The 57457-nt window shown below is 61.0% G+C and carries 53 protein-coding genes, 1 other RNA gene and 3 pseudogenes (2 of these 57 only partly in view); 25 read left to right on the top strand and 32 right to left on the bottom strand.

Annotated elements, in window-relative coordinates; all coding sequences use genetic code 11:
- A protein-coding gene (locus OEG84_RS16320) for an ABC transporter ATP-binding protein (protein ID WP_267654731.1) crosses the window boundary here: on the bottom strand, positions 1–797 show its 5' portion. It extends 295 nt beyond the left edge of the window; only the first 797 of its 1092 coding nucleotides appear in the window; its start codon is at positions 795–797; its stop codon lies beyond the left edge, outside the window.
- A 237-nt stretch (positions 798–1034) separates the two neighbouring features.
- On the opposite strand from OEG84_RS16320, the gene OEG84_RS16315 reads away from it, so the two are divergent.
- From OEG84_RS16315 to OEG84_RS16290, 6 genes are all read left to right on the top strand, one after another.
- Complete coding sequence (locus tag OEG84_RS16315) at positions 1035–2315, top strand: sugar ABC transporter substrate-binding protein (RefSeq protein ID WP_267654730.1); 1281 nt, start codon at positions 1035–1037, stop codon at positions 2313–2315.
- 79 nt (positions 2316–2394) lie between these two features.
- A complete protein-coding gene (locus OEG84_RS16310) occupies positions 2395–3255 on the top strand; it encodes a carbohydrate ABC transporter permease (protein ID WP_267654729.1) in 861 nt (286 codons plus the stop codon).
- The gene (locus OEG84_RS16305; protein ID WP_267654728.1) at positions 3252–4085 is read left to right on the top strand and encodes a carbohydrate ABC transporter permease; all 834 of its coding nucleotides are present in this window, start codon (positions 3252–3254) and stop codon (positions 4083–4085) included. The genes OEG84_RS16310 and OEG84_RS16305 overlap by 4 nt, the downstream gene beginning before the upstream one ends.
- A gap of 212 nt (positions 4086–4297) precedes the next feature.
- A complete protein-coding gene (locus OEG84_RS16300; protein WP_267654727.1) occupies positions 4298–5743 on the top strand; it encodes an aldehyde dehydrogenase family protein in 1446 nt (481 codons plus the stop codon).
- A 159-nt stretch (positions 5744–5902) separates the two neighbouring features.
- Complete coding sequence (locus tag OEG84_RS16295; protein ID WP_267654726.1) at positions 5903–6505, top strand: TetR/AcrR family transcriptional regulator; 603 nt, start codon at positions 5903–5905, stop codon at positions 6503–6505.
- Between the two features lies 1 nt (position 6506).
- Entirely contained in the window at positions 6507–6836 is a 330-nt protein-coding gene (locus tag OEG84_RS16290; RefSeq protein WP_267654725.1) for a DMT family transporter, read from the top strand.
- 22 nt (positions 6837–6858) lie between these two features.
- Here OEG84_RS16290 and OEG84_RS16285 read toward each other — a convergent pair whose 3' ends face one another.
- The gene (locus OEG84_RS16285; protein ID WP_267654724.1) at positions 6859–7749 is read right to left on the bottom strand and encodes a glycosyltransferase family 2 protein; all 891 of its coding nucleotides are present in this window, start codon (positions 7747–7749) and stop codon (positions 6859–6861) included.
- A 313-nt stretch (positions 7750–8062) separates the two neighbouring features.
- Here OEG84_RS16285 and OEG84_RS16280 point away from each other — a divergent pair, with 313 nt between their 5' ends.
- A complete protein-coding gene (locus OEG84_RS16280) occupies positions 8063–8986 on the top strand; it encodes a methyltransferase domain-containing protein (protein ID WP_267654723.1) in 924 nt (307 codons plus the stop codon).
- 34 nt (positions 8987–9020) lie between these two features.
- Here the strand turns inward: OEG84_RS16280 and OEG84_RS16275 are convergent, their stop codons facing one another.
- The 6 genes from OEG84_RS16275 to ffs all read right to left on the bottom strand — a co-directional run bounded on the left by OEG84_RS16275 (position 9021) and on the right by ffs (position 14008).
- Positions 9021–10271, bottom strand: coding sequence for a lytic murein transglycosylase (locus OEG84_RS16275; protein WP_267654722.1), 1251 nt, complete (start codon positions 10269–10271; stop codon positions 9021–9023).
- A gap of 59 nt (positions 10272–10330) precedes the next feature.
- Positions 10331–10720 (bottom strand): RidA family protein, encoded by a 390-nt coding sequence (locus OEG84_RS16270; RefSeq protein WP_267654721.1) that lies wholly within the window; start codon positions 10718–10720, stop codon positions 10331–10333.
- 11 nt (positions 10721–10731) lie between these two features.
- A complete protein-coding gene (gene recR, locus OEG84_RS16265; protein WP_267654720.1) occupies positions 10732–11337 on the bottom strand; it encodes a recombination mediator RecR in 606 nt (201 codons plus the stop codon).
- Between the two features lie 110 nt (positions 11338–11447).
- Complete coding sequence (locus OEG84_RS16260; RefSeq protein ID WP_267654719.1) at positions 11448–11771, bottom strand: YbaB/EbfC family nucleoid-associated protein; 324 nt, start codon at positions 11769–11771, stop codon at positions 11448–11450.
- Positions 11772–11838: 67 nt separating this feature from the next.
- Complete coding sequence (locus OEG84_RS16255; protein WP_267654718.1) at positions 11839–13698, bottom strand: DNA polymerase III subunit gamma/tau; 1860 nt, start codon at positions 13696–13698, stop codon at positions 11839–11841.
- Positions 13699–13911: 213 nt separating this feature from the next.
- Positions 13912–14008, bottom strand: an RNA gene (ffs, locus tag OEG84_RS16250) — signal recognition particle sRNA small type.
- A 94-nt stretch (positions 14009–14102) separates the two neighbouring features.
- Between ffs and OEG84_RS16245 the strand changes: the two genes are divergently transcribed.
- Both OEG84_RS16245 and nudC read left to right on the top strand, forming a co-directional pair.
- On the top strand, positions 14103–14507 hold the full coding sequence (locus tag OEG84_RS16245; protein ID WP_267654717.1) for an HIT domain-containing protein: 405 nt from the start codon (positions 14103–14105) through the stop codon (positions 14505–14507).
- Between the two features lie 3 nt (positions 14508–14510).
- Positions 14511–15476 (top strand): NAD(+) diphosphatase, encoded by a 966-nt coding sequence (gene nudC / locus OEG84_RS16240; protein WP_267654716.1) that lies wholly within the window; start codon positions 14511–14513, stop codon positions 15474–15476.
- A 6-nt stretch (positions 15477–15482) separates the two neighbouring features.
- Here nudC and OEG84_RS16235 read toward each other — a convergent pair whose 3' ends face one another.
- A complete protein-coding gene (locus OEG84_RS16235; protein ID WP_267654715.1) occupies positions 15483–16376 on the bottom strand; it encodes a prephenate dehydratase in 894 nt (297 codons plus the stop codon).
- A gap of 30 nt (positions 16377–16406) precedes the next feature.
- Positions 16407–17153 carry a 3-deoxy-manno-octulosonate cytidylyltransferase gene (locus OEG84_RS16230; RefSeq protein ID WP_267654714.1) on the bottom strand — a complete coding sequence of 249 codons (747 nt, stop codon included), beginning with the start codon at positions 17151–17153 and terminating at the stop codon, positions 16407–16409.
- A 170-nt stretch (positions 17154–17323) separates the two neighbouring features.
- On the opposite strand from OEG84_RS16230, the gene OEG84_RS16225 reads away from it, so the two are divergent.
- From OEG84_RS16225 to OEG84_RS16200, 6 genes and pseudogenes are all read left to right on the top strand, one after another.
- Entirely contained in the window at positions 17324–17956 is a 633-nt protein-coding gene (locus tag OEG84_RS16225; RefSeq protein WP_267654713.1) for a c-type cytochrome, read from the top strand.
- A 151-nt stretch (positions 17957–18107) separates the two neighbouring features.
- Positions 18108–19936, top strand: a pseudogene (locus tag OEG84_RS16220) (extracellular solute-binding protein).
- A 159-nt stretch (positions 19937–20095) separates the two neighbouring features.
- A complete protein-coding gene (locus OEG84_RS16215) occupies positions 20096–21247 on the top strand; it encodes a microcin C ABC transporter permease YejB (RefSeq protein WP_267654712.1) in 1152 nt (383 codons plus the stop codon).
- Positions 21210–22361 (top strand): ABC transporter permease, encoded by a 1152-nt coding sequence (locus OEG84_RS16210; RefSeq protein WP_267654711.1) that lies wholly within the window; start codon positions 21210–21212, stop codon positions 22359–22361. Before OEG84_RS16215 ends, OEG84_RS16210 begins: the two co-directional genes overlap by 38 nt.
- Complete coding sequence (locus OEG84_RS16205; protein WP_267654710.1) at positions 22358–24007, top strand: ABC transporter ATP-binding protein; 1650 nt, start codon at positions 22358–22360, stop codon at positions 24005–24007. The genes OEG84_RS16210 and OEG84_RS16205 overlap by 4 nt, the downstream gene beginning before the upstream one ends.
- An 8-nt stretch (positions 24008–24015) precedes the next feature.
- The gene (locus OEG84_RS16200; RefSeq protein ID WP_267654709.1) at positions 24016–24984 is read left to right on the top strand and encodes a 2-hydroxyacid dehydrogenase; all 969 of its coding nucleotides are present in this window, start codon (positions 24016–24018) and stop codon (positions 24982–24984) included.
- Positions 24985–25028: 44 nt separating this feature from the next.
- On the opposite strand, the pseudogene OEG84_RS16195 reads toward OEG84_RS16200, so the two are convergent.
- From OEG84_RS16195 to OEG84_RS16185, 3 genes and pseudogenes are all read right to left on the bottom strand, one after another.
- Positions 25029–25888, bottom strand: a pseudogene (locus OEG84_RS16195) (C40 family peptidase).
- Positions 25885–26253, bottom strand: a complete 369-nt coding sequence (locus tag OEG84_RS16190) for a MarR family transcriptional regulator (protein WP_267654708.1) — start codon at positions 26251–26253, stop codon at positions 25885–25887. The pseudogene OEG84_RS16195 and the gene OEG84_RS16190 overlap by 4 nt, the downstream one beginning before the upstream one ends.
- Before the next feature lie 169 nt (positions 26254–26422).
- Positions 26423–27817: a leucyl aminopeptidase family protein gene (locus OEG84_RS16185; protein ID WP_267654707.1), complete on the bottom strand. Its 1395-nt coding sequence runs from the start codon at positions 27815–27817 to the stop codon at positions 26423–26425.
- A gap of 146 nt (positions 27818–27963) precedes the next feature.
- Between OEG84_RS16185 and OEG84_RS16180 the strand changes: the two genes are divergently transcribed.
- Positions 27964–28779 (top strand): tetratricopeptide repeat protein, encoded by an 816-nt coding sequence (locus OEG84_RS16180; RefSeq protein WP_267654706.1) that lies wholly within the window; start codon positions 27964–27966, stop codon positions 28777–28779.
- Between the two features lie 163 nt (positions 28780–28942).
- Here the strand turns inward: OEG84_RS16180 and OEG84_RS16175 are convergent, their stop codons facing one another.
- From OEG84_RS16175 to OEG84_RS16135, 9 genes are all read right to left on the bottom strand, one after another.
- A complete protein-coding gene (locus OEG84_RS16175) occupies positions 28943–29953 on the bottom strand; it encodes a type II secretion system F family protein (protein ID WP_267654705.1) in 1011 nt (336 codons plus the stop codon).
- A gap of 14 nt (positions 29954–29967) precedes the next feature.
- Positions 29968–30978 carry a type II secretion system F family protein gene (locus tag OEG84_RS16170; RefSeq protein ID WP_267654704.1) on the bottom strand — a complete coding sequence of 337 codons (1011 nt, stop codon included), beginning with the start codon at positions 30976–30978 and terminating at the stop codon, positions 29968–29970.
- A 12-nt stretch (positions 30979–30990) separates the two neighbouring features.
- A complete protein-coding gene (locus OEG84_RS16165) occupies positions 30991–32496 on the bottom strand; it encodes a TadA family conjugal transfer-associated ATPase (protein ID WP_267654703.1) in 1506 nt (501 codons plus the stop codon).
- A gap of 25 nt (positions 32497–32521) precedes the next feature.
- Positions 32522–33808: a CpaE/TadZ family protein gene (locus OEG84_RS16160; RefSeq protein WP_267654702.1), complete on the bottom strand. Its 1287-nt coding sequence runs from the start codon at positions 33806–33808 to the stop codon at positions 32522–32524.
- Between the two features lie 45 nt (positions 33809–33853).
- On the bottom strand, positions 33854–34552 hold the full coding sequence (locus OEG84_RS16155; protein ID WP_267654701.1) for a CpaD family pilus assembly protein: 699 nt from the start codon (positions 34550–34552) through the stop codon (positions 33854–33856).
- 14 nt (positions 34553–34566) lie between these two features.
- On the bottom strand, positions 34567–36135 hold the full coding sequence (locus OEG84_RS16150; protein ID WP_425602860.1) for a type II and III secretion system protein family protein: 1569 nt from the start codon (positions 36133–36135) through the stop codon (positions 34567–34569).
- A gap of 14 nt (positions 36136–36149) precedes the next feature.
- Positions 36150–36959: a Flp pilus assembly protein CpaB gene (gene cpaB / locus OEG84_RS16145; RefSeq protein WP_267654700.1), complete on the bottom strand. Its 810-nt coding sequence runs from the start codon at positions 36957–36959 to the stop codon at positions 36150–36152.
- A gap of 387 nt (positions 36960–37346) precedes the next feature.
- The gene (locus OEG84_RS16140; protein WP_267654699.1) at positions 37347–37862 is read right to left on the bottom strand and encodes an A24 family peptidase; all 516 of its coding nucleotides are present in this window, start codon (positions 37860–37862) and stop codon (positions 37347–37349) included.
- Positions 37863–37988: 126 nt separating this feature from the next.
- Positions 37989–38162, bottom strand: coding sequence for a Flp family type IVb pilin (locus OEG84_RS16135; RefSeq protein ID WP_267654698.1), 174 nt, complete (start codon positions 38160–38162; stop codon positions 37989–37991).
- 418 nt (positions 38163–38580) lie between these two features.
- Between OEG84_RS16135 and OEG84_RS16130 the strand changes: the two genes are divergently transcribed.
- From OEG84_RS16130 to OEG84_RS16120, 3 genes are all read left to right on the top strand, one after another.
- A complete protein-coding gene (locus OEG84_RS16130) occupies positions 38581–38994 on the top strand; it encodes a pilus assembly protein N-terminal domain-containing protein (protein ID WP_267654697.1) in 414 nt (137 codons plus the stop codon).
- 127 nt (positions 38995–39121) lie between these two features.
- Complete coding sequence (locus OEG84_RS16125; protein WP_267654696.1) at positions 39122–39748, top strand: TadE/TadG family type IV pilus assembly protein; 627 nt, start codon at positions 39122–39124, stop codon at positions 39746–39748.
- Between the two features lie 53 nt (positions 39749–39801).
- The gene (locus tag OEG84_RS16120) at positions 39802–40374 is read left to right on the top strand and encodes a TadE/TadG family type IV pilus assembly protein (RefSeq protein WP_267654695.1); all 573 of its coding nucleotides are present in this window, start codon (positions 39802–39804) and stop codon (positions 40372–40374) included.
- Positions 40375–40446: 72 nt separating this feature from the next.
- Here the strand turns inward: OEG84_RS16120 and OEG84_RS16115 are convergent, their stop codons facing one another.
- Positions 40447–41382, bottom strand: coding sequence for a phosphate/phosphite/phosphonate ABC transporter substrate-binding protein (locus tag OEG84_RS16115; protein ID WP_267654694.1), 936 nt, complete (start codon positions 41380–41382; stop codon positions 40447–40449).
- Positions 41383–41514: 132 nt separating this feature from the next.
- On the opposite strand from OEG84_RS16115, the gene OEG84_RS16110 reads away from it, so the two are divergent.
- The 4 genes from OEG84_RS16110 (at position 41515) to OEG84_RS16095 (ending at position 45223) form a co-directional block, all read left to right on the top strand.
- On the top strand, positions 41515–42735 hold the full coding sequence (locus tag OEG84_RS16110; protein ID WP_267654693.1) for a phosphopentomutase: 1221 nt from the start codon (positions 41515–41517) through the stop codon (positions 42733–42735).
- The gene (locus OEG84_RS16105; RefSeq protein WP_267654692.1) at positions 42732–43703 is read left to right on the top strand and encodes an adenosine deaminase; all 972 of its coding nucleotides are present in this window, start codon (positions 42732–42734) and stop codon (positions 43701–43703) included. Before OEG84_RS16110 ends, OEG84_RS16105 begins: the two co-directional genes overlap by 4 nt.
- Positions 43704–43884: 181 nt before the next feature.
- Complete coding sequence (upp, locus tag OEG84_RS16100; protein WP_267654691.1) at positions 43885–44514, top strand: uracil phosphoribosyltransferase; 630 nt, start codon at positions 43885–43887, stop codon at positions 44512–44514.
- Positions 44515–44668: 154 nt separating this feature from the next.
- On the top strand, positions 44669–45223 hold the full coding sequence (locus OEG84_RS16095) for a TIGR02281 family clan AA aspartic protease (RefSeq protein WP_267654689.1): 555 nt from the start codon (positions 44669–44671) through the stop codon (positions 45221–45223).
- A gap of 127 nt (positions 45224–45350) precedes the next feature.
- On the opposite strand, the gene deoA is transcribed toward OEG84_RS16095, so the two are convergent.
- The 8 genes from deoA to OEG84_RS16055 all read right to left on the bottom strand — a co-directional run bounded on the left by deoA (position 45351) and on the right by OEG84_RS16055 (position 54922).
- A complete protein-coding gene (deoA, locus tag OEG84_RS16090) occupies positions 45351–46661 on the bottom strand; it encodes a thymidine phosphorylase (protein ID WP_267654688.1) in 1311 nt (436 codons plus the stop codon).
- Positions 46662–46669: 8 nt separating this feature from the next.
- Positions 46670–49060, bottom strand: a complete 2391-nt coding sequence (locus OEG84_RS16085) for an aldehyde dehydrogenase family protein (RefSeq protein WP_267654687.1) — start codon at positions 49058–49060, stop codon at positions 46670–46672.
- Between the two features lie 10 nt (positions 49061–49070).
- Complete coding sequence (gene deoC, locus OEG84_RS16080) at positions 49071–49982, bottom strand: deoxyribose-phosphate aldolase (protein WP_267656217.1); 912 nt, start codon at positions 49980–49982, stop codon at positions 49071–49073.
- A gap of 110 nt (positions 49983–50092) precedes the next feature.
- Positions 50093–50890 (bottom strand): purine-nucleoside phosphorylase, encoded by a 798-nt coding sequence (locus tag OEG84_RS16075; RefSeq protein ID WP_267654686.1) that lies wholly within the window; start codon positions 50888–50890, stop codon positions 50093–50095.
- Positions 50887–51279, bottom strand: a complete 393-nt coding sequence (locus tag OEG84_RS16070; RefSeq protein WP_267654685.1) for a cytidine deaminase — start codon at positions 51277–51279, stop codon at positions 50887–50889. The genes OEG84_RS16075 and OEG84_RS16070 overlap by 4 nt, the downstream gene beginning before the upstream one ends.
- Position 51280: 1 nt before the next feature.
- Positions 51281–52252, bottom strand: a complete 972-nt coding sequence (locus OEG84_RS16065) for an ABC transporter permease (RefSeq protein ID WP_267654684.1) — start codon at positions 52250–52252, stop codon at positions 51281–51283.
- 4 nt (positions 52253–52256) lie between these two features.
- A complete protein-coding gene (locus tag OEG84_RS16060; RefSeq protein WP_267654683.1) occupies positions 52257–53390 on the bottom strand; it encodes an ABC transporter permease in 1134 nt (377 codons plus the stop codon).
- A complete protein-coding gene (locus OEG84_RS16055; RefSeq protein ID WP_267656216.1) occupies positions 53387–54922 on the bottom strand; it encodes an ABC transporter ATP-binding protein in 1536 nt (511 codons plus the stop codon). Before OEG84_RS16055 ends, OEG84_RS16060 begins: the two co-directional genes overlap by 4 nt.
- Before the next feature lie 218 nt (positions 54923–55140).
- Here OEG84_RS16055 and OEG84_RS16050 point away from each other — a divergent pair, with 218 nt between their 5' ends.
- Positions 55141–55581, top strand: a complete 441-nt coding sequence (locus OEG84_RS16050) for an acyl-CoA thioesterase (RefSeq protein WP_267654682.1) — start codon at positions 55141–55143, stop codon at positions 55579–55581.
- Positions 55578–55790, top strand: coding sequence for a SlyX family protein (locus tag OEG84_RS16045; protein WP_267654680.1), 213 nt, complete (start codon positions 55578–55580; stop codon positions 55788–55790). The genes OEG84_RS16050 and OEG84_RS16045 overlap by 4 nt, the downstream gene beginning before the upstream one ends.
- 70 nt (positions 55791–55860) lie before the next feature.
- On the opposite strand, the pseudogene OEG84_RS16040 reads toward OEG84_RS16045, so the two are convergent.
- Positions 55861–57457, bottom strand: a pseudogene (locus OEG84_RS16040) (glycoside hydrolase family 43 protein); it runs 16 nt beyond the window's last position.

Raw genomic sequence — 57457 nt, 5'->3', positions numbered from 1 at the left:
GAGGCCTCGGGCCAGCCGCCGCTGATTTCGATGGTGGCGTTCTCGCCATCGTGTGCGGTACAGGTCCCGTCGATAATGTTCATTTCCGGCGTTCCGATGAAGCCGGCGACAAACAGGTTCTGCGGCTGCCGGTACAACGACACCGGGTCACCGACCTGCTCAATGCGACCATCGCGCAACACGGCGACGCGGTCTGCCAGCGTCATTGCCTCGATCTGGTCGTGGGTAACGTAAACGGAGGTCCGGCGCATGACCTGGTGGAACTGCTTGATCTCGGTGCGCATCTGCACTCGTAATTTCGCGTCGAGATTGGACAGGGGTTCATCAAACAGGAACACCGAAGGTTCGCGCACCATGGCGCGGCCCATGGCGACGCGCTGCCGCTGGCCGCCGGAAAGCTGGCCGGGGCGGCGGTCGAGCAGGGATTCGATATCGAGCATGCGCGCGGCTTCGGCCACCCGTCGGGCAATCTCGTCCTTGCCCATGCCGGAAAGCTTGAGATTGAGATTGATGTTGTCGCGCACGCTCATGTGCGGATAGAGTGCATAATTCTGGAACACCATGGCGATATTGCGCGCCTTGGGATCCATGCCGTTGACGACCTGGCCATTAATCAGGATTTCGCCTCCGGATATCTCCTCCAGCCCGGCAATCATTCTGAGAATTGTCGATTTGCCGCAGCCCGACGGGCCGACCAGCACGACAAATTCACCATCGCGGATGTCGAGATCAACACCGTGAACCACCGGCTGCGTGCCGTAGCTTTTCCGTAGAGCACGAAGTTGTACGCCACCCATGACCGTTTGCCTCCCTAAATCCTCAGTTGGCCCGCCCGGTTGCCGCGCACAGCGCAAATACAACCGTTGACGGACCGAGTTGCCCTATCCTGCTGCACCAATTTTACATTAGTCAAGGCTATTGGCAAATGTATAATTTGCGTTGACAAAGGCTCCCCTTGCTGTCTAGCCTCAGGCTCCCTGACGTGCAGACCCTTTGGAGGACGCGTTCAGCGGTGCAAACGGGAGGACCCAATAATGCAATTCAACAGAATTCGACGTGGAGTTTGCGCATTTGCCGTGGCGGCACTTGCAAGTGGCGGCTTTGTCTCCGCAGCCATGGCGCAATCAGTCACTGTAAATTTTCTTTCCGCGCAGAACGACGACGTGTTCCAGCCGGTGATTGACGCTTTCGAAGCAGCCAATCCAGATATCGACGTGGTCCACCAGACCGTTCCGTTCGATGAGCTCAACACCGCGATCGAAACCCGGGTAGCGCGCGGCGACGGCACGATCGACGTTTATGCAGCCGATACGCCGCGGATCCCCGCCTTCGCATCGCGCGGCTATCTTCTCAACCTCGATGACGCCAAGGACAAGATCACCGGCGCGGTGCCAAGCGCGGTCGAGCTGGAGTTGGTCAGCCATGGCGGATCGGTCTGGGCCTACCCGATGTGGACCTCGACCCAGCTGATGTATTTCAACCGCGACCTGCTCAAGGCTGCGAAGCTGGAAATGCCCGAAGGCGGCACCTCCGCGCGCATGACCTGGGAACAGGTAACCGCCAACGCCAAGGCGGCACAGGATGCCGGCGCCGAATGGGGCGTAATGTTCCAGCAGGTGGACCGCTACTACCAGCTGCAAGCCCTGTTCGAATCCTCGGGCGCAGGCAACGGCCTGACTGGCGACGATCTGCTTGAGCCGGCCATGAACGGCGACAAGTGGGTGGAAACCGCTCAATGGTATGCCGACATCTTTGAAAACGGCCTTGCGCCGCGCGGTGTCTCGCCAAGCCAGACGGACGACCTGTTCGCCCGTGGCAAGGTCGCCTATTACATCGCCGGTCCCTGGGCAATCGCTGCTTTCAACGCCGCCGAAGGCCTTGATTACGGCGTCGCGCCGCACCCCTATTTCGAGGGCGGCAAACAGGTCACCCCGACCGGCGCCTGGGCTTTGGGCATCAACCCCCACGCCGACAATCTCGAAGCGGCGCGCAAATTCGCCGAATTCGTAACGCTGACGGCAGAAGGGTCGTTCCTGACCACCAAGAATTTCCCGCTAATTCCGGTCAATGCCGGCGGTTTTGAGAAATACGGCGTGGCCATCGGCGAGATGACCCCGAAGATCGGCCCGGCGCTGGACATCATGGCGCATGAAGGTATGGAAACAGCCGTCGCCCGTCCGCGCACGGTCGGTTTTGTCGCCTTCGAAACCGAGATGAACCGCATGTTTTCCGATGTTCGCAACGGAGCAGATGTAAAGCAGGCGCTGGACGACACCCAGTCACGCCTTACAGGCCTGCTGCCGCGGCAGCGCTGATCGCTCATGTCCCGGCCCGCGCCCGAGAAATCAGGCGCGGGCCGATTTGTATCAAGTTGGCGATCTCGAGGAGACGCGTGTGACCCGTTCCAGAAAAATGATGATTCTGTTCATGTTTCTCGGTCCGACGCTGGCCGCCGTGATCCTGCTGCGCCTCTGGCCGGCATCGATGGCAGTGCTTGAATCGCTGTATGCGCCGCGCGCACAGACGATGAGCCTCGAGAATTACGCCTATATTTTCGGCGACCCGCTGTTTCAGAAGAGCATCCTTGTTACGCTGATCTATTCGATCATCGTCAATCCGCTGCAGATCGCCATCGCGCTCGCACTGGCGCTGCTGCTCAATGTCTCGATCCCGCTGATCGGCCTGTGGCGCACGCTGATCCTGCTGCCGGTGGCCATTCCGCAAAGCGTGTCGGCCGTGGTCTGGGGGATCGGCTTGCGTCCTGATGGCCCGGTCAACGGCCTGCTTGTGGCGCTCGGGCTCGGCGAACAGCGCTTTCTGACCTCGCCCGATCAGGCACTTGGCTCGATCATCCTGATCGTCAGCTGGATCGGCATCGGCTACTGGATGACCTTTCTGCTGGCCGGGTTGCAGGACATCCCCAAATCGCTTTACGAGGCGATCCGCATCGACGGCGCCAATCGCTGGCAACAGTTTCGTTACATCACGCTTCCGCAATTGCGGCGCACGCTGACCTTCGTGCTGGTCGCCAACACAGTGTCCAATTTCCTGGTGTTCGCGCCGGTGCAGATCCTGACCCAGGGCGGGCCGCAGGGCAGCACCAACCTGATCATGAACGACATCTATACCCGAGGATTTGTGTGGGGCGATTCGAGCAGCGCATCGGCGGCAACGGTGGTTCTCGTCAGCCTGGTGCTGCTGGTCGTGGTGATGCAATTCCGCCTGATGCGTGCTCCGGAGGACAATGCGGCATGACCATTCAACCCGGACGTCTATTCCGCATCGCTTGCATCGTGCTGGTCTCGATCCTGTTCTTCCTGCCGGTATGGTGGGTCACCGTCAGCGCGCTGCGGCCGCAGGAGGAGATATTCAAATATCTCTCGCCGCTGAGCCTGTGGACGCTGTGGCCGCGCGACGCCAGCCTGATCTACATGATCGAACTCTGGCAGGGGCCGTTCGCCACCGCGATCCTCAACTCGATTTACATCACCGTGGTAACGCTGGTGGTCGGGCTGATCATTTCGGCGATGGCCGGGTTTGCCCTGGCGGTGATGAATTTCCGCTTTCGCGAGACCATCTTCTTCGTCATCGTCGTCAGCTTTCTGATCCCGTTCGATGCGATCGCCCTGCCGCTGTTCGGCATCCTCAGCAAGGCCAACCTGCAAAACACCTATACCGGCCTGATCCTGCCCGGTATCGGCAACGGGCTGGCTGTGTTCCTGTTCCGACAGTTCTTCATGGGTATTCCCAAGGAAATTCGCGAGGCGGCGCAGATCGACGGTATGGGCTGGTTCGGTATTTTCTGGCGGATCTACCTGCCGCTGTCGCGCCCGGCGATCATCAGCGCCGGCCTGATCCTGTTCGTGTTCCAGTGGCAGGCCTATCTCTGGCCGCTGATCATCGCGCCGGCGCCCGAATACAAGGTGGCGGCTATCGCCATCGCCCAGTTCGCCGACCTTTACGGTGTGAATTACAGCCTGATCTTCTCCGCAGCGTTCTTTATCTCGCTGATCCCGATGCTGGTGCTGGTCGTGTTCCAGCGCTACTTCACCGCCTCTGTCGCCTCGACATCCGGCAAGGGTTGAGACATTGCCCCGGGCTTGATCCCGGGGTGGGCCGTAGCCGTGCTTGATCCCGGTTACCCGTCTTGCCGCCCGCATCAGCAGTTTGGTTCCGCGCACGCGAGAATCGTGGCGGGGTAGAAATCGTGGTTGCCAGCAGGGCCCTTGGAGCCCTAGAGATCGGACAGACACATTGGCTGGGCCCCGGGGCCGGTCCGAATGGATGGAGACCGATTATGATCGACAAACGCGAATTCTACATCAATGGCGCATGGGTCAGCCCGCTGGCCGGACGCGACTTCGAAGTCATCGACCCGTCAACCGAAGAAGCCTGCGCGACAATCTCGCTGGGCGGAACCGAAGACAGCAACGCCGCAGTGGCGGCGGCCAAGGCCGCCTTCGAGAGCTGGTCGCAGACCGACCCCGAGACTCGGCTCGGCTATGTCAAGAAAATCCGCGATATCTATGTCGAACGCGCCGAAGACATGGCCCAGGCAATCAGCCTGGAAATGGGCGCGCCGATCGACATGGCCCGTTCAAGCCAGGTCACCGCCGGAACCTGGCACATCGATAATTTCATCACCGCGTTCAAGGATTTCAAATTCCTGCGTCCGCTTGGCGACCATGCGCCCAATGATCGTATCGCCATGGAGGCGATTGGCGTTGTCGGACTGATCACGCCGTGGAACTGGCCGATGAACCAGGTGACGCTGAAGGCCATTCCGGCGCTGCTGGCGGGCTGCACCATGGTGCTCAAGCCCTCCGAAATCGCACCGCTGTCGTCGATCGTGTTTGCCGAAATCATTGATGCGGCAGGCGTGCCGGCCGGCGTGTTCAACATGGTCAATGGCGACGGGCTGGGTGTGGGCACCGACCTGTCGACCCATGCCGATGTCGAGATGATCAGCTTTACCGGCTCGGCGCGCGCTGGCGCTGCAATTTCCAAGGCCGCCGCCGACACCTTCAAACGGGTCTGTCTGGAACTGGGCGGCAAGGGCGCCAATGTGATCTTCGCCGATGCCGACGACAAGGCCGTGACGCGCGGCGTGCGCCATTGCTTCAACAATACCGGCCAGAGCTGCAATGCGCCGACCCGCATGCTGGTGGAGCGTTCGGTCTATGACCAGGCGATCGAAAAGGCGATCGAAGTTGCGGCCAAGACCAAGGTCGCGACCGCACATCAGCCCGGCAACCATATCGGTCCGGTAGTTTCTGCGGCGCAGTATGAAAAGATCCAGGGCTATATCCAGAAGGGCATCGATGAAGGCGCGCGGCTGGTGGCCGGCGGCGTCGGCCGGCCCGAAGGCCTCAATCGCGGCTATTTCGTCCGGCCGACAATCTTTGCCGATGTGTCCAACGACATGACCATCGCGCGCGAGGAGATTTTCGGTCCGGTGCTGTCGATCATTCCGTTCGACAGCGAGGAACAGGCTGTAGAGATTGCCAATGACACGCCCTATGGCTTGACCAATTACGTGCAGAGCCAGGATGGCACCAAGCGCAACCGCATGGCGCGCAGGCTGCGCTCCGGCATGGTGGAGATGAATGGCCAGTCACGCGGCGCCGGCGCGCCGTTTGGCGGCGTCAAGGCATCGGGCCGGGCGCGCGAAGGCGGCGTCTGGGGGCTTGATGAATTCCTCGAAGCCAAGGCGATTTCCGGCTGGGATAGCGCCGCCGAATAGGCTTTAACCAGTGCAGGTAAAGCAACGGCCCATCCTCGCGCAGGACGGGCCGTTTTTACGTTAGGTCGAAGGCGCGGCCCGGCATTTGGCTCCTTGGAAGGAGTTTTCCAGAGCCGTTTAGACGCTTGTATAAAAACCGTCCAGACGGTATGTTTTTGCATGACCTATCAGCCGCAACGAAAGAACAACCCGGACGCGACGCGTGCAAGTCTGCTCGAGTGTGCGGCACAGATCATTGTCGAAGACGGCATGGCGGCACTGACATTGGACAATGTTGCGCGCCGAGCCGGAGTCAGCAAGGGCGGGCTGCTGCATCATTACCCCGGCAAGGAGGCGCTGGTCTCGGGCCTGTTTGAGCAGGTGGTCGCGTGGTTTGACGGCCGGATCGATGTGCTCATCAATCCAGATGAGACCGTGCAGGCCCGGTTTTCCCGGGCCTATCTCGGGGTGATCGCCGGCATCGACATGACCGTTCCCGAGGAAAAGCGGCTCGCCGTGCTGATGCTTATGCTCAGTTCCGATCCGCATTTCTGCGCCCGCTGGAACCAGTGGGTCGAAGCCCGCCTGCACCAGCACCGGCTGACCGACCGGACCGCTGTCGCCCGGACGCTGCGACTGGCGGCCGACGGGCTGTGGCTGTCCGACCTTGGCGGCGGGCCTGATTCGAGGCCGTCTGTTCGCCGTGAAATATTGCAGTTTCTCGAAGCCCTCGATACCGCCCAGGCTGGCGCCGGGAACTTCGCCAACAAAGGAATTTCCTGACATGCCGTGGCTGTTTCTGGGTATTGCCATCACCGGCGAGGTTATCGCCACCACCGCGCTGAAAGCCTCGGAGGGGTTCAGCAAATGGGGCTATGCCACAGTCTCGATTGTCGGATATGCGATCTCGCTCTATTTTCTGGCGATCATTCTCAAAACCATCCCCGTCGGCGTCGCCTATGCGATCTGGTCAGGGGCCGGTGTGGCGCTGGTGACCTTTATCGGCGTGGTGCTACTTGGCCAGAAACTCGATCTGTACGGCTATCTCGGCATCGGCCTGATCGTCTTAGGCGTTCTGGTTCTCAATCTGCTCTCCAAATCGAGCGTCCATTAGCAGGCAGGCCGAAAGAACGGGGTCAGCCGCTTACGCCACCACCCGCAGACTTGTCCCAGCCCGGTCCCGGAAACCGGCTGGTTCGCGGCTTGTTGAGCCATGACCGCGCGAGTGCCGCCAGGGCGCGCGCTGACTTACCAGACCTCGAAAAAACCGCCGCGCGTTCATAGTCGAGATAGGCGCGCGCCGCCCGGACTTCCGCAACCCCGATCAAGCCGCTGGCGCGCAGGACGGCAAATTTTTCTGCAATCCTCTCTGCTGCGATCAGAACCTCGTCGTTGCGGACCGAATTTTCCGTGTTGATCGCCACGCCCCTGATTGGCTGGCTGGCAAGGGTAAGCCCGCCAACCGCCAGCCGCGCAAACAACTCGTAATCCTCAAGCCGGCGCAAGGCCTCGTCAAATGCTCCGTCGGGTGGACGAAACAGCGTGGCTGGCGCCAGGATCGCCGAGCCCGGCGCGAACCAACAAGCGCTGAAGAAATCGCCTCTGGTGGCCGCAGGGCGAGGATAGCGCTCCCGGCCCTTGCCACCGGTCTCGAGCCAACCGCAAGCATGAATGACCCGCGCTTCGGGGTCGCCAAACCCTGCGGAAACCGCATGTCGCAACCGTGGCGCCAGCGTTCCCGGCAGCATCCAGTCATCCGAATCCAGAAAGGTAACCAGATCGTGGCTCGCAAGCGATAGACCGGTATTGCGGGCGGCGCCGGCCCCGCCATTCGTCTTGCGGCGAACACATCTTACGCGCGGCTCTCCGGCAAGCAGCTTGGCAAGCTCGTCCGGCCCAGTGGAAGCATCATCAACCGCAATGATCTCGCATTCGACATCCTGTTCGATGACGCTCCTGACGGCCGCGAGGGTCGAGGTCGGGCGGTTATAGCTTGGAATTATGACAGATAGGGAGGGAAGCCTCATACAATCGCCTATGCAACTAGCTGCGGTGGTTTGAACTGTCAGGCAATTCGTGGTCGGGGTCTTCGGGATGAACCGGACTTTGGCCGGAATTCAGGCGTGGCCACGCCTTGGCGCCGAGTTTAGCCGCCCCCCGCCTGGCGCCGCAAGCAACCTTTTGTGGATAAAGCGCGCCACCCGGCCAGCGAGGCTGTCATCGTTCTGCAGAGACGCCGCGCGGGCGGCAAAGACAGGACCAGACCTTTCCTCCCCGGGCAGAGTCGCGTATTGAACCGTCTAAATGAGCGCTGGCGGCGTTCGCCACCGGACAAAAATCATGCACTACAGCCTCCTGTCGTTTTTCCTGCCGTTTACCCGGTATCCCTATGAGGGCCACCCGGTTGCCTGTCCCGGCTGCGGCCACGACAAAAGTCACCAGGTTGCCGGGATCGACCGGCGGCTCAAGCGACTGTCGACAGCTGCCTGCGACCATTGCGGCCTGCTCTACACCAACCCGATGCCGACCGACGCCGAACTGGCGACCTATTACGCCGATTTCTACCGCTTCGACTATCAGGCTGCCGATACCGCGCCCAAGGAAAAGCACCTGAAAAAGCGCCATGTGGAGGCCGCCAATCGGGTTCGACAACTTGAAGGGTTGATGCCGGAGAAGGCCCGCACGCTTGATTTCGGCTGTGGCTCGGGAGAGTTCGTCACGGCGATGCTGGCACTAGGCCATGATGCACACGGGTTCGAACCCGGTGACACCTATGGCAGCCATGCTCAATCGCTGCATGGCGATCGGATCTCGATCAAGGGCTGGCAGGATGTGAGCTACCAGGATCGCTTCGATCTGGTAACCTGCTTTCACGTTGTCGAGCATCTGAGCAATCCGGTAGCCGCGCTCGAGCAGATGGCGCAATGGTCTGCTCCCAACGGTCTGGTCTACATCGAAGTGCCGGATCTCGGCAAAGCCCATCCCAACAAGGGATTCGGGGCGCTGCATTTTGCCCATTTGCTGGGCTTCAACCATCACAATCTGATTGTCGCGGCCGCCCGCGCCGGGCTTGTTCCCGAGCGCATCGTGGCGCCGACCGGAATCATCTTCCGGCACGCTACCGCTGACGCCGAGCTGGCCGAAAGCGAAGCTGCGAAAGGTCTGGCGCTGACCCGCAGGCTCTATGGTGACGGCAAGATGGTTTCCAACTATTTCCGCTATCAGTTCGGCAAGCTGACTGGCGCCAACAAGCGTCCAGGCTGAACCGCCAACCCTCGGCCCTCCGCCCTCAGAGCCCTTAGCGAAGCGACTTCAGCAGCGCCGGTGTGGGGAAACACCCCGGCGCCTGACCGTTGCGGGCCTGCCATTCGCCAATCGAGCGGCGGGTCTTGTAGCCGGGCAGGCCATCGGCGCCGCCGACGTCGTAGCCGCTTTTCTCCAGTGCCTGCTGCAGCCGGGCAATATCGGAGCGCAGCATGCCACCAGACTTGCCCCAGGGCGTGACGAAAGCGCCGACGCCATGGGCGATGCGGTCGGCGAGATTGCCAATGAACAGGGCATAGAGATCGGAATTGTTGTATTCCTTGATCACGTAGAAATTCGGCGTGACGATAAATTCCGGTCCGAAAACACCCGCCGGTACCAACACCATGCCCGGCGCCTTGCGCTCATGCTCGGGGAACGGCCGTCCGGAAATGCGGATGATGCCCATATCAGTGAAATCCCGGATCGGCTTGGCGCGGTCTGGGCCTTCCAGCGCGCAAGTCACGCCTTGCGGAATGACCGCTTCAAAACCCCAGTCACGACCCCGGACCCAGCCCGACTGGGCTAGGTAATTGGCGATCGAGGCAAGCGAATCGGGCACCGAGTTCCAGATATCGGCCTTGCCGTCGCCATCGAAATCGACCGCATGTTTGAGATAACTTGAGGGCAGGAATTGCGGCTGCCCCATGGCGCCGGCCCAGGATCCCTTCAGCGTCGAGGCCGGAACCCCACTCCGCTCAAGGATCACAAGCGCCGCCAGGATCTCGGTTCTGAACAGATCCGGGCGGGTCGACATGAAGGCCTTGGTGGCGAGCACCCGAACCGCCGAATGAGGTATCTTGGCGCGGCCAAAACCTGATTCACGGCCCCAGATCGCAACGATGATCGAGGCAGGGACGCCGTAGCGCTGCTCGATCCCGGCCAGGGTTCTGGCATGTTTTTTCATCAACGAGCGGCCGGAGGCGGCAAGACCCTGCAGCCGCTTTTCGCTGAAATAGGCGCCGGGGCTGCGGAACTCGGCCTGGCTCTGGGCGCGCTGTTTGGGTTTGGGAAATCCCGGCGGCGCCAGATCGGGCAGGTCCCAATCAAGCTGGAGGCCGCTGAAGGCGCGCTCGAAGACAGGCTTGGAAACGCCGGCGCGGCGCGCATCGGGCCACAGATCGGCTTCCAACCATCGCGAAAACTGCGCTTCGACGTCCGCCTTGCTTGCCGCCAGCGACGGCGCCATCGCCGCAAATAATGCGGCCAGAAGCAGAATGAGAGATGTAACCAGGGTGCGAATCATGGCCGATCCTAGCCTGCCGGGTGGGTTAGGAAAATGGCGCGGCAGCAGGCATCGTTGCTTCAGATTGCCGAGAACGCCTCGATTTCGATTTCCGTGAGGAAATCAGGATGGGCCAGGCCGGCCACCATCACGTAGGTGGCGGCGGGCGCATGGCCCTGCAACATCTGATCGCGGATCTCCCGGTAGGCAACAACATCGCCCGGAGCCACATCATAGACCCGGATGGCAACGATGTCGGTGATCCCCATGCCGCCGGCCTCAAGACCTGCCAGCGCGTTCATCCAGGCCTGCTCGGCCTGGGCGCGGTAGCCCTCGCGCAGCTGTCCGTCAGGGGTGACGCCGATCTGTCCGGAAATGATCAGGCGACGACCGGGGCCGGTTATTTCTACCAGCTGAACATAATTCGAAGCCGGTTTCGGCATGGTCTCGGGGTTGAGAAAACGGGACATCACGGGATCCTCTAGAACGCGGTGCGGGCGCGAATGGCGGCGGCAAGCGTGCCTTCGTCAAGATAGTCGAGTTCCCCGCCAACCGGCACGCCATGGGCCAGGCGGGTGACTTTCAGATCGAAGCCGGACAGTTGCTCGGTGATGTAATGCGCGGTGGTCTGACCTTCGACAGTGGCGTTGACGGCTATCAGAATTTCACGCACCCCGCCCTTGGCAACGCGATCGACCAGGCCGGCAATGGACAAGTCATCCGGGCCGACGCCATCAAGCGGCGACAGGGTGCCGCCAAGTACATGGTAGCCGGCATTCATCGCCGCGGCACGCTCCAGCGCCCAGAGATCGGCAACGTCCTCGACAACGATGATGACGCTTTGGTCGCGCGTAGGATCTGTGCAGACCGCGCAAGGGTCAGAAGTGTCGGCATTGCCGCAGGTCGAGCAGATGCGAACCTTGTCATGGGCCTCGCTGATGGCCAGCGCCAGCGGTCCCATCAACTGGTCCTTCTTCTTGATCAGATGCAGCGCCGCACGGCGCGCCGAGCGCGGCCCCAGCCCAGGCACCCGGGCAAGTAGCTGGATCAGCCGTTCGATCTCCGGCCCGGTTACCCGCTTTTGCATTTCATTCTCCGGCTTTCAACAATCCCGCTACAGCCAGCCCGATGACAAGCCCCCGGGCAAAGACGCGTGAAAGCATCGCCCTCAAGGCTTACCATACGCGCTGTCTCGGCTCAGAACGGCAGTTTCATGCCGGGCGGGATCGGCAGCCCGGCGGTCAGTTCCTTGGTGCGCTCGGCCATCATGGTCTCGACCTTGCCCTTGGCGTCATTGTGCGCGGCGACGATCAGATCCTCGAGGATCTCGACATCGTCTTCCTTGAACATCGACGGATCAATGGAGACGCCCAGCATCTGTCCCTTGCCCGAAAGCCGGACAGTGACCATGCCGCCGCCGGAAACGCCCTCGCATTCCATCGCCGCAACTTCTTCCTGCATGCGCTCCATCTTGCCCTGGATGTCCTTGATCTTGCCCATCATGCCCATGATGTCCTTCATCGGCGTCTCCTTTTGGTTTGCTGCGCCGCCAAACCGGGTCCGGTCGACTGGCATCGGTGCCGTTGATCTAGTCGGTGTCGTCGTCGTCAGGTTCAATTTCCGCCGGCAGGATATCGCCATCCTCGGACGGTGAAAGCGTTGCCTCATCGAGCACGTCATCGGTAACCGTGATACGCACATCGGTAATCTTGGCGCCGGGAAAGCGCGACAGGATGGCGGCAATATCCGGGTCCTGGCGGGCGTCGCTGACAAGCGCTTCGCGCTTGGCGACCTCGCGCTCGGAAATCGTCGGGGCGCCCTCTTCCCGGCTGAGCGACACGACCCATTTTGCCCCGGTCCAGTCGGCCAGTTTCTTGGTCAATTCGCCCGGCAAAGTGGGACTGGCGTCGGGCGCGAGGCTGATTTCCAGCCGACCCGGTTCGATCCGGACCAGACGCACGCCGGTGCGGATCTGGACCTTCATGGCAATGTCGCGATGCTGCTCGGCTAGCGCGACCATGTCCTCAAGCGAACTGATGGCGACCTGCTGCACCGGTTCGGCCACGACCGCTGCCTGCACCGACGGCTCAGCCGAGTGGGCAAGCCGCATCGATGGCTGCCCACCGCCGCCGCCGCCGCCCAGGGGCATGTGGCGCTCGCCGACCGCACGTGCAGCACCGCCACCACCCGAACCATTGCCTGCAGATGAGCCGGCCGATTGCACCGGCCCGCCGGCGCTCGCGCCGCCGCCATTCTGAAATGCCTTCAGCGCCTCCTCGGGCGATGGCAGGCTGGCCGCATGGGCGATGCGGATCAGTGCCATTTCGGCCGCCGCCGCCGGGCGGCTGGAGGTGTCGGTTTCGGAAATGCCCTTGAGCAGCATCTGCCAGACCCGCGACAGGATCGCGGTTGACAGGGTACTGGAAAATTCGGCGCCGCGGCTGCGCTCGGTCTCGGTCAGCGACGGATCGTCGGCAGCCTGGGAGACGAATTTGAGCCGGGTAACGAGATGGGTGAAATCAGCCAAATCGGTCAGGATCACCGACGGGCCCGCGCCCGAATCATACTGGTTGCGAAAGCTCGCAAGTGCGGCGGAAACATCGCCGCCCATCAGCGAACCGAACAACTCGACCACGCGCGACCGGTCGGCGAGACCCAGCATCGAACGCACCGCCTCGGCATCGACCGCGCCGCCGCCATGGGCAATCGCCTGATCGAGCAGGGACAGCCCGTCCCGCACCGAGCCTTCAGCGGCACGGGCAATCATGGCCAGCGACTCGTCGTCGATAGCAATGCCTTCCTGGCCGGCGACATTCTTGAAATGCGCAACCAGGAGGCCCGAATCGATGCGGCGCAGATCAAAACGCTGGCAGCGCGACAGCACGGTGATCGGAACTTTGCGGATTTCGGTGGTGGCGAAAATGAACTTCACATGCGCCGGCGGCTCTTCCAGCGTCTTGAGCAGGCCGTTGAAAGCCTGGTTGGAAAGCATGTGGACTTCGTCGATGATGTAGACCTTGTAGCGCGCCGATACCGGGCGGTAGCGCACCTGTTCGATGATCTCGCGGATATCATCGATGCCGGTGTGCGAGGCCGCGTCCATCTCGATGACATCGACATGGCGGCCTTCCATGATCGCCTGGCAATGTTCGCCCGGCACCGTCAGATCGATGGTCGGCTGGTCAATCTCGGCCGTCCGGTAGTTGAGCGCGCGGGCCAGAATGCGGGCGGTCGTTGTCTTGCCGACGCCGCGCACGCCGGTCAGCATCCAGGCTTGGGCGATACGACCGGTGGAAAAGGCGTTGGTCAGCGTACGAACCATCGGCTCCTGGCCGATCAGATCGGTAAAATCCGTGGGTCGGTATTTGCGTGCGAGAACCCGGTACGGCGCCTGCCCTTCGGAGCCGGCCACCGGTGACGTCTGCTTCGTGCCGGTTGGTTCGTCCATGATCCTCGTGCCGCCCTTGCGCTGGCCTGATTGCCATCCAGTTAGAGCGCCGCGCGTTCAATTAGAAGCGCACGGGACGCTCTGCCATATGAATCCTGTGCATGATCATTCCGCTCAGCCACCATCGATGGTGCGCACCATGCACTGGAATGTTTGCACCCCGGTCGAACCCGGTCAATGACCGGATCTGCCATTCATGGCGCGGGCGAAAGGGTGGGAGGCTGGCACGGTGACCCGTGCCGGGCTCGTTAGGGCTGCTTCCTTCCGGACCTGACCCGGTTGGCGAGTGGCTCGTCCACCACCAACCTCCCGACTGCACATATCGTCAATCGGTTCGGCAAAAGCAAGCCAGAGCCAAAAAAACTGCTAGGATCGGTTCTTCACTTCGAATTTCCGGATTGCCCATGTCTCTTTTTGCCCTCGACCCCCGGCTTGAACGCGACAGCACGCTGCTGATGAAGCTCGGCTTGTGTCAGCTCAGACTAATGCGCGACAGCCGTTGGCCCTGGTTGCTTTTGGTGCCTCAACGCCCTGGTATTGCTGAAATTTTCGACCTGACGCCGCTGGATCAGACCATGCTGACATTTGAGACCTCGATCACCGCCAAGGCACTCAAGCAGGCAACCGGGTGCCACAAAATCAATGTCGGGGCACTTGGCAATCAGGTTTCCCAGTTCCATTTTCATGTTATTGCACGCGAACAGGGCGACCCGGCATGGCCGGGACCGGTCTGGGGTTATGGCGAAGCCACCCCCTGGACCGATAGCGCCCGAACCATTTTGACCGAAAGACTTCTCGAGGCCATCTGATACATGCCATTTTCCCTGTTTGACCATGACGCTCCGCATGGCGAAGCCAGCCGGCTTGTTGCTTTTTCATCCAACCGGCTCGACCGACGCTCCGAACATCGCAGCGAGAATGAACTCGGCGACGCGCTCGCCGATCCTGCCACTCGCTATTTTGCCATCACCGAGGGGCGTCTGGCGATGCGGGTCAATGGCGCCGCACCGCAAGGGTTGCTCGAAGCACCTGATCTGGAACTGATGCAACCGCGGCACGGCGACGCCGTGCTGATTGGCTGGGACGAACATAATGCGGCACGAATAGCAGTCCCGGTGGGCATTGCCGCCGATGATCTGCCTGAGCCCTACAAGGCCATCGACACCCGATCGGTCTATCGCCAGGCATTGCTGGACGAGGAAACGCTGGGCGCCTTTGCGCAAGGTACCAGCCTGGTTTCGTGGGCGCTGGCCAACCGCCATTGCGGCGCCTGCGGCAAGATAATGACGCCCGAAGCCGGCGGCTATCGGCGCAAGTGCATGGCCTGCGGGCATACGGTATTTCCGCGGACCGATCCGGTGGCGATCATGCTCGGCGTCGACGAGCAACGCGACCAATGCCTGCTGGGGCGCAGCCCGCATTTTCCGCCGGGCATGTATTCCTGCCTGGCCGGTTTCATCGAGCCGGGTGAAACGATGGAAGACGCTGTGCGCCGCGAAACCCTGGAGGAATCGGGCATCCGTATCGGCCGCGTGCGCTATCACGCAAGTCAGCCCTGGCCGATGCCGCATTCGCTGATGATCGGTGTCTACGCCGAAGCTCAGAGCCTGGAGATTGCCCGCGACACCGCAGAGCTCGAGGATTGCCGCTGGTTCAGCCGCGAGGAGACCGAAGCGATGCTGGCAAATGTGCTGGGAGAGGACGCCGCTTCGGCGCCGCCGCCGGGTGCCATCGCGCACCGGCTGATGCGCGACTGGCTGGACTGGGACAAGAAGTAGGGCGCCTCAGCCTTCCAGTTCTTCCTGTTCCTGGGTGATCGTGCCGTTCTGCGCCAGCCGGAACGGGTGCCCCTGATAGACGCCGAGAATTCGCAGTTCCTTGGAGAAATAGCCGAGCTCTTCCATCGCCCGCGCCACCGGCGCCTCGTCGGGGTGTCCCTGGATATCGGCATAGAACTGGGTGGCGAAAAACTTGCCGCCAAGCTGATAGCTTTCCAGCTTGGTCATGTTGACGCCATTGGTGGCAAAGCCGCCCATCGCCTTGTAGAGCGCGGCGGGAATATTGCGCACCCGGAACACGAAAGTGGTCACAACCACTTCACCGGCAACCGGCCGCGGCGGGACCTTGGCCTCGCGTGACAGCACGACAAAGCGGGTGACGTTGGTTTCGGTATCCTCTACATTTTCCTCAATAATATCGAGGCCGTAAAGGTCAGCGGCGAGGCGAGGCGCCAGCGCCGCTATGGTACGGTCATCGCTTTGCGAGACCTGCCTGGCTGACCCGGCGGTGTCGCCTGCGACAACCGCCTTCCAACCATTGGCGCGGATCACCTTGCGGCACTGGCCGAGCGCATGGACATGGCTGTGCACCGTGCGGATTTCGGACAGCTTCACACCCGGCAACACCATCAGCTGGAAATGGATCGGCATGAAATATTCGCCGATGATGTGCAATTGCGATTCCGGCAACAGGTAATGGATATCGGCAACCCGGCCGGCGATGGTGTTCTCGATCGGAATCATCGCCAGATCCGCTTCACCCTGGGAAAGGGCGTTGAACGCATCCTCGAACGTGGCGCAAGGCAACGGCTCCATGACCGGAAACATGTCGCGGCACGCCATGTCCGAATTAGCGCCAAACTCGCCCTGAAAGGCGATGCGATTGGTGGGTGCGGTCATCAATTCTGTCCGTTTTGAGAAATATGCATACTATCTCGACGCGAGAATGCGTCTGGCCCGTTCGAGATCGGCGGGAGTATCGACACCGAGCGGAACCGAGTCAACGATCGCCACGTCGATGCGCATGCCATCTTCGAGCGCACGCAGCTGTTCCAGTGATTCGCGCTTTTCGAGTGTCGAGGGCGGAAGCGACACGAAACGCTGCAAGGCAGAGCGGCGCCAGGCGTAAAGCCCGATGTGATGGAACAGCGGACCGTCGCCATACGGCGCGGTGGCGCGGGTGAAATAGAGCGCCCGCAGCAGACCTTCGCCAACCGGGGTTCCGACCACCTTGACGATGCTCGGATTGGTCTTTTCGGCCTCGTCGGCAATCTCGACGGCAAGCGTTGCGATATCTGCATTCGAGCTGGCCAGCGGCAAAGCGGCGCGGCGAATCGCCTCGGGTTCGATGGCCGGAATATCGCCCTGAATGTTGAGGATGACGTCGGCGCGGCCTTCCGGATCCATCTTCATTGCCGCCTCGAAAACCCGGTCCGATCCGGACTGGTGATCATCGCGGGTCATTACTGCCTCAAAGCCCGCAGCCTCGACCGCATCGGCGATCTGGCGCGAATCAGTGGCTATGGCGACACGGCCAATGGCGGCGGCGGCGGCCTGCCGCGCGACCCAGACCACCATCGGCTGACCACCAATATCGGCGAGCGGTTTTCCCGGCAGTCGGGCCGATGCCATTCTGGCTGGAATAATGACGAGCGTATGCTCTTGGCCATCTGCCATAGGGTGCTGATCCTCAGTTGTGCGGCACAGGTGTCAAAAAGTCTCATTGCCGCGGCCACAACGGTGTTGCAACAATGATGCAAAAGACATAGGTTCCGCGCGATTTCAAGACTGGTTCGGATATTGCGAGAAACTGGGCGGGAAGACGAACCGAAACGGAGCGGCGGAACATGAATTCCTCATATTTCAACACGGCGGCGGGCGCATTTTTGGGTGTCCTGTTTGTCTTGATGACCCTTTCCATCGTGTCTGATGGTATCTTTGACGCGCATGAGCCGGAAACCGAAGGGTTTGCGATCGAGGTCGCTGAAGGCGGCGGTTCGGAGAGTGCGCCTGCCGAAGAAGCCGCACCTGAAGAGATCGCGCCGCTGCTCGCCAGCGCCGATCCGGCCAAGGGCGAGGCCGTGTTCAAGAAATGCGCCGCTTGCCACAGCGTTGACCCATCTGGCGCCAACAAGGTTGGCCCTGGCCTGTGGGACATCGTCAATCGACCGATGGCCACTCATGAAGGTTTCAAATATTCAGCGGCCATGACCGAGTTTTCCGAAGGCGGCACGGTGAACTGGGATTATGATCATCTGAGCCACTTCCTGACCTCGCCGAAAAAATACATTTCCGGTACGGCGATGGGTTTTGCCGGTCTGAAGAAGATCGAAGACCGGGCCAATCTGCTGGCATATCTGCGCACACTGGCCGATACGCCGGCACCGCTGCCGGACGCATCAGCAGCACCCGCCGATGCTGCTGCAGCGCCTGCCGAGGCCGCAGCGCCAGCTGAAGAGACCACAGCACCTGCCAACTAAGGGCTCTGCCTTTCAGAAGAATGCAAAAGCCGGGCCTCGTGCCCGGCTTTTTGTTGCCTGACTTTACCGTTTTCGCAAACAGGTCCTGTACGCGCCGCGGAAGTGTCCTATTCTTCGGGCAATGAAAGACGCTACCGGAGAACCTGCACCCATGACCATCCGCATCGCCCCCTTCATGCTGGCCCTGGCCGGATTGATCCTTTCCGCGTCCGCCTCGATAGCAACGGAGCCCGTGTGGAGGCATGCCACGGCGATGATTGACGCGCCGAAATACCCTGAAGGCTTTCCCCGCTTCGACTATGTCAATCCGGACGCGCCCAAGGGGGGACCCTGAAACTGTCCCAGGAAGGCACGTTTGACAGCTTCAACCCGGTTCTGGCCAAGGGCGAATTGGCGGCCGGACTCAATCTGGTCTTCGACGCGCTGATGAAAGCCTCGGAAGACGAAGTTTCCTCCTCCTACGGCCTGATTGCCGAGAGCATCTCCTTTCCCGACGACATTTCGAAAGTGACATTCCGTCTGCGCACCGAGGCCCGCTGGGCGGACGGGACACCGATCACACCGGAAGATGTGGTTTACAGTTTCGACAAGGCCAAGGAACTCAACCCACTGCAGGCCAATTATTACGCCCATGTGGTCTCCGCCGAAAAAACCGGCGAGCGGGAGGTGACCTTCCTGTTTGATGAAAACAACAACCAGGAACTGCCGCAGATTCTCGGCCAGATCCTCGTATTCCCCAAGCATTGGTGGGAGGGAACGGACAAGGGTGGCACTAAGCGCGACATCAGCCGCACCACGCTGGAACCGGTGATGGGGTCGGGGCCCTACCGGATTGCCGCCTTCAAGCCCGGCTCGACCATCCGCTACGAACGCCGTGACGACTACTGGGGCAAGGATCTCAACGTCAATGTCGGCCAGCACAATTTCGATGCGATCGAATATGTCTATTTCACCGACGCCAATGTCGAATTCGAGGCCTTTCGCGCCGGCACTGTCGATTTCCGACAGGAAAATTCATCCAGCAAATGGGCAACAGCCTATGATTTCCCCGCCGTCGAGAGCGGCGAGATCAAGCGCGAGGAGATCGAGAACCCGCTGCGCGCCGTCGGCATCATGCAGGCCATGGTGCCGAACATGCGGCGCGACAAATTCAAGGATGTTCGGGTGCGCCGGGCGCTCAACTTTGCCCTCGATTTCGAAGACCTGAACCACAATCTGGCCTTTGACGGACTGGCGCGTGTCGACAGCTATTTCTGGGGCACGGAACTGGCTGCTACCGGCTTGCCGGAAGGCCGGGAGAAAGAGATCCTCGAAGGGTTGAAGGACAAGATCCCGCCTGAAGTCTTCACCACTCCCTTTACCAATCCTGTTGGTGGCGACCCGCAGAAGGCCCGCGCCAACCTGCGGCAGGCACTGACGCTGTTTCGTGACGCCGGCTACGAATTGAAGGGCCAACAGCTTGTCAACGCAAAGACCGGTGAGCCTTTTGAGATCGAAATACTGCTTTCGAGCCCGTCGCTCGAGCGCTCGGTGCTGCCCTATGTCGCCAGTCTGAAAAAGATCGGCGTGGATGCCCGGATCCGCACCGTCGACGCCTCGCAATACACCAACCGGGTGAGAAGCTTCGACTATGACATGATCTGGAATGTCTGGGCGCAAACGCTCAATCCCGGCAACGAACAGGCCGGCTACTGGGGTTCGGCCGCAGTTGATCGCCAGGGATCGAGAAACTACGCAGGTATTTCCGATCCGGCGGTGGACGAACTGATCCGCATGGTGATTTTCGCGCAATCCCGCGCGGAAAAGACTGCCGCCGTTCACGCGCTCGATCGGGTGCTGCTTGCGCATCACTACGTGGTGCCGCTGTTTTACAGTGACGCGGTGAAGGTAGCCTATCGCAAGGCGCTCACCCATCCCGCCGAACTACCCTATTACGGCACCGGATTTCCGGAGGTTTGGTGGATGGACGAGAGCAATTGAGGCGCTTTCGGCCTTGCACCCGATTCGACATTCGATTCTGTATGAGAACCAGACGAATCAGCCCGTCCCGGGCAGATTTGGCTTGAAGGACGCGGAATTGACCAACGCACGCCGCCACATGAGCCCCAGGCTCGCTACGACCGGCAGGAAGGGCGCCTGATGGGCACCTATATCCTTCGCCGTCTGCTTTTGATGATTCCGACCGTGGTCGGCATCATGGCGATCTCGTTTGCGGTGATCCAGTTCGCGCCGGGCGGACCGGTGGAACAGGTGATCGCGCAGCTTACCGGCCAGGGCGATTCGGCGATCGACCGGATTTCCGGCGGCGGCGGCAGCGGCAGCGGCAGCGACCAGGGATTCCAGGCCCAGGATTTCGGCAATGATCTGACATCGCAATACCGCGGCGCTCAGGGGCTGGATCCGGAATTCATTGCCAAGCTGGAAGCGCAATTCGGCTTCGACAAGCCGCCGCTCGAACGCTTCACCATGATGATGTGGAACTATATCCGCTTCGATTTCGGCGAGAGCTATTTTCGCAGCATCGACGTGCTCGACCTGATAGTCGAGAAGCTGCCGGTATCGATTTCGCTCGGTGTCTGGATCCTGCTGTTGTCCTACGTGATCTCGATCCCGCTGGGGATCAAGAAGGCGGTTTCCGACGGCTCGCGCTTCGATGTCTGGACCTCGGGGCTGATCATCATCGCCTATGCCGTGCCCGGCTTTCTGGTCGGCATCCTGCTGATCGTGATGTTTGCAGGCGGTTCGTTTTTCGACTGGTTTCCGTTGCGCGGGCTGACCTCGGACAATTTCGACGAGCTCAGTCTGTTCGGCAAGATCGTCGACTATTTCTGGCACCTGACGCTGCCGTTGATCGCTCTGTCACTGTCGGCGTTTGCCACCACCACGCTGTTGACCAAGAACTCGTTCATCGACGAGATCCGCAAGCAGTATGTGACCACCGCACGGGCCAAAGGGCTGACCGACCGGCAGGTGCTCTACCGCCATGTGTTCCGCAATGCGATGCTGATCGTCATCGCCGGCTTCCCCGGCGCCTTCATCTCGGCGTTCTTTTCCGGCTCGCTGCTGATCGAGACGATCTTTTCGCTCGACGGACTGGGGCGGCTGGGCTTTGAATCGATCATCAAGCGGGACTACCCAGTGGTGTTTGCAACCTTGTTCATCTTTTCGCTGATGGGGCTTGTGGTGGGGCTGATCTCTGACCTGGTCTACACCTGGGTCGACCCGCGCATCGACTTTGAAAAAGGGATGTCGGATGAACGGCCCGGCTTCCTCCAACAGCCAGGCTTTTGATGCCAAGGGCCGACCCAAGGGCTGGCTGTCGCCGACCAACCGGCGGCGCTGGGCCAATTTCAAGGCCAACCGTCGTGGCTACTGGTCGCTGTGGATATTCCTGGTGCTGTTCATCGCCAGCCTGCTGGCCGAATTCATCGCCAATGACCGGCCGATCATAGCTTCCTACAAGGGTGAGATCCTCTATCCGGTGCTGATCGATTACCCGGAGGAGAAGTTCGGCGGGTTCCTCGCACGCACCGATTATCGCGATCCGTTCATCCAGGAAGAGATCGACGCCAATGGCTGGACCATCTGGCCGCCGATCCGCTATTCCTACACTACGGCCAATTCCTATATTCCGCATTCGGCGCCGACCGCGCCGTTCTGGATGCTGGACACCGGAACCCGTTGCTCGGCCTATCCGCTGAAGGACGCGGACCCGGGTTGCCGGCTTGGCAACATGAACTGGCTCGGCACCGACGATCAGGCCCGCGACGTGACCGCGCGGATGATCTACGGCTTCCGCATTTCGGTGCTGTTCGGGCTGACGCTGACAATTTTCTCGGCGCTGATCGGGGTTTCGGCAGGCGCAGTGCAGGGCTATTTCGGTGGCTGGACCGACCTGTTGATGCAGCGTTTCATCGAGATCTGGTCATCGATGCCGGTGCTCTACATCCTGCTGATCATCGCCGCCGTGCTGCCGCCCGGATTCTGGATCCTGCTCGGCATCATGCTGTTGTTCTCGTGGGTGTCGTTTGTCGGTGTGGTGCGGGCGGAATTCCTGCGCGCCCGCAACTTCGAATATGTTAACGCGGCGCGCGCACTTGGCGTCGGCAATGCCACCATCATGTTCCGGCACCTTTTGCCCAACGCCATGGTGGCGACGCTGACGTTCCTGCCCTTCATCCTGTCGGGTTCGATTGCCACGCTGACATCGCTGGATTTCCTCGGCTTCGGGTTGCCGCCGGGCTCGGCCTCGCTGGGCGAGTTGATTGCACAGGGCAAGCGCAACCTGCAGGCGCCCTGGCTCGGGCTGACGGCGTTCTTCACCATCTCGATCATGCTGTCGCTGCTGATCTTCATCGGCGAAGCCACGCGTGACGCCTTCGATCCGCGAAAGACTTTCCGATGAGCGATGCTGCGACCAACGGCACCGAGCCGCTCCTGTCGGTGCGCGAGCTTTCAGTGGCCTTCCACCAGGGCGGCGACAGCCAGATGGCGGTGGACCAGATCTCATTTGACATTCACCGTGGCGAGACGGTGGCGCTGGTGGGCGAATCCGGTTCCGGCAAATCGGTCTCGGCGCTTTCGGTGCTCAGATTGCTGCCGTATTCCGCCGCAAGTCACCCTTCCGGCGAGATCCTGTTCAAGGGCAATGATCTGCTCTCAGCGCCGGAAGCAGCGATCCGCGGTGTACGCGGCAACGACATCACCATGATCTTCCAGGAGCCGATGACCTCGCTCAATCCATTGCAGTCGGTGGAAAAGCAGATCTCGGAAATCCTGCACCTGCATCAGCAGATCCGCCCCGATGATGCCCGCCGCCAGGTGCTGGCGCTGCTTGATCAAGTGGGCATCCACGATCCGGCACAGCGGCTTGCCTCTTATCCGCATCAATTGTCGGGCGGCCAGCGGCAGCGGGTGATGATCGCCATGGCGCTCGCCAACCGGCCCGAACTGCTGATCGCCGACGAGCCGACGACCGCGCTCGACGTCACCGTGCAGGCGCAAATTCTCGAGCTGCTGCGCGACCTCAAGACCCAGCACGGAATGGCGATGCTGTTCATCACCCATGATCTCGGCATCGTCCGCAAGTTCGCCGACCGGGTGTGCGTGATGACCGATGGCAAGATCGTTGAAACCGGGCCGACGGCCGAGATCTTCGCCAATCCGCAACATGCCTATACCAAGCACCTGCTCGCCGCCGAGCCGAAGGGCAAGCCACCAGCACGGCTTGGCACCGCGCCCGAGGTGATGCGAGCGGAAGACATCAAGGTATGGTTTCCGGTCAAGCAGGGCTTCCTGCGCCGCACCGTCAACCATATCAAGGCGGTTGACGGGCTGTCGCTCAAGCTCAAGGCCGGACAGACGCTTGGCGTGGTTGGCGAATCGGGCTCCGGCAAGACCACGCTGGGGCTGGCGCTGATGCGGCTGATCCGCAGCGAAGGCCGGATCTTTTTCGAGAACGCGCCGCTGCACGACCGCACGTTCAAACAGATGAAGCCGCTCCGCAGCGCCATGCAGGTGGTGTTCCAGGACCCGTTCGGTTCGCTCAGTCCACGCATGTCGATCGCCGATATCGTTGGCGAGGGGCTAGCTATTCACGCCCGCGACCTCACCGCCGGCGAACGCGACAGGCGGGTGGCCGAGGCGCTGGAAGAAGTGGGGCTGGATGCATCAACCCGTTGGCGTTACCCGCATGAATTCTCCGGTGGGCAACGCCAGCGGGTGGCTATTGCGAGAGCGATGGTGCTCAAACCGCGCTTCGTCATGCTGGACGAGCCGACCTCGGCGCTCGACATGAGCGTACAGGCGCAGGTGGTGGATCTGTTGCGCGATCTTCAGGCGCGGCACGATCTCGCCTATCTTTTCATCAGCCACGATTTGAAGGTGGTGCGCGCACTTGCCAATGACGTGATCGTCATGCGCGCCGGCAAGGTGGTAGAGCAGGGAACAGCCGACCATATTTTCGACCGGCCGGAGACCGCCTATACCAAGGCCTTGATGGCGGCTGCATTCAACCTGGAAGCCGCAGCCGGCGATGTAGTCAGCGAGTAGACACAGACATGACAGCAAACAACACCGGCAAGGGCCGCATCCTGCTTTCACTCACCGGCTGGTCACCCGACGTATGGCTGGATCAACTGGCGAAAGCGGCACCGGACCGGGCGGTGACACTAACGCCCGACAGCGAAGCCGATCCGAGCATCGATTATGCGGTGGTGTGGAAACAGCCCCCCGGACTATTGTCGAAACTGCCCAATCTCAAGGCCATCTTCTCACTCGGCGCAGGCGTCGACCATGTATTTGTCGACACCAGCCTGCCGAACGTGCCGATCGTCAGGGTGGTCTCGCCGAACCTGACCACGCGGATGAGCGAATATGTGGTCTGGCAGGTGCTCGACCATCACCGGCAGGGGCGGCTCTACCGGGCGCAGCAGGCTGCGCGGATCTGGGAAGAGGATCGTAACCAGAAAGCAGCAGCCGAACTGACCGTCGGCATCATGGGGCTTGGCGAATTGGGGCGCGATGCCGCCGCCAAGCTGGAGATGATGGGATTTCAGGTGAGCGGATGGGCGCGGACCGAAAAACACATCGAGGGGGTGACGTGCTACGCGGGTTCGGACGGGCTGGGAGCGTTCCTCGCCTCTGCCGACATCTTCGTGGTGTTGCTGCCGCTTACGCCCGAAACGAGCGAGATCCTCAACCGCGATCTGTTTGCGCGGATGACCAAGGTGGGACCGCTGGGCGCACCGGTGCTGATCAATGCCGGCCGTGGCGGGCTGCAGAACGAGGCCGATATCCTGACCGCACTCGACCAGGGCCTGTTGTCAGCGGTGACGCTTGATGTATTCCAGCAGGAGCCGCTGGCTGACGACAGCCCGCTGTGGAACCATCCGAAGGTGACGATCACCCCGCATGCGGCAGCCGCGTCGATGCCCTCCTCGCTGATTGCGCCGATCATTGCCCAGATGGACGCCCACGACCGCGGCGAACCGCTTGTCAATCTGGTTGACCGCAAGGTCGGTTACTGAAGTCGTGATGCACGACACTGCCCGGTGTTAACCGCGAGCAACGCTCAAGGCCTGCGAAAACCGGTGGGCGGGCCGTAGAGCCTTGCAATCCGGTCGATGGCGGCCTGCAACGGTTCGCGGGTGACATACATGGTGCCGCCGGAGGCATGCAGCAGCGTCTGCGCATCCTCGAGAAAGCCGACATGGCCTTTCCAGAACACCAGATCACCGCGTTGCAGGACGTCGTGGTCCGGATCGATCGACTGGCCCAAACTGGCTGCCTGCTGGTCGGAATCACGTGGCGCGGCCTTGCCGGTCATTGCCAGCGCCATCTGCACCAGACCAGAGCAATCAATGCCGAAGCCCGAGCGTCCACCCCAGAGATAGGGTGTGTGCAGGAAGCTGGTTGCGACCGCCACGGCGTCTTCGCTTGCGGTTTCGCCCAAAGGCCGCAGATGCGCGGCGATCATCGCCGAGCCATCATCGAGCAGCGCATAGACCGTACCCCGGGTTTCCGCCAAGCCGGTCACGGTAACACGACTCATCATCGACAGGGAGTGCATGGGGGAAAGCGGAGATCGGCGCCGGGATGGACGAAACTGCGCGGAACCGCGACCACATGGGTAGCCTTGGCAGCGCCGTCGGCGATGGCGTTTTCGGGCAAATAGCCGACATAGCCGTCGGCGGCCAACTGCACCCAGGCCCAGCCGCCCGCGACATCGAACACGATCAGATCTTCGCCATAGAGCGCCTGGGTGTCGATGCTGCAGCTGGCTTCGGGCCGCGGCGAGACCTGGGCGACCGGGACGATCACATGCGCCCTCGCGCCTTCGGTGTAGCGCTCTGCAGACACCTGCGACTTGAGCCGGATATCAGCCAGATCAGGCCGATAGGCGTGGCTGCGGCGATCAAGCTCGGTTGTCATGACAGGGGCGCCTCCGCGGATTTGAGGTTCTTGGCCTGGGTGATGATGATATCGCCAAGCCTTTCGACAAACAGGGCGCCGTCAACGGTCCGCTTGATGATGACGTTGCGGCGGTCACGCTCGTCGCGGACCCGACGCACCAGCCCCATATGGCCCATGGTATCAAGCGCCCGGGTGATCACCGGCTTGGTCACGCCAAGCATGGCTGCAAGCCCACGCACCGTGTGCGGCGGCGCGGCAAGATAGATATGCAACAGGATCGCCAGTTGCCGGATTGTCAGATCCGGGCCGATAACCTGCACATGTTCAAGCGTTGCCGCATGCCAAAGCCCGAGCGCTTCGGATGGTCGGAGATCAAGGGACATGCGGGTTGCTCGTTTCGTTTCGGTGCCGGTTCACATTGACCGAAACAGCCATGACCTGCAACCCACCACAGCGCCGCGCATTCAATCGAATGCGCAAAAGACACTGTAACCCTTTGAATGAATGCATGTACGTGATCGCCCAAATGAATCCATTTGGGCGCGACATGCATTACACCGGATGGCGCTGGCTGATGACGCTGAACAAGGCGCGGATCGCCTGTGCTTCGCCCCCGATCGGCGCGTGTGGCCGGTCCTTGGGCGACCAGCCGAGAATATCGAAATGAGCCCAGCATGTGTCAGGTTCGACAAAGCGCTTGAGAAACAGGGCGGCGGTGATCGAGCCTGCAAAGCCGCCTGCGGGCGCATTGGTCAGGTCGGCGATCCGGGCAGCGACATCGGCTTCATAGGGCTTGTAGAGCGGCATCCGCCACAGCGGGTCGATCACATCTACGGAAGCCGTGGCGATGTCACCGGCCAGCGTCTCGTCGTCGGTATAGAACGGTGGCAGGTCAGGACCCAGCGCCACCCGCGCGGCCCCGGTCAAGGTTGCCATGTCGATCAGCAGATCCGGCTTGTCTTCGCAGGCATAGGTCAGCGCATCGGCCAGCACCAACCGGCCTTCGGCATCGGTGTTGTCGATCTGCACGGACAGGCCCTTGCGGCTTGAAAGCACATCGCCGGGGCGGAAGGACTGAGCCGAAATCGAATTCTCAACCGCCGGGATCAGTACTCTGAGATCAACCGGCAAGCCGGCATCCATGATCATCATTGCCAGCGCCATCACGTTGGCGGCGCCACCCATGTCCTTTTTCATGTTCAGCATCGAAGCTGGCGGCTTGATGTCGAGGCCGCCGGTGTCGAAACACACGCCCTTGCCGACCAGGGTCAGCTTCGGCGCACCGGCCCTGCCCCAACGCATCTCCAACAGGCGCGGCGGCTGATCCGCAGCGCGACCGACCGCGTGGATCATCGGAAACCCCTTGGCGATCAGATCATCCCCGGCCACAACGCTTGTCTTGGCCTGGTAATGCCCCGCCAATGCCCGGAAGGCCTGTTCCAGCGCGTCCGGCCCCATGTCATTTGCCGGTGTGTTGACCAGATCGCGGGCCAGCCTGACAGCGGCCACGCTGCGGGCAATCGCTTCGGCATCCACATCGGCCGGAATCACCAGCCGCGGTCCTTGCGGCTTTGGCTTCTTGTAGCTCTCAAACCGGTAGGCGCCCATTCCGAAAGCCAGCGCCATTACAGCACCAGGTATCGAGGATTTTTCGATGCGCCAGTCGCCCGCCGGCAAAGCGCGGGCAAGCCTGCCGCCGGCAAGCGGATGACAGTCGCCGTTCTCGCCCAGGCCAAACAGTGCACCGGCCAGCTTGCCGTCCCGGCCCGGGGTGAGCAGCACGGTGCCTTCGGCGGCGGTGAAGCCTGCGTTTTTAGCCCAAGCCAAAGCGGTTTCATCGAACCCGCCGCGCTCGATATCGGCGCGCGAGACGGCCCATATCGGCAACGCTTCGTCAGACATCGGCGCAAACGGGGAAGGTCTTTCGATGTGGTGATGAGGCGCCATGGGATCTCCTTGGATTTCCCGCCACTGGAGCAGGCGGGGAATCAGTCGTTAACGGTTGATTAGGGTTAACAGATTATTGCTTGAACCAGGACTGCGGCGCCACCCATGCCGGGACGCCGCGAAAATTTAATTCCGGGATCACGCTTATGTCCGCGACAGCATCACGCTCCTACATCCCCCGCCGACTGCTTACCGCCGTCTGCGTCGCTGCGCTCGGCATTTCGCTGGCGGGGTGCGCTTCCAAGGGGCGGCTGACCACCGGGTCGATTCCGTCGACCAGCAAACCGCTTGAGAACATGAATGCGATGGAACTCAACTCCGTCGCGGCGGGAATCGGCAAGGTCTACGACAAGAACCCCAAGGATGCCGCCGTCGGCATGAAATACGCCTCCGTGCTGACCATGGGCGGCCGCACCGACCAGGCGCTGGCCGTGATGCAGCAGGTGGCGATCCACAATCCGACCGACCGTTCCGTGCTAGCCGCCTATGGCAAGGCGCTGGCCGGCGCGGGCCAGTTCGACAAGGCGCTGGACGCGATCCAGCGGGCCCAGACGCCGGACCGTCCGGATTGGCAATTGCTGTCGGCCGAAGGCGCCATTCTTGACCAGATGGGTGACCCGACCAGCGCTCGCATGCGCTACCGCAAGGCGCTCGATATCAAACCCAACGAACCTTCAGTATTGTCCAATCTCGGCATGTCCTATGTTCTGCAGGGCGACCTCAGAACTGCCGAAACCTACCTGGCCTCCGCCGTCAGGCAGCCGGGAGCCGATAGCCGAGTGCGCCAGAACCTGGCGCTCGTTGTCGGCCTCCAGGGCCGCTTCAAGGAAGCCGAGCAGATCGCCAGCGCCGAGCTTTCTGCGGAACAGGCCAGCGCCAATGTGACCTATCTGCGCGGCATGCTGTCCCAGCAAAATGCCTGGAACAAACTCAAGGATTCGGACGACAAGAATACCAACTGATAGGCTTCGCGAAGCCAACCCATTTCCGGCAACGCCTGATCGATCTCACACTTCTCCGCGAGAAACAAAAAGACCCCCGCTTCATTAATCCGGAGCGGGGGTTTTCGTTTGTCTGTTTTTGACTGTGATCTGGTTTGGCGGCGGGCGTTTACATCGCCGGAGCTTAATGCATGCCCTTGGAGAAGTTGTCCGCGACCTGGATCGCTGCCGGTCCGAGAATCACGCCAATCAGCACCGGCAGGAAAAACAGGATCATCGGAACGGTCAGTTTCGGCGGCAGCGCAGCGGCTTTTTTCTCGGCCTCGGTCATGCGGGTGTCGCGGCTTTCCTGCGCCAGAACCCGCAGGGCCTGAGCGATCGGAGTGCCGTAGCGCTCAGACTGGATCAGCGCCTGGGTCACCGACTTGACCGCATCGAGGCCGGTACGGCTGCCGAGATTTTCAAAGGCGACGCGCCGGTCCGGCAGGTATGACAGTTCCGCCGTGGTCAGGACGAATTCCTCGGCCAGAGCGGTCGACTGCACGGCGATTTCCTCGGCCACGCGCTTCATCGCCGCTTCGATCGATACACCCGATTCAACGCAGATGAGCATCAGGTCGAGCGCATCCGGCCAGGCCAGCTTGATCGAGGCCTGCCGCTTTTTAGACTGATTGGAGACAAACATGTTGGGCGTGTAAAAGCCCACATAGGCGCCGACGATGCAGGCCAGAATACGCACGGTCAGCGGTTTGTCGGTCATGTTTTCGAGTACGAAAACATAAAAGGCCGTCCCCACCAGGAAGAAGAACGGCAACACGAAACGTGCCAGCAGAAACATGTTGAGTGCGTTCTGGGTGCGGTAACCAGCAGCACGCAACTTGGCAATGGTGGCGTCATCGGCCAGCGCATTCTTCAGATTCAATTGCTCGACAACACCGCGCACAGAGGCATTGTTGTGGGCTCTTAGACCGGTGCTCTTTGTGCTGGTGCGGGAGCTCTCAGCATTGAGACGCGCCCGCTCGCGGGCACGGATTTCATCACGCTCGAGTGCTGCCGACTTCATCCGCGCATCCAGATCACCGCGCTCGAAATAGGGCACCAGGATCGTAAACAGCGTTGCAAGCACAGCCACCGACACCAGAATGGGAACCAGATAGGCTGGATCGGTGAGGGAAGACGCAATATCAGAAAGCATGGTCGGGTCCGTCCCTAGATGTCGAAGTTGATCATGTTGCGCATCACCAGAACGCCGATCGACATCCACACGGCCGATGCGCCAAGGATCATGTGACCGCGGGTGTCGGTAAACAGGATCATGATGTATTGCGGCGATGTCATGTATACCAAGCCGGCGACGATGAAGGGCAGCGCGCCGATGATGACGGCGGAAGCCTTGGCTTCCATTGAAAGCGCATTGATCTTGGCCTTCATCTTCTTGCGATCCCGCAAGACCCGCGACAGGTTGCCCAGCGCTTCGGACAGGTTGCCGCCAGCCTGCGCCTGGATGGCGATCACGATGGCAAAGAAGTTGGCTTCCGAGAGCGGAATTCGGGTGTAGAGGCGGGCGCAGGCTTCGGGGATGTTCATTCCCATCTGCTGCGCTTCGACAATCCGCTTGAATTCGGTGCGGACCGGCTCCTGGCCTTCCCCCGAAATCATCCGGATGGCGTCATTGAGCGGCAGGCCGGACTTGATCGAGCGAACCATAATGTCGAGCGCGTTGGGAAATTCGCTCAAGAACGCCTTCAGGCGCCGGGCGCGCAGAAAGCCGATGATCCAGCGCGGCACTCCGGCGCCAAAGATGACCATCACTCCTGCGGCAACAAGGGGGCTGCCATTGGCAACGAAGGCAAAGCCACCGGTGAGCAAGCCGAGCAGAGCCGACAGCAGATAGAACTGACGCATGGAAATGCGAAGCCCGGCCTGGCCGATCTTTTCCTTCAGCGGCGGCGATTTGCGACGGTCGTTTTCCTTGTTCTTCTCTTCCAGGGTCTTGAGCGAATCCTGAACCGACTTGCGGCGCTTGTTGGCTTCATTGAGCCGGTCGCGGGCTGCTGACGCCTTGGTCCGGTCGGTCTCCGCCGACTTGACCCGCCTGACGCGGTTTTCGGCTTTGCGCTCGCCTTCGATCCGGCTGTAGAGCACACCATAGCCCAACGCCCCGGCGGAAAGCGCGGCCAGGCCGATGATGGCGATTACCACTGTATCAAGACCAAACACGCGGGCTGCTCCTTACGAGGTGACTTTTTCCATGGCATCGAGAGAAGCGGCCAAGCGCTTGTCTTCGCCATAATAACGGGCACGATCCCAGAAATTCGGCCGGCCAATACCGGTCGAACGGTGCTCGCCAATGATTTTGCCATTGGCGTCTTCGCCAAGCATGTCATAGGTCATCAGATCCTGGGTGATGATCACATCGCCCTCCATGCCGACGACTTCGGTAATGTGGGTGATGCGGCGCGACCCATCGCGCAGACGCGCCGCCTGAATGACAACATCGACCGACCCGGCAATGATCTCGCGCACGGTTTTGGCCGGCAGGGTGAAGCCACCCATGGCGATCATCGATTCCATACGGCTCAGACACTCACGCGGGCTGTTGGAGTGGATCGTTCCCATCGATCCGTCGTGGCCGGTGTTCATCGCCTGCAAAAGGTCGAACACTTCGGGGCCACGGACTTCGCCGACGATGATCCGCTCGGGACGCATACGGAGGCAGTTCTTGACCAGATCACGCATGGTGATTTCACCCTCACCCTCGATGTTGGGCGGGCGGGTTTCAAGCCGCACCACATGCGGCTGCTGAAGCTGGAGTTCGGCGGAGTCTTCGCAGGTAATGATCCGCTCGTCCGCGTCGATATAGGCCGTAAGGCAGTTGAGCAGCGTGGTCTTGCCCGAACCGGTACCGCCCGAGATCACCACGTTGCAGCGAACCCTGCCGATGATCTGCAGGACAGCCGCACCCTCGGGAGTGATCGCGCCAAACTTGACCAGCTGGTCAAGTGTCAGCTTGTCCTTCTTGAATTTACGAATGGTCAGGGCGGTGCCGTCGATCGCCAAGGGCGGGGCGATCACGTTGACGCGGGAACCATCGGGAAGGCGGGCGTCGCAGATCGGACTCGATTCATCGACACGACGGCCAACCTGGCTGACGATCCGCTGGCAAATCGACAAAAGCTGGCTGTTGTCACGAAACCGGACATCGGTTTCCAGAACCTTGCCGGCAACTTCGATGTAGGTCATGCCGGCGCCGTTGACCATGATGTCGGCGATGTCGTCGCGCGCCAGCAGCGGTTCCAGCGGACCATAGCCCAGAACGTCGTTGCAAATATCGTCAAGCAGTTCTTCCTGCTCGGCAATGGACAGGGCGAAATTCTTGATCGTGATGATATCATTGACGATATCGCGGATTTCCTCGCGCGCGCTTTCGGCATCGAGCTTGGCAAGCTGGGACAGGTCAATGGTATCGATCAGAGCCGAGAACACCTGGCTCTTGGTATCGTAATAGGCTTCATTGCGGGTTGTCTTGCGCTTGACCGCGGGTTCATCGCGGCGCTGGCTGACCGGCTGTGCGGCCTGTTTGGGCGCAGGCGCATTTTCCCTATCGGGCGCCGCAGCGTTTGCAGGCGCGGCCGGCGGCGGCGCTGTCGTTGATGCGGGCGCGGCGGAAGCCGGCGGCCGTGTCGCCGGGGCCACCAGCGGCTTGCCGTGTCCATCGTTGCTGCGTTTGCCGAACATGTTCCGTTCCATTCCAGACTTACAGTTACTTGCGGCCCAACAGGCCGATCAAAGACGAGAGGCCGGCTTTCCTGCGTTTCTTCACTTCGGCCCTGCCGGTGACGACATGGGCGATTTGCGACAAGGATTCCGCGACCGGCGATTTGGCCGAGGATTCGCCGATCATCAGGCCTGAATTGGCGGCTTCACCGAACAGCACCGCATCAAAGGGAATGATGGCAAGCGGCTCGGTTTCCAGCGGTTCGCAGAACACGTCCGGGCTGATTTCGGGGCGCTTGGCCATGCCCACCTGGTTGAGGATCAACAAGGGTGGCCGGTCGTTGGGACGCAATTTGCGCAAGGTATCGAACAGGTTCTTGGTGTTGCGCAGATTGGCGAGATCGGGTGTGGCGGTGATGACGATCTCGTCAGCAGCGCACAGCACCTTCTGGGTCCAGTCGGTCCAGACATGCGGCACGTCGAGCACCGAGACCGGAGCGTTGCGCTGGATGATGTCGAGGATCGGCAGGAACGCATCGCCGGCAAAATCATAGGTGCGATCGAGCATCGACGGCGCCGCCAGCATCGAAAGATGTTCGGAACACTTGGCAAGCAGGCGGTCGAGGAACACTTCGTCGAGGCGATCAGGGGAATAGACAGCTTCAGCGATGCCCTGGGTCGGGTCGTTGTCGAAGTTGAGATTGGCAGTTCCGAAGGCCAGGTCGAGGTCGGCGAGAATGACCTCGCTGGAGAACAGGCTCGAGATGCTCCAGGCACAATTGTGGGCCAGTGTGGACGAACCGACACCACCCTTGGCGCCGACAAAGGCAATCGACCGGCCAAGCGGCGCTGCGTCGGGATCGACAAAGATGGTCGAGATGACCCCGATCACATCGGCCATCGACACCGGTGCAACGATGTATTCGGACACCCCGTTGCGAACCAGTTCGCGATACAATGCCACGTCGTTGACATGGCCGACGATCACCACCCTTGTGTCGGGGTCGCAGACACCGGCCAGATCCCCGAGCTCTGCGAGCAATGTCTGCGCGTCCGCACGGGTTTCCAGGATCAGCAAGTTCGGTGTCGGTGAGGCGGAGAACATGTTGGCTGCCGCTGACACGCCGCCGGAATTGATGCGAAGATTGACCTTGGCCATGCGCCGATCCTCGGCACATCGCTCCATGGTCTTGGCCAGACCCTCAGTCTCAAAAAAGGCGTGCACCGAGATCCGCGGTAGCGGCCGGATGCGTTCGAAATCACCGCGGACCGGAGCCTCCTGGCCCTGTTCCGACTGTGTTTCCTGCTCTAGCGCATAATCAAGGTTGGTCATCAAAGTTGTCCTGCTTCAAAGTGCACGCGACGATCAGACTGGCTGTCATAACCCCAGGCCGGAGCCATCTTTTCTGTAGCTTTCAATCACTGTCGAGCGCCGCTCGGCGTCGATCGGAGTCATGCCGCGCGGCGCGATCAGATCGCCTGGATTTGCGATCTGGGCGGCCAGATTACTCTGGCTTGCGCAACCGAAATTGGCGTAATTCCTGTTCTCGCTGGTGTTGGCGAGAAGATCGTCGGGCCAGCGGCCACATTTTCCAGTCGATGCGGTGATCGCCAGGAAGGCAATGCGGATCGGTGCTGCGTCATCGGGCGACGACACTTGATAGGGCGACGTCAAGATACGATCGCCGGGCACGCCTTCCTTGCGCAACACCCCGGCCACCTGGCGCGAGAGCACTGATGCCGCACCTGAATTGGTGGAGCCGACAGGTACCATGATGCGGATGGCACCGGATGCGCTCGAGCGGTAATTGATGGCTGCGCCGCGGACGATTTCGCGCATGGCGATGGTCAGATTGCGGTCCCCGGTGGCAACCGGGATATCAACCGTGCGTTCCTGCTCGGAGACGATGATGGGATGGCTGGTGCGGTAATCATCGGGAACCGCGCCGACGGTAATGCTCTGCCCGCCCCAACCGGCACAGCCGCTCAGGAGCGATGCCGCAAACAGCATCGGGATGACTGCGGACCGGACCTTGTTAAGATCAGGATTTTCGGGAACGGAGATCTTGCTCGACATGGTGAGGTTCCTGATCATTTGTAGATGAAGCCAACGACGCCGTGGTAGCGACCGGGCGGCAATTTGGTTTCCATCTGGCCATAGACACGGTTGACCCGGCCAAGGAAGAAGCCTGCGCCATCGCTTGGCGGGTTGAAGTTATCATCGGGCCTGGCAATTTCGTTACGCGCCACCGGCTTGACGAGATAGGGCGTGGCGATGATGACCAATTCAGTCTCGTTGCGCACGAAATCGCGGCTGCGGAACAAGGTGCCCAGGATCGGAACCTTGGAGAGGCCCGGATAGCCGGAAATAGCCTGCCGGATGTCATCCTTGACCAGTCCGGCGAGCACGATCGAGCCACCTGAAGGTAGTTCTACCGAGGTCTCTGCCTCGCGGCGCTTGATCGACAGCGATGTCATGCCCATCTGCGAGCCGGTGCCATTCGAATCTGGTACCGCGCCGGCCAGCGATGCCGCGCCCTCGAAGGTTGGCTCGGAAACCTCGGTGCGAACCTTGAGTGAAATCCTGCCCGGGGACAGAACCACCGGGGTGAAATTGAGCCGGATGCCGTATTCGACCTTCTCGATGCTGTAGGTGATCTTGCCGGTGTCGGCATCGACCGACTGGCTGTTGGCCAGATTGAACTCGCCACCGACATAGAATGTCGCCTGTTCGCCGGAGATTGCAGTCAAGCTCGGTTCCGCCAGAGTCCGCATGACCCCGGCCTGTTCCATGGCGTTGACATAGGCATCAATGCTGCGTCCGCCCATGGCGCCGGCGATCCGGCCGAAAGTATTGCCGTTGAGCGGCTTGCCGAGCGAGCTGACATTGTTGGCGGAGAAATCAAACACCCCATTGGCGGGATTGGAGATCGACGAGTTGAATCCGAGTTGCTTGAGCACCTGGCGGCTGACCTCGGCCACGGTGACCTTGAGCATCACCTGATCCTCGCCATCAATCTTGAGCAGATTGACGATCTGGGACTTCTGGCGCGCTTCCGCGTTGATGGCGGCGTCGCCGCCGTTCTCGCTAACCAACATGTCGACACGGGTGGTGGCCTCACCACCGGTCAGGAAGATGTTGGCGAGATTGGCCGCCTGGGCTGCATCCTGAGGTGTGCGCACCGAGCCGGTCAGCACGATGTTGTCGGAGATGATCTCGACCTTGATATCGGAATCGGGAAGGAAGCGGGCGAGATTGGCCTCGAGCCCGGCGACATCCCTTTCGATCTCGAGTTCGATTGAGACAATTTCCTCACCGTTAGGCCCGAAGACGAAGATATTGGTCTGACCGACAGTTTTACCGAACAAATAGAGCCGGCGTGACGTGCGGGTAACCGCATCGGCAAGCGATGGATCGGCGACCAGGATATCGCTGGCATCGACGGGAAGATCGACGACGATGGCTTTGTTGAGGCCCAGTTTGACGCGCTTGCTGACGCCAGAACCGTACTTCTTGATCTTGATGACGCTGGGAGCAGCCTGCGCCGCGGACACAAAAGTGCCGTTGGACGGATCAAGGGCGATGCCGGCGATCATGACTGACCCGACCAGCGCGATGCTGGCGATGGACGACAAAAGCGTTTTTGCTGTGTGACGCACGTTCGTTCTCCGCTTTAGTTGGTGGCGCCAACTTTGGTGATGGCCCCGGAGCGGATCAGCTGGATGGCAGCTGTGCCGTCTTCGCCGCTCAAAAGATATTTCGCACCGGCTGTGTCAGATTCCTGAACATCGGCAACACTGCGCAAGGCTAGGGTCAACCGGTCAGCCATCTGCTGGGCAACCGTGATGATCTTGGTCTGTTCGGGGGTGAGTTCGAGGGTCGCCGTGGTGCCGACCGCCGTTCGGTTGCCCTCAGCATCCTGTTCAATCCGCTGGTCGATCGCCAGAATCCGGATGTTCGACAGAATGACTTCGGTCAAAAATCCTTCTTCCGCGGTCTTGCGGCGCACCATGATCACGTCGACCCGGTCGTTGGGCAGAATGAAACCACCGGCGCTGGTGGCAACCGAGATTTCCGTGGCAATGGCGCGCTTGCCGGCCGGAAGCAGCGAAGACATGATCCGCGAGGATGAATCGACAATTTTCTCGGACCGAAGCGGCTCGCCGGCAAATACTGGCAGCCGAACAATGGCGCCGGTAAGTTCGGCGACCGCTTCCGGTCGCGTATCGCGACGGACAAGTCCTTCGATCACCCCGTCTTCGGGCCAGCCTTTCCATTCCAGGTTCTCCTCGTTCAGCCGCGCGCCCACTGGCAGGCTGGCGTTGACCACCAGCACATCAATGGTCGGCATCTTCTTGATGACCGGCGTGGAGGACATTTCATTTACCTGGACCGTGGGAGAGGTCAGATTCATGGCCAGGTAACCGGCCAGTCCTGCTGCCAGGACAGCCACTGCCATGATGACGACGCGGGCGGGTTTCATGCTGCTTCCTCGAACGAGTATCGGGTACGTTGACAGCAGGATGCATTTGTAATCGTGTAATTATGGTTAATAAGCCGCAAGCAAACAGGGTTAATGCAAGATTGACGCCCGATGCTCATAGATTGCAGGGCAAATTCTGGCTTTTAGGCCGCTGCCGAACGGGGCTGTTCGGGGCGCGCAGGGGCGGAAAACCCGGAAATCTGTACGGACGCTTTCAGGCGTGGCGCTTTGTCTGCCGGGCACAATCGGCATGACCGACCAGCGCAGAGCAGCATCGGAAGCGGGCTCCGGATGGTCTCTATCCTGATGATTGGGAGGTCAGGACAGGCTGCGGATCAGATTCGCTTCAATTCCACGTCAGACCTTCAGGCAGCGACCAGCCGCAGCTCAGTTCAACTGGCTGAGCGCCTGGATGAAGATCTGTGAATTGGGAAAAGTCGCAAAAGCCGCAGCACCAATGGCCACGCCATAGGGGATGCCGGCACGATCCTGGAAGAAATGCATGGGGATTGGTACCCGCGAGACCAACAGGATATTCTGATTGGCGCGGATCATCAGCACCATCACCGCCAACAGGCCGCCAAAGACGCCAGTCATGCCAAGAAAAGCGACGAGATCGATGTTGAAGCCATACCAGAGCGCCGCGGCGCTGAGGATCTTGGCATCGCCGCCGCCCATGACATTGAAGGCAAAAAGGGCGAAGCAACCGGCAAACACCGCGATCGCCGCGGCCACAGACCATGCCAATGTAACCAGATCCATGCCGGTGAAGGGGGCGACGATGAAAAACGAGATCGCCAGAATGACCGAGACACGGTTGGGGATGGTCATGGTCAGAATGTCGGAAAACGCCGCCATCGCCAGGCAAAGCGGCAGGATGACAAAAATTGCGGCCTCAACCATCTACATGCTCCCAGGTTAGACGATCAGCCTAGCGGCGAGTCCTTAAAAAACCGCTTCCCGCGACAACGAAAAAGGCCGCCTCGAAAGGCGGCCTTTTGATCAAATGCTTTTAACAAGCAATAATTATTACTGCGAGTCGTTCATCTTGTTGGACAAGAACTGGAACTGGTTGTTCAGGGTGTTGCCGAGCGTGGAAGCGCCGGTGATGAGAGCAACCGAAATCAGTGCAGCGATCAGGCCATATTCAATAGCGGTCGCGCCGGACTCGTCTTTTACGAAACGATCAAAAAGGTTCTTCATGGGTTTGTTCCTTCATCCACTTGGGTTTTCAGCACTCCGCCAACTGCTTCGGTTGGTCGGATGAGCTGATAATAGGTGAGGGGGTTTTCAAACCACTTAATGAACAAGGTTAGCAAATGTTTTCCATGGCAAAGCAACGCTCATGGTCAACAAAAGGTTAATTCCACAGCGACCCGCCATTGCCTCATCGGCTCGATCCGGATGAAGGGCCTATAGTGACCCTGACGGCGGTTCAGCCATGGAATACCACTCTATATATAATAGGGTGGAAATGCCGGGTTCACGACCCGGTTCCCAGGTCGATCCACATCCGCACAGGTTGGTAACAAGGCATTTTCGTGCTGATCGCCTGGCCTTAAGGCTTCATTCACCATTCCGGGCGATTTTAGAAGACTATTCGCAATTCCGAGGAAACGGCATGACCTACCCTATCCCTGTTCACCGCCGGCTCTTGTTTGCAGCCTGCAGCCTGGCGCTCACCGCCGCGACCACGCTTCCGGCCGGCGCAGCTGAGGACATGATCCGGGTATTCATGGATCATGCGCGCATCCTCAAACTCGACCGGACAGTCAGCAAGGTCATCATCGGCAATGCCGGCGTGGCCGACGTCACCATCGCCGATCCGCAGACAATCGTGCTGACAGGCAAGTCCTACGGCACCACCAACCTTGTCATTCTTGATCAGGCCGGCGATGCGATTGTCGATGAACGGATTCTGGTTTCCGTCGACGAAGCCAATACGGTGCGGGTATTCAAGCAAACCGCACGCTCGGTGTATTCCTGTTCTCCTTCCTGTGAAGAACATGTCCCCACGGCCTCCAAGACCCCGTAAGACCACACGACCGATTGCTTGATGTTTCCTTAACCAGCGGGAAACCGTTTTCAATGCTTGTGTTACGAATAGTCAACTAGTTTGTCTTATTGTCGCTCTCTGACCATGGATGTCCGGGAGTCCGACGATGAAACTCGAAGAGCACAGGCGCAAGACGCAGCCCGCAAAGGGCCTGCGACGGCTTTTCTCTCGTTTTCGTCGCGACAAGGACGGCTCTGCCGCCATTGAATTCGCGATGCTGGCGCTGCCGTTCTTTCTGCTGATCTTCGCCACCATTGAAGCTTTCATCGCCTTCGCCGGTGAACAACTGCTGCAAAACGCGGTCGACACGATGGGCCGACAAATCCGCACCGGGCGGATCACCTTCAACATGGACCGCCCTACAGATCTGACCGAGAAGCAGTTCCGCACCAAGTTCTGTGGCGAAATCAGCCTGATGATCAAATGTGCAGACGAGGAAGATCCCGACGATCAGAAACTCTATCTTGACGTGCGGGAATTCGCGAAATTCTCTGATCTGCCCAACTATATCCCGCGGACCAGTAGTGCCCAGTTTTCCGATCTCGATTCATCCAGCTTCGATTATGACCCTGGCGGCCCCGGCACGATCAACATCGTGAGAGCCTATTATCGTTGGGAAGTCATAACCGATCTGGTTCGCCCTTTCATCACCAATATCCGTAAGGACGGCGAGATGCCGCGCGATTACCTGATGGTGGCAACTGCGGCGTTCCGCAACGAGAAATACCCGTGAGCGACACCCCCGTATTGAAGATGCAAGGTTCTCAACCGCAAGGAACAGCAACCATGACAGGCGTGCTAATTGGACTACGACGCATCGTCCGGAAACTGCGCGGCAACCGGGATGGCGTTGGCGCGGTGGAATTTGCGCTGATCGCGCCGGTGCTGATTGTGCTTTACATGGGATCTCTGGAAGTTTCGGTTGCGCTTTCGGTCAACAAGAAGCTTGCCCGCGCCGCCAGCACCGTGGCCGACCTGATCACCCAGGAAGATTCGGTCAACAAAGCCAAACTGGCGTCGATGGACAACGTCGCACAAAGCGTCATGACACCATTCCGGTCCGATGGAATGGTCTTGAAAGTCACCGGCATTGCCATCAACGACGCCGGTATCGCCAAGGTGGCGTGGTCGTGGAAGAACGACAACACCACGCCCTATACGGCCAATTCCACACAGACACTGCCAACCAACCTGGCGATTCCCAACACATTCCTGGTCCGCACCGAGCTCGAGTTCGATTACGACATGATGATGTTTCTGCCTGACACCAAGGGCCTGGACTATCGTACCGTGAACATGAAGAAGACCTACCACCTGCGCCAGCGCATCGGCACGACCCTCACCTGCGACGGCTGCTGACAGGGCAGATAGGGCGGAACGAACTTCGTTTCGACTGCCTTTCCGAGCCTCCACAGGTGTAGTCGGGGCCGGTCAGCGGGCCTGAACTTCGGGATCAGATGACGCCTCGACCAGCCCCGCAACATTGCGATAGTCCTGCGGATCGGGGGTGACGTAGCCGCCGGCGAAAAATGGCTCGAAAATATCCAGCAATCCCGGCGCCGACGCAGGCATTTCATCGAGAAATGCCCCCAGTGCCTCGACCAGATCATCGGGCAGAGACCGGTGCACCACATGCGGGCCATAGGGGACGCGTTGAGACGACCAGAGCACCCGCAGCGGATCCGCCGTTTGCATCAGATCGTGGTTCCAGCCGCCAAACAACCGTCCGGTATCGGATCCGGCTGCGCCCGGAACATCCGGCAACCAGCCAAAGAACCCATCCACTTTGCCTGACCGGTACAGGTCGATAACCGCGGCAACGCTGCCAGCACGGAGCAGTTGCGGCCGATCAAGGCTGCCCGCGTCCATCGCCTGGCTTGGTATCCGCCATCCCGACACGGAATCGGCGCGCGAATAGGCCACCTTCAGCGCGCTGATCGGTTTGGTAACCTTGTCGCGCACGACCAGCACCGAGCGAAAGCCGGTGGAGCCATCAGACGCAACAGGGGTGCGAAGCGCGCGAACACAACCACAGACCGCCTCGGTCGCAACAAACGAGCGGGTCGAATGGATTGCATAACCGATCCGACCACTGGCATGAGCGTCGATCAGGGCCGCATAGCTGCGCATGCGGATGATCTCGACGGGGATTCCCAGCGCTGCGGAGAATGCGTTTCTTACCGCCTCGACCTTGATCGGGTTGGCAGTTGCAGGATGGCTTTCGACGACACCGATGCGCAACACCGGAACCGATTGGCGATAATCGGCCTGCGCGGCGTTGACGGTGAACACGCAGACGGCAACGCCGGCGATGCAAAGCGCTCGAAAGCAGTGGAAAAATGAGGCCAGGCGCGGGGTGATGATCATGGTTGTTCTATATCACAGCCTTGGTTGACGCTGCGTGACATGGTGAAAATAGGGTTACCGGGCTCGATCGCGGATCACTCTTCCGGCGCACGCCGAATCCGGATAGCCTGAAGACTGATTGGAGACACCAGCATGGCCCGCGCATTCCTGTTTGTTCTAGATTCATTTGGCATCGGCGGAGCACCCGATGCAGACGCCTATGGTGACCTGGGCGCCAATACACTGGGCCATATCGCCGAGCAATGCGCAACCGGACTTGGTGACCGGGAAGGATTGCGCGCCGGCCCGCTGGCGTTGCCGCACATGCAGTCACTGGGTCTGGCCGAAGCAGCATTGGCGGCATCAGGCGATATCCCTGCGGGTTGGTCGCTGACGGCACGGCCGCGCGGGCTTTACGGCTCAGCCAGCGAAGTTTCACACGGTAAGGACACGCCCTCGGGGCATTGGGAGATCGCCGGCCAGCCGGTGATGTTTGACTGGGGTTATTTTCCCAATGACGGTGCGGCCTTCAGTGACGAGCTGGTCGCGGCAATTATTGAAGAGGGCAAGGTACCCGGAATCCTGGGAAACTGCCACGCGTCCGGCACCGAGATCATTGCCAGTCTCGGCGCCGAGCACATGCGCAGCGGCAAACCGATCTGCTATACATCCTCGGATTCGGTGTTCCAGATCGCCGCGCATGAAGAGAGCTTCGGTCTCGAGCGACTGCTTGAGCTGTGCAGGACCGTGCGACGCCTGGTAGACCCCCTCAATATCGGACGGGTGATCGCGCGGCCGTTTGTCGGCTCCCCCGAAACCGGGTTCGACCGCACCGGCAACCGCCGCGACTTCTCCGTACCGCCCCCCGGCCCGACGCTTCTCGATCAGGTCAGCGAGAGTGGCCACCAGGTGTTCGCGGTCGGCAAGATCAGCGATATCTTCGCCCATCAGGGAGTTACCGATCTGCGCAAGGCGAGCGGCAACGCGGCGCTTTTCGAAGCCACCGTCAAGGCCGCGCAGGATGCCGGCGACGGCGATCTGGTGTTTACGAATTTTGTCGATTTCGACATGCTTTACGGCCATCGCCGCGACGTGCCGGGCTATGCCGCGGCACTGGAAGCGCTGGATGGGCTGTTGCCGCGCTTTGCGAAAATGCTCAAACCCGGCGATCTGGTGCTGATGACTGCCGACCATGGCTGCGACCCGACCTGGCGGGGAACCGATCACACGCGAGAGCGGGTGCCGATCCTTGGCTTCGGACCCGGAATTGCCCCCCGCGATATCGGCGCGCGCTCGACCTATGCCGATATCGGCGCCACCGTGGCGGCCCATCTCGGCCTGCCGGCAATTGCCAGCGGAAAGAGCTTCCTGTGAGCACGACGGTGAAAAAGGCGGAGTTGCATTGCCATATCGAGGGCGCCGCACCGCCGGCATTGGTTGAAGCGCAAGCCGCCAGATACGGGGTCGATGTTTCCGGCTTCATTTCCAACGGCGCTTATGTCTGGTCGAATTTCACCGAATTTCTCACTGCCTATGACGGCGCGGCGGGGTTGTTTCGCAGCCAGGCAGACTATGCGCTGCTGGCGCGCAGCTATCTCGAGGGCATCGCCGCCCAGGGTGCAATCTACGCCGAGATCTTCGTCTCCCCCGATCATGCGGTTGCCGCGGGTCTCACGCCAGCAGCCTATTTCGACGGACTGGCCGACGGCATTGCCGCAGCCAGGAGTAGCACCGGCATCGAATGCCGGATGATCATAGTCGGGATCAGGCATCTGGGTGCTGACAAGGTCGAGGCTGCGGCGCGGATTGCGGCCAGCAGACCGCATCCCCTGATCACCGGCTTTGGCATGGCCGGCGACGAGCGCTTCGGCAAGGTCGCCGATTTCGCGCGCGCCTTCGATATTGCCCGCGATGCCGGACTGGGGATCACCATCCACGCCGGTGAATTGTGCGGCCCCGAAAGCGTCCGTGACGCACTCGATCATGTGCACCCGAGCCGGCTCGGCCACGGCGTTCGTGCCGCCGAAGACCCTGATCTGGTCAGCCGGATTGTTGACGAGGGTGTTGTTCTGGAGCTTTGTCCCGGTTCGAACCTGGCGCTCGGGCTCTATCCGGATATTTCCCACCACCCCTTCGATCAGTTGCGGCGCGCCGGCGTCAGAGTGACGCTGAATTCGGACGACCCACCCCATTTCGGCTCATCGGTGGGCCATGAATACCAGTTGGTGGCCGATGCCTGGGGGTATGACGCTGCGGATTTGACGGGCTTTACCCGGACTTCGCTAGAAGCCGCCTTTGTCGAGGAGCCGCTACGCGCAATTCTCTTGGGACAGCTTGGCTGAAACAGGTCTAACCGGTTGCCGCGCGTTGCCAATCGGTGTCTAAATCGAGATCGGTTCACGCCGCGCGCCGGGATCTTGTCCGCGGTCGCGCCGGCATAGGCAATTTCGGGGAGCGGGGCAGTCGCGCGTATCGGGTTACAGCCCGGCGATGCACCCGCTGAGAGCTTCAAGGCAGGACATCATGGACGGCGTTACGGTCATCAATCATCCGCTGGTGCAGCACAAGCTGACCATCATGCGCAAAAAGGAAACCTCGACCGCCGGATTCCGGCGACTGCTTCGCGAGATTTCTACACTGCTGTGCTACGAGGTCACCCGCGATCTCGAACTGACGATGGAGCGCATCGAAACTCCGCTGACAGAGGTCGACGCACCGGTGCTCGAAGGCAAGAAGCTGGTGTTTGCCTCGATCCTGCGTGCCGGCAACGGCCTGCTCGAAGGCATGCTGGATCTGGTTCCTTCCGCCCGTGTCGCCCATATCGGCGTCTACCGCGATCACGAGACGCTGGAAGCGATCGAATACTACTTCAAGGCGCCCGAAGACATTACCAACCGACTGGTGATCGTTGTCGATCCAATGCTCGCAACCGGCAATTCATCGATTGCTTCGGTTGAAAAGCTGAAGGAGCGCGGCGCGCAGAATATCCGTTTCCTCTGCCTTCTGGCAGCTCCAGAAGGCATCCGCAACTTCCAGGAAGCGCATCCCGACGTGCCGATCTTTACCGCATCGATCGACAGCCACCTCAACGAATTGGGTTATATCGTGCCGGGCCTCGGAGACGCTGGCGACCGGATGTACGGCACGAAGTAGGTTCCGATTTATCTGCCGGCTGACCTCTGCCGGGGTGTGTTCAGTTGTGATCTCCTTAACCAACCTCATTGTTTTTTTGAGGTAGCAGTGCAGGTTTTCACTGCCCGTTAGGCGTGCGCATGATTAGGTCGCCCGTACTATCGGGAGTCCCGGCATGATAAAAAAGCTGTTTTTAATATCCTGCGTTGTGCTCAGCATTGCCGCTTTGCCCCAATATGCGCAGAACATTTCCGAATTCGTGGCGACGGCCTCGACGCCGGAACCGGTGGCAGAAAAGCCGCTTGTTCAGACGGTTGCCAAGACCCCTTCGCGCCCGGTCGCCCATTATGCTACGGGCTATCGGGCCGCCAGCATCCAGATGGACAAAAGCGGACACTTTTCCGCTGATTTTCGCATCAATGGCCGCAATGTACGCGGTCTGATCGATACCGGTGCGACCTATGTCGCGTTCAACATGTCCGCCGCGCGCAATCTCGGCCTCAATCTGGGAACATCCGATTTCAAGCATCAGGTCAACACCGCCAACGGCAACGTCAAAGCGGCGCTGGTGGTCCTCGACCGGATGGAGGTTGGTTCCATCTCGGTTGAAAATGTCGAAGCTTTCGTGTTGGAAGACAAGGCCTTGTCCTCATTCCTGGTCGGTATGAGCTTCATGTCGAAGGTTCAATCCTACCGGGTGGTGAAGGACAAACTGGAAATGATCAACTGACGCAAACCGCATTCAAGCTGACCAATCCGAACGCTCAGGTGCATCCATACACCCAGATTTTTGCCGACCCTTTGCACATCCGAGCCCGATGCGCGCTGAGAAGGCACGTGTCGAGCTGCCGGCGCACTCAGGCCTGACGACCGAGGATGCCCGGCGTCAGTTGCGGTTTTGTTTCCGTGATTAAGATCGCCTTGTGCAAGCGCTGCCGCACGGTTTGAACCTGGCCATCGTTGCGCGCGTGAATGACTGCGATCGGCGTATCCTTCTCGATTCGTGTGCCAATCGGCAAAAGCCCGCTCAGGCCAACCGCGTGATCGACGGGATCACTCGGGCGCACACGGCCGCCGCCCAGTTCCACCACCGCGAGGCCAACGCCACGGGTGTCATAGCCCGCCACATAGCCGGCAGCCTGCGGCAGACAGTCGGCTATGACCGGAGCCTGCCCGAGATGCCGGTCCGGGTCGGCGAGAAGATCAGCCGGGCCGCCAAGTTCGGCCACCATGCGGTTGAACCGCTCCGCAGCACTGCCATCCTCGAGCGCCTTGAGCGCCTGTGCAGCGCCTTCGTCGGGATTAGGCGCCAACCCGCCTGAGACCAGCATTTCGGCCGCCAGCGCAATCGTGACTTCGAGAAGCCGTGGATCGCGCACTTTGCCGGTGAGGAATTCGATCGCATTGCGCACCTCCACCGCATTGCCGGCAGCACTTGCCAGCGGCTGGTTCATATCGGTGACCAGCGCCGTTGTCGGCATGCCTGCGCCGGTGGCGACCTCGACCAGCGAACGGGCCAGTTCGGTGGCCCGGTCTGGATTGTCCATGAATGCGCCATTGCCGCATTTGACATCAAGCACCAGCGCACCAAGCCCGGCAGCGAGTTTCTTGGAGAGGATCGAGGCGGTGATCAGCGGCACCGATTCAACCGTCGCGGTGACGTCGCGGATGCCGTAAAAGCGCTTGTCGGCCGGCGCCAGATTGCCTGTCTGGCCAATGATCGCGCAGCCGCAGGACGCCACAACCCTGCGGAACAGCGCATTGTCAGGCATCGCGGTGTAGCCGGAGATCGATTCCATCTTGTCGAGCGTGCCACCGGTGTGACCTAGGCCGCGCCCGGAAATCATCGGTACCGCCAGCCCGCAGGCTGCAGCGATCGGCGCCAGCATCAGCGAGACATTGTCGCCGACGCCGCCGGTGGAATGCTTGTCGACCACCGGGATGTCCAGTTCGGGCCAGGACAGGACCTCGCCGGAATCCCGCATCGACAGCGTCAACGCCACGGCCTCGGCCCGGCTCATGCCGTTGAAGAACACGGCCATGGCGAGCGCGGCAACCTGGCCCTCGCTGACACTGCCATCGGTCAGGCCGCGGACAAAATCCGCAATATCGGCGGGATCAAGTTCGCCGCCGTCGCGCTTGGCTCGGATGATTTCCTGGGGAAGCATGGGTCACCTCACACGCCGAACGGCGTCCATATGGTCTTGATGCGGACAGCGCGGAACAAGAACTCCTCGCCTTGCCCCTGGGTGGCGTCGAACCAGTCGCGCGCCTTGCCATTGTTGGCCCACACTGCCTTGAGGTTTCCGGCCGATTCGCGCTCGACCAGCTCGGTCCCTTCGTGGCTGCCGAAATACCAGAGCGCCGCAATATCATCATGCTTGGCCATCGTGTCGGCAAGCGTATCGCGGTCACCGGTAATGATGTTGACGACACCGCCGGGCACGTCGGAGGTATCAAGCACCTGGTAGAAATCGCAGGCCGAAAGCGGCTGGCGCGGCGAGGGCGTGACCACCACGCGGTTGCCCATGGCGATTGCCGGCATCACCAGCGAGACAAACCCGAGCAGCGGCGCTTCGTCGGGGCAGGAAATGCCCATCACGTCCCATGGTTCGTTGAGCGCCAGCGTCAGCATGCGCTTGTCCGGTGCGCGCACGGCCCCATCATATTTGTCGGCCCATGCGGCGTAATGCATGATCCGTGCCACCGAAGCCTCGACCTCGCGTTTCGCCGCGGCGGACGAAGCGCCGGTTTCAGTCAGTCGCGCGGCAAATTCTGCAGCACGCAGTTCAAGGTTCTCGGCCAGGAAATAAAGCACCTGGGCGCGGGCGTGTCCGGTCATGCCGCTCCAGCCCGAAGCCTTGTGCGCCGCATCCACGGCATTGCGGATATCCTTGCGGTTGCCCAGACCGACCTCGGCCAGATGCTGGCCGTTCTTGCCGCTGACCGGGTAGGAATAGCCTGAATCCGGCCGCGCCTGCTTGCCGCCGACATACATCTTGACCGTACGGTCGAGGCCAGCGCCGGAGCCGTCCGGTGCGGGCGTCGGCGCCGGAAGCGAATCGCTGGCGGGCAGGGATTTGGCTTTCTTCTGCCAGGATGGAAAGAGATATTCGAGCATACCCTCGCGGCCACCCTCGCGGCCAAAGCCGCTCTCCTTGTAACCGCCAAAACCGGCCGATGCATCGAACAGATTGGTCGAGTTGATCCAGACAATGCCGGATTTGAGCGTGCGGGCCGCATCAAAGGCTTCGTCGAGGTTCTGCGACCAGACCGATGCGGCCAGGCCATAGCGGGAATTGTTGGCGAGCTGGACGGCTTCGCCCGGCGTGCGGAAAGTCATCGAGGCCAGCACCGGCCCGAACACCTCTTCCTGGGCCAGGGTCGATGACGGCGCGACATCGGTAAACAGGGTCGGCGGGAAGAAGCAGCCATCGGCATTGGAAATCGTTTTCGCCCAGCTTGGCTGCCACATTGTGGCACCCTCAGCCAAGCCGGCCTCGACCTTGGCGGTGATCTCCCTGATCTGTACCGGGGCGACAACAGCGCCCATGTCCATCGACTTGTCGAGCGGATCGCCGACCCGCAATTTTTCCATGCGGGCGCGCAGCTTGTCGTGAAAACGGTCGGCGATGCCCTCCTGCACGATAGCTCGGGATCCGGCACAGCAGACTTCGCCCTGATTGAACCAGATCGCATCGACCACACCCTCGACGGCAGCGTCAATATCGGCATTGTCGAAGACGATGAAGGGCGATTTACCGCCGAGTTCCAGCGACAGCTTCTTGCCGGAGCCAGCGGTTTGCCGGCGCAGCAGACGGCCGACCTCGGTGGAGCCGGTAAAGGCGAGCTTGGCAATGCCCTCGTGACCGGCCAGGGCCGCACCGGTTCCGCCGGCGCCGTTAACGAGGTTGAACACGCCCGCCGGCAAGCCAGCCTCAGCACAGATTTCGGCAAAGGCAATGGCGCTCAGCGGCGTGTGCTCGGCCGATTTGAGGACAACTGTGCAGCCCGCGGCAAGCGCCGGCGCCACCTTCCACGAAAGCATCAGCAGCGGAAAGTTCCAGGGGATGATCTGACCGCACACGCCCGCGGCCTCGTAGCCCGGAAACACGGTGTCGCTGAGCTCGGCCCAGCCGGCATGGTGATAGAAATGCCGGGCGACCAGCGGAATGTCGATATCGCGGGTTTCGCGGATGGTCTTGCCGTTGTCGAGCGTTTCCAGAACCGCAAGAAACCGCGCGTGTTTTTGCACATGGCGTGCCAGCGCGTAGAGATGGCGCGCGCGCTGGTTGCCCGACAGCGCCTGCCATTTCTTCAGGGCCCGGTTTGCCGCGGCCACGGCCTTGTCGACATCACCCGCATCGGCGATGGCCACATCGGCAAGCTTTGCGGTGTTGGCCGGATTATGGACCTCGAAGGTCTTGCCGCCCGGCTTGGTGAATTCGCCGCCGATGAAATGGCCAAAGCCGGCCTTGTGGCTCGTCAGCCAAGCCCGCACATCCTTGTCGTCTTCCGGCGCCGGCCCGTAATCCATGGTGTCGAGAATATCCCTGATCTGGTTCATTTCGGTGTCCTCACGCCATGCCGTGGCGGTCGGCCGACGAATAACGGCCGGTCACATTATGTTCGATCTGCCGTTCGATGTCGCCCAGCAGCGAGCTGGCGCCAAAGCGGAACAGGTCGGGCTTGAGCCAATCATTGCCGAGCTCTTCCTTCATCAGGATTAGCCAGGCGATGGCGTCCTTGGTGGTGCGCATGCCGCCGGCCGGCTTGAAGCCGCAGATCTGCCCCGTCATGTCCATGTAATCGCGCACCGCCCGCACCATCGTCAGGCTGACCGGAAGCGTGGCGTTGACGGCCTCCATCCCTGTCGAGGTCTTGACGAAATCGGCACCGGCCATCATCGCCACCATCGATGCCTTGTAGACGTTGGAGAGCGTTTTCAGCTCGCCTGTGGAAAGAATGGCCTTCATGTGCGCCTCGCCGCAAGCCTCGCGCATGGCCCGCACCTCCTCATAAAGCGCCAGCCAGTTGCCGGTAAGCACATGGCGGCGGGAGATGACGATATCAATCTCGGCAGCGCCCTCGCCGACCGCATAGGTGATTTCCGCCAACCGCTGCGGCATCGGCGTCAGACCGGCAGGAAAACCGGTCGCCACCGAGGCCACCGGAACGCCCGAGCCTTCCAGCGCCTTGACGGCAGTTGCCACCATCATCGGGTAGACGCAAACGGCGCCGGTGGTCAGGTGATAATCCTCCAACCCCAGCGCCTTGACCAGATCGGCACGCAGCGGGTTGCGGGCCTTGGCGCAGAGCCGTTCGACCTTGCCGGGCGTGTCGTCGCCGGCTAGCGTCGTCAAATCAATGCACTCGATCGCCCGTATCAGCCAGGCGGCCTGCCAGGCCTTCTTGACCGTGCGCCGGGTGGTCAGCGTGGCAACGCGGCGTTCCGTGGCCGAAAGGTTTACGGCCATGTTCTCGAACATGGCGGGAAGAAACTCGGTGCCCGCATTGCGCTTGTGCGTCGGGGCAACCGAGACCAGCTGCGACCCGGTGGTCTCGCGATCCGCGGTTTCTGTCTTTGCGGTCTTGACTTTCATGCCATGTCTCCGATGGCGCGGGTGAGGATCGTGGCCAGCCGGTTGCCGCCCACGGGCGCCATGTTCTTGGTTTCCTGGTGGCTCAGCTCGCCGCCGGTCATTCCAGCACCGAAATTGGTGATCACTGAGGCAGCGGCGACATTCATGCCCAAAAAGCGGGCGAGGATGACTTCCGGCACCGTCGACATGCCGACTGCATCGGCGCCAAGGGTTCGGGCCATGCGAATTTCCGCCGGCGTTTCGAAGCTGGGGCCTGAAAACCACATGTAGACGCCCTCATGCATCGGCGTTCCGGTGGCGGCGGCGGCCACCTTCAGCCGCGCCCCGAGATCGGCGTCATAGGCGCTGGTCATGCCGACGAAGCGGCGGTCGCTGGGCTCGCCGAACAACGGGTTGGTGCCGGAAAAATTGATGTGATCGGTGATCCGCATCACCGAACCCGGCGGGATGTCTTCTCGCAGCGAGCCCGCCGCATTGGTCAGGATCAGACTGGTGACGCCGATGCCCTGAAGCGCCTCAAGCGGCGCGCGCATGGCATCGGCCCTGCCGTGCTCATAATAGTGCACCCGTCCCGACAGCATGATAACTGGCGTGCCGCCGATATGGCCTGCCACCACCTCGCCGGCATGGCCGGAAACTCCGCTTTCAGGAAAGCCGGGTAGTTCCCCATAGGGAATGCGCACCGGATCGGTGACGGTCTCGACCAGAGAACCGAGCCCGGAGCCGAGCACAATGGCATGACGCGGCATCAGCCCGCGTAGCCGGTCAGTCAAAACATCAATGACGGTACTCATCCGATTACCTCGGTCGCAAAAGCGAAGGGAAGCAGTTCATCCATCCGCACGGTTTTCTTGACGCCCTCGGCGTCGCACAGATGCACCAGTGTATCGGCATCGGAAAATTCCGCCAAACGCTGACGGCAACCGCCGCAGGGCGAGCACAGATCGAGCTTTTCGGCGAACACCGCAACCTCGCGAATATGTTTCGCGCCAGCCATGACCATATGGCCGATGGCGGTGGTTTCGGCGCACCAGCCTTCGGGGAAGGAAACCACCTCGATATTGGCACCGGCATAGATCCGGCCATCATCGGCGCGAATGGCCGCACCGACCGGGAATTGCGAATAGGGCGCGTGGCATTTGGCCATCGCCTCGCGCGCGGCCTCGAACAGATCGCGGGCCATGTCAGCGTTCCTTGACATAGGGGACACCACCGGCGCGCGGCGGCACCGCCTTGCCGATGAAGCCGGCGAGCAGCACCACGGTCAGGATATAGGGCAGCGCCTGCATCAATTGCACCGGCACTTCGCCAATGATCGGCAGCGCATTGCCCTGCATGCGGATCGACATGGCATCGAGAAAACCAAACAGCAGGCAGGCAAACATCACATTGACAGGTTTCCACTTGGCGAAGATCAGCGCGGCCAGCGCGATGAAGCCCTTGCCGGCGGTCATGCCCTTCACAAAGCCGGCGGTCATCGCCATCGACAGATAGGCGCCGGCGATGCCGCAGAGAATGCCGCAGCAGATGACTGCGCGATAGCGCATCCAGGTCACCGAAATGCCGGCGGTATCGACTGCGCCGGGATTTTCGCCGACGGCCCGCAACCTGAGCCCGAAACGGGTCCGGTAGAGCACCCACCAGGTGATCGGTACCATGGCAAAGGCGAAATAGGTCAACAGGAAATGGCCCGACAGCAGGTTCGCATAAATCGAGCCGATGATCGGCACATTGGCAATCTCGGCGGCAAACGGCAGTTCAACCGTGGTGAACCGCGCGCCATCGAGCAACTGCGGCGTGCGCCCGCCCTGCCGGAACCAGGCCTGGCCGAGAATCACCGTGGCGCCGAGCGCTATGAAGTTGATCGCCACGCCTGAGACAATCTGGTTGCCGCGCTGGGTGATCGAGGCGAAGCCATGCACCAGCGCCAGGCAGACCGAGACGAAGATCGCCGCCGCCAACCCGATCAAGGCCGAGCCGGTGACAGCAGCGGCAGCGCCGCCGGCAAAGGCAGCCGCCAGCATCTTGCCCTCGAGCCCGATGTCGAAAATACCCGCCCGTTCCGAATACAGCCCGGCAAGGGCCGCCAGGATCAGCGGAACCGAGACGCGGACGGTCGATTGCAGGATGATGATGAGCGTATCGAAATATTCCATGATCTCACTCCGCCGCCGGTTCGGGTGCGGCATCGTTGACCGTGCCGAGGGTGGCAAAAAACGTGGTGATGGCCGGACGGAACATATTTTCAAGCGCGCCAGCAAACAGGATCACCAGACCCTGGATGATGGTGATCATGTCGCGCGAAATCTGCGGCATTTCGAAGGAGATTTCCGCGCCACCCTGATAGAGCACGCCGAACAGGATCGCCGCAGGAATGATGCCTGCAGGATGAGAGCGGCCCATCAGCGCCACGGCGATGCCGACGAAACCGGCGCCGGTGACGAAATCGAGCTGCATGCGATGCTGGTCGCCCATGATCGGATTGAGCGCCATCATGCCCGCGAGTGCGCCCGAGATCATCATGGTAATGATAATGATGCGGGTTTCACTGATGCCTGCATAGCGTGCAGCGCGCGGGCTGTGGCCCATGGTGCGGATTTCATAACCGAGTTTGGTGCGCCAAATCACCACCCAGACCACAAAGGCAGCGACCAGCGCCAGCAGGAACGACAGGTTGAATGGCGCGCCGCCAATATCGAGCCCGAAGATCGACAGCAGCCAGTCAAGCCGCGGCAATTGCCCACCCTCGGCAAAAGTGCGGGTCTGCGGCGCCATCGAGCCTTCAGCCTTGAGCACATCGACCAGCACGTAGACCATCAGGCTCGAGGCGATGAAATTGAACATGATGGTGGTGATGACGACGTGGCTGCCGCGTTTGGCCTGCAGCCATCCGGGAATCAACGCCCAGAGGGCGCCCATCATCGCCGAGCCGATAATGGCTGCGGGGAAAACAACATACCAGGGCATGTACTGATCCAGCCACAGCACCGGCAGCGCCACCCCCAGACCCGCGACATAGGCCTGCCCCTCGCCGCCGATGTTGAACAGGCCGCAATGGAAGGCAACGGCGACGGCGAGCCCGGTAAAGATGAAATTGGTGGCGTAATAGAGGGTGTAGCCGATTCCCTCGCCATAGCCGAAGGCGCCTTCGATCAGCAGTGCAGCGGCGCGCAACGGGCTTTCGCCGACCGCCAGAACCACAAGTCCGGCCACCATGAAGGCAACCACGAGATTGATCAGCGGGATCAGACCGTAATCCACCCAGCCCGGCAGTTTCGCATAGGGCGTGCTCATTGTGCCGCCTCCCTGGCATCTTCAACACCGGCCATCAACAGGCCGAGCTCGCCTTCCGAAGTTTCAGGTGGGCGTTCGCCAACAATCCGGCCATCGAACATGACCAGCACTCGGTCGGAGAGCGAACGGATCTCGTCGAGCTCGACCGATACCAGCAGCACCGCCTTGCCGGCATCGCGCATTTCGATGATGCGCTTGTGAATGAATTCGATGGCCCCGACATCGACGCCGCGGGTCGGCTGGCCGATGATCAGTACCGGCGGATCCCGTTCCATTTCCCGCGCCAGCACGATTTTCTGCTGGTTGCCGCCGGAGAAATTCGCCGTCTTCAACCGCGGATTGGGCGGGCGGATATCGTATTTCTCGATTTTCTCGACGGCGTCCTTGCGGATCGCGTCGATGTCGACAAACATGCCGCGAAGATATTTCGGGTCGTCATGGTAGCCCAGGATCGAGTTCTCGCTTTCATCGAACTTGAGCACCAGCCCCATGTTCTGGCGGTCCTCTGGCACGTGCGCAAGACCACGATGACGCAGGCTCGACGGATCCGCCTCCCCGGTCACGTGGATCGGTTCCCCCTGCAAGAGCACACGGCCCTTCAGGCCGCGACGGATGCCGGCAATCGCTTCCAGCAATTCGGTCTGGCCATTACCGGCGACGCCGGCAATGCCAACAATTTCACCGGCGCGGACATCAAAGGAGACGTTCTTGACCATGTCGACGCCGCGGGAATCGCGCACCGTCAGGCCTTCGATCGAAAGCAGCACTTCGCCAGGCGTGGCCGGCCCCTTGTCGACCCGCAACAGCACCCGGCGGCCGACCATCAGTTCGGCCAGTTCCTCTACCGAGGTCTCGGCGGTGGTGCGAGTCGCCACCATCTCGCCGCGCCGCATCACCGAAACCTCGTCAGTCACGGCCATGATTTCGCGCAGCTTGTGGGTGATGAGAAGGATCGTTTTTCCCTGCGCCTTGAGCTGCTCGAGAATCCGGAAAAGGTGATCGGCTTCGGCTGGAGTGAGCACGCCGGTGGGTTCGTCGAGAATCAGGATTTCGGCGCCCCGGTAGAGCGCCTTGAGGATTTCCACCCGCTGCTGAAGACCAACCGGCAGTTCTTCGATGACGGCATCGGGATTGACCTCGAGTTCGTACTCGCGCTCCAGTCGCTTGAGCTCGTTGCGCGCCTTGGTAATGCCGGCAGTCAGAATCTGGCTTTCCTCCGCGCCCAGCATGACATTTTCCAGAACCGTGAAATTCTCGACCAGCATGAAGTGCTGGTGGACCATGCCGATGCCGGCAGCAATCGCCGCATTCGGATCCTTGATCACGGTCTTCTTGCCGTCGATGAAAATGTCACCCTTGCCGGCCTGATAGAAGCCGTAGAGAATCGACATCAAGGTCGACTTGCCAGCGCCATTTTCCCCGATGATCCCGTGAATGGTGCCTTTGCGAACGCTCAGATTGATGTTCTTGTTGGCGTGAACAAGGCCGAAGCGCTTGTCGATCCCCTTGAGTTCAATGGCAATATCGTTCATGTGCTCTCGTTTTTTATGGATCGCCATTACCCGCCCCTGTCACGGCTGCGACCTTTGGCCTAGTCTCGACAGTTCTGAAAGCAATGTCCAGAATCATTTGAGGAGATGCCGGTGCAGCCATTCGTTTTCAACACAGCAGCCCAGTCAGGCTGGGTGGGCGGCGTCCCGGCGACAGCTTCTAGGCTGCGGCAAATCGCTACCGCCAACGGGGCAGTAAAATGGCTGTGACTCGCGCGCCGATCCCGACCCGAAGCGATTTCGCCCGGTTCACGAGCCTGCAAACCCGGTGGGCCGACAACGACATGTATGGCCACATGAACAATGTGGTGCATTACGGGCTGTTCGACACGGCCATCAATCAATGGCTGATCGAAACCAGGCTGCTTGACCCCTGGAACGGCCCGCTGATCGGCATGGTGGTCGAGACCGGATGCCGCTATCATGCCGAGGCCGGTTTTCCCGACCGCATCACCGCGGGGATATCGGTCAGCCGGCTTGGAAATTCATCCGTGACCTATGTGATCGGCCTGTTTCGCAATGATACGGAAACGGCCTTCGCGGACGGGCATTTCGTACATGTCTATGTCGATCGCGGCAGCCGGCGAACGGTGCCGCTGTCGGATCACTGGCGGCAGAAACTTGGAGAGATTTCGCGATGAATACAGATGACGAAGCCCGGCTGGTACGACTCGAGGAACTGGTCGCTCACCAGCAAGCAGCAATCGAGGATCTGTCGCGACAACTTTCCGACAGCTGGAAAGCCGACGAAAGACTTCGCGCCGAATTGGCGCGATTGATCGATATGTTCGAGGATATCGAGGATGGTGCAACAGCGCCGCCTGCCAACCAGAAGCCGCCGCACTGGTGATCGACAGCAGACTGGTAACTGGCACGCCAATCCTGCCCGATGGTGCGGGCGGAAAACTGCTAAGCCGGATTCACTGATCCCGCGGTAAATAATCGAAATGGCTGTAATCGGCGGGGATCGCATCGCCGGAGGTGTCGAATGCGGCCATGCCGACAAAGGCGCCGGTAAAGGAGGCGTGTTCACCGCGGCCGCCCTCGTCAGATATCACGCTGGCATCAAGCACCGGCCCGACCGGTACCCAGTCATCGCCGGCGTTCAGACGGTAGCGAAACCGCAACTCGGCGCCATCGACATCGAGCCCGAGACCAACCGGGCCTTCGCCGGGCAACGGCACAGGCTGATCCAGCGGAAACTGCAATCTGGCGTCGGGCCAGTCGCCGGGGCAACTGAGGATGGTCAGCGCACGGCCCCATTGCTCGTGCCAGGTCACCGCCAGGAAATGAAACTTGTGCCGGTTGTAATAATGCACCAGGCCTGCCGCCTGCTGGAAATGCCGCGGGGCAAATTCAAGCCGGGTTTCCGCCGAGAAGCTCAGATGTTCCTGCCTGCGGGCAACCAGGGCCTGCTCGAACCAACTGCCGATCGATTCGCGAGCGTAAAGCCGCAATGCTGACCCGGTCATCGAAAAGATGCGGTCCGGCTCGGGCGTCCTGAGCCACTGGAATTCATCGGGAAGCTCCGCTCCGTCAAACCGCCGGCGCACCGGTGCGGTTGGCTTTGGCATGCTCTGCGGATCGGGGGAAGGAACCTCGACTTCCGCTACCAGCCCGCCGCTGTGCAGGCGCAGCCAGCCATCCTCTCCCCAGACGCATTTCTGCAAGCCGGTCTCGCGGCCAAGCGGTGAACGACGGAGGCCCGGCAGCGGCCGCGAGCACAGGTGGGTGTGGTAGGTTTCGCTGTCCGGTGTTTCGACCATCTGACCGTGACCGGTGCGTTGCAGCGGCGCGTCCGGCGCATCCTTGGCGGTCATCAGGAAGATATCGGGAGCAGCTCATAAGGCCCAAGCAGATCACGGGAGCGGGCCATGGTGACGGCATGCGCGTAGCCCGTTCCACCTTCGGCGACAGTGAGATAGTACCAGCCCTTGCGCCGGAACAGATGCGCACCCTCGACCAGGCCATGGCTGCTGCCCTGGAAAATATTTACCGGGTCGCCGATCAGCTTTTCCGCGCCCGGATCATATTGCTGGGCGACAATGCCGGCAAAAGCGGGGTGCTTGGGCTGGCCGCCGATTGAATCGGTACGATGGTCTCAGAGCATGTTGAGGAACCATTTGCAGCCATCCTCATCGTGAAACAGCGACGGATCGAAACCTGAGGAATTGACCCGGACCGGATCCGACCAGGGGCCGGCAATGTCGGGCGCGGTGACGATATAGTTATGGGCGTCCTTGAAATTGCCGTCGAGGCGTTTGACGTCAGTGTAGACCAGCCAGAAAAGACCGTCGGCATGCGACAGGCACGGCGCCCAGATACCGCAGGAATCCGGGTTACCACGCATATCGAGCTGGCTGGCACGGTTGAGCGGCCGGCCCACCAGCCGCCAGTTGACCAGATCGGTCGAATGGTGGATCTGGGCGCCCGGGTACCACTCGAAGGTGGAGGTGGCGATGAAATAGTCCGACCCTACCCGGCAAATCGAGGGATCCGGATTGAAGCCGGGCAGGA

This window comes from Hoeflea algicola, assembly GCF_026619415.1.
Classification (GTDB): domain Bacteria; phylum Pseudomonadota; class Alphaproteobacteria; order Rhizobiales; family Rhizobiaceae; genus Hoeflea; species Hoeflea algicola.
This window is presented reverse-complemented; position numbering and strand designations above follow the sequence as displayed.

Coding starts and splice junctions, on each gene's coding strand:
- OEG84_RS16315 (WP_267654730.1), top strand. CDS start 1,035: ATGCAATTCAACAGAATTCGACGTGGAGTTTGCGCATTTGCCGTGGCG.
- OEG84_RS16305 (WP_267654728.1), top strand. CDS start 3,252: ATGACCATTCAACCCGGACGTCTATTCCGCATCGCTTGCATCGTGCTG.
- OEG84_RS16300 (WP_267654727.1), top strand. CDS start 4,298: ATGATCGACAAACGCGAATTCTACATCAATGGCGCATGGGTCAGCCCG.
- OEG84_RS16295 (WP_267654726.1), top strand. CDS start 5,903: ATGACCTATCAGCCGCAACGAAAGAACAACCCGGACGCGACGCGTGCA.
- OEG84_RS16290 (WP_267654725.1), top strand. CDS start 6,507: ATGCCGTGGCTGTTTCTGGGTATTGCCATCACCGGCGAGGTTATCGCC.
- OEG84_RS16285 (WP_267654724.1), bottom strand. CDS start 7,749: ATGAGGCTTCCCTCCCTATCTGTCATAATTCCAAGCTATAACCGCCCG.
- OEG84_RS16280 (WP_267654723.1), top strand. CDS start 8,063: ATGCACTACAGCCTCCTGTCGTTTTTCCTGCCGTTTACCCGGTATCCC.
- OEG84_RS16275 (WP_267654722.1), bottom strand. CDS start 10,271: ATGATTCGCACCCTGGTTACATCTCTCATTCTGCTTCTGGCCGCATTA.
- OEG84_RS16270 (WP_267654721.1), bottom strand. CDS start 10,720: ATGTCCCGTTTTCTCAACCCCGAGACCATGCCGAAACCGGCTTCGAAT.
- recR (WP_267654720.1), bottom strand. CDS start 11,337: ATGCAAAAGCGGGTAACCGGGCCGGAGATCGAACGGCTGATCCAGCTA.
- OEG84_RS16260 (WP_267654719.1), bottom strand. CDS start 11,771: ATGAAGGACATCATGGGCATGATGGGCAAGATCAAGGACATCCAGGGC.
- OEG84_RS16255 (WP_267654718.1), bottom strand. CDS start 13,698: ATGGACGAACCAACCGGCACGAAGCAGACGTCACCGGTGGCCGGCTCC.
- OEG84_RS16245 (WP_267654717.1), top strand. CDS start 14,103: ATGTCTCTTTTTGCCCTCGACCCCCGGCTTGAACGCGACAGCACGCTG.
- nudC (WP_267654716.1), top strand. CDS start 14,511: ATGCCATTTTCCCTGTTTGACCATGACGCTCCGCATGGCGAAGCCAGC.
- OEG84_RS16235 (WP_267654715.1), bottom strand. CDS start 16,376: ATGACCGCACCCACCAATCGCATCGCCTTTCAGGGCGAGTTTGGCGCT.
- OEG84_RS16230 (WP_267654714.1), bottom strand. CDS start 17,153: ATGGCAGATGGCCAAGAGCATACGCTCGTCATTATTCCAGCCAGAATG.
- OEG84_RS16225 (WP_267654713.1), top strand. CDS start 17,324: ATGAATTCCTCATATTTCAACACGGCGGCGGGCGCATTTTTGGGTGTC.
- OEG84_RS16215 (WP_267654712.1), top strand. CDS start 20,096: ATGGGCACCTATATCCTTCGCCGTCTGCTTTTGATGATTCCGACCGTG.
- OEG84_RS16210 (WP_267654711.1), top strand. CDS start 21,210: ATGAACGGCCCGGCTTCCTCCAACAGCCAGGCTTTTGATGCCAAGGGC.
- OEG84_RS16205 (WP_267654710.1), top strand. CDS start 22,358: ATGAGCGATGCTGCGACCAACGGCACCGAGCCGCTCCTGTCGGTGCGC.
- OEG84_RS16200 (WP_267654709.1), top strand. CDS start 24,016: ATGACAGCAAACAACACCGGCAAGGGCCGCATCCTGCTTTCACTCACC.
- OEG84_RS16190 (WP_267654708.1), bottom strand. CDS start 26,253: ATGTCCCTTGATCTCCGACCATCCGAAGCGCTCGGGCTTTGGCATGCG.
- OEG84_RS16185 (WP_267654707.1), bottom strand. CDS start 27,817: ATGGCGCCTCATCACCACATCGAAAGACCTTCCCCGTTTGCGCCGATG.
- OEG84_RS16180 (WP_267654706.1), top strand. CDS start 27,964: ATGTCCGCGACAGCATCACGCTCCTACATCCCCCGCCGACTGCTTACC.
- OEG84_RS16175 (WP_267654705.1), bottom strand. CDS start 29,953: ATGCTTTCTGATATTGCGTCTTCCCTCACCGATCCAGCCTATCTGGTT.
- OEG84_RS16165 (WP_267654703.1), bottom strand. CDS start 32,496: ATGTTCGGCAAACGCAGCAACGATGGACACGGCAAGCCGCTGGTGGCC.
- OEG84_RS16160 (WP_267654702.1), bottom strand. CDS start 33,808: ATGACCAACCTTGATTATGCGCTAGAGCAGGAAACACAGTCGGAACAG.
- OEG84_RS16155 (WP_267654701.1), bottom strand. CDS start 34,552: ATGTCGAGCAAGATCTCCGTTCCCGAAAATCCTGATCTTAACAAGGTC.
- cpaB (WP_267654700.1), bottom strand. CDS start 36,959: ATGAAACCCGCCCGCGTCGTCATCATGGCAGTGGCTGTCCTGGCAGCA.
- OEG84_RS16140 (WP_267654699.1), bottom strand. CDS start 37,862: ATGGTTGAGGCCGCAATTTTTGTCATCCTGCCGCTTTGCCTGGCGATG.
- OEG84_RS16135 (WP_267654698.1), bottom strand. CDS start 38,162: ATGAAGAACCTTTTTGATCGTTTCGTAAAAGACGAGTCCGGCGCGACC.
- OEG84_RS16130 (WP_267654697.1), top strand. CDS start 38,581: ATGACCTACCCTATCCCTGTTCACCGCCGGCTCTTGTTTGCAGCCTGC.
- OEG84_RS16125 (WP_267654696.1), top strand. CDS start 39,122: ATGAAACTCGAAGAGCACAGGCGCAAGACGCAGCCCGCAAAGGGCCTG.
- OEG84_RS16120 (WP_267654695.1), top strand. CDS start 39,802: ATGACAGGCGTGCTAATTGGACTACGACGCATCGTCCGGAAACTGCGC.
- OEG84_RS16115 (WP_267654694.1), bottom strand. CDS start 41,382: ATGATCATCACCCCGCGCCTGGCCTCATTTTTCCACTGCTTTCGAGCG.
- OEG84_RS16110 (WP_267654693.1), top strand. CDS start 41,515: ATGGCCCGCGCATTCCTGTTTGTTCTAGATTCATTTGGCATCGGCGGA.
- upp (WP_267654691.1), top strand. CDS start 43,885: ATGGACGGCGTTACGGTCATCAATCATCCGCTGGTGCAGCACAAGCTG.
- OEG84_RS16095 (WP_267654689.1), top strand. CDS start 44,669: ATGATAAAAAAGCTGTTTTTAATATCCTGCGTTGTGCTCAGCATTGCC.
- deoA (WP_267654688.1), bottom strand. CDS start 46,661: ATGCTTCCCCAGGAAATCATCCGAGCCAAGCGCGACGGCGGCGAACTT.
- OEG84_RS16085 (WP_267654687.1), bottom strand. CDS start 49,060: ATGAACCAGATCAGGGATATTCTCGACACCATGGATTACGGGCCGGCG.
- deoC (WP_267656217.1), bottom strand. CDS start 49,982: ATGTTCGAGAACATGGCCGTAAACCTTTCGGCCACGGAACGCCGCGTT.
- OEG84_RS16075 (WP_267654686.1), bottom strand. CDS start 50,890: ATGAGTACCGTCATTGATGTTTTGACTGACCGGCTACGCGGGCTGATG.
- OEG84_RS16070 (WP_267654685.1), bottom strand. CDS start 51,279: ATGGCCCGCGATCTGTTCGAGGCCGCGCGCGAGGCGATGGCCAAATGC.
- OEG84_RS16065 (WP_267654684.1), bottom strand. CDS start 52,252: ATGGAATATTTCGATACGCTCATCATCATCCTGCAATCGACCGTCCGC.
- OEG84_RS16060 (WP_267654683.1), bottom strand. CDS start 53,390: ATGAGCACGCCCTATGCGAAACTGCCGGGCTGGGTGGATTACGGTCTG.
- OEG84_RS16055 (WP_267656216.1), bottom strand. CDS start 54,922: ATGAACGATATTGCCATTGAACTCAAGGGGATCGACAAGCGCTTCGGC.
- OEG84_RS16050 (WP_267654682.1), top strand. CDS start 55,141: ATGGCTGTGACTCGCGCGCCGATCCCGACCCGAAGCGATTTCGCCCGG.
- OEG84_RS16045 (WP_267654680.1), top strand. CDS start 55,578: ATGAATACAGATGACGAAGCCCGGCTGGTACGACTCGAGGAACTGGTC.